At 63.8% G+C, this 57,671-nt stretch carries 50 protein-coding genes and 1 tRNA gene (2 of these 51 running past the window's edge); 28 read left to right on the forward strand and 23 right to left on the reverse strand.

Translation table 11 applies throughout. From position 1 onward, the window contains the following. The 6 genes from ACVJNE_RS17665 to ACVJNE_RS17690 form a co-directional block, all read left to right on the forward strand. Positions 1-1,724: the 3' portion of a hydantoinase/oxoprolinase family protein gene (locus ACVJNE_RS17665; protein ID WP_499567674.1), read on the forward strand. It extends 322 nt beyond the left edge of the window; only the last 1,724 of its 2,046 coding nucleotides appear in the window; its start codon lies beyond the left edge, outside the window; it ends in the stop codon at positions 1,722-1,724. A gap of 12 nt (positions 1,725-1,736) precedes the next feature. Further along, positions 1,737-3,422, forward strand: coding sequence for a hydantoinase B/oxoprolinase family protein (locus ACVJNE_RS17670; protein WP_499567676.1), 1,686 nt, complete (start codon positions 1,737-1,739; stop codon positions 3,420-3,422). Further along, positions 3,419-4,753, forward strand: coding sequence for an aspartate aminotransferase family protein (locus ACVJNE_RS17675; protein ID WP_499567678.1), 1,335 nt, complete (start codon positions 3,419-3,421; stop codon positions 4,751-4,753). Before ACVJNE_RS17670 ends, ACVJNE_RS17675 begins: the two co-directional genes overlap by 4 nt. Then, positions 4,750-6,042 carry an aspartate aminotransferase family protein gene (locus tag ACVJNE_RS17680; RefSeq protein ID WP_499567680.1) on the forward strand — a complete coding sequence of 431 codons (1,293 nt, stop codon included), beginning with the start codon at positions 4,750-4,752 and terminating at the stop codon, positions 6,040-6,042. Before ACVJNE_RS17675 ends, ACVJNE_RS17680 begins: the two co-directional genes overlap by 4 nt. Positions 6,043-6,581: 539 nt before the next feature. After that, positions 6,582-7,898, forward strand: a complete 1,317-nt coding sequence (gene aspS / locus ACVJNE_RS17685; protein ID WP_499567682.1) for an aspartate--tRNA(Asn) ligase — start codon at positions 6,582-6,584, stop codon at positions 7,896-7,898. A gap of 170 nt (positions 7,899-8,068) precedes the next feature. After that, the gene (locus tag ACVJNE_RS17690) at positions 8,069-8,302 is read left to right on the forward strand and encodes a hypothetical protein (RefSeq protein ID WP_499567684.1); all 234 of its coding nucleotides are present in this window, start codon (positions 8,069-8,071) and stop codon (positions 8,300-8,302) included. On the opposite strand, the gene ACVJNE_RS17695 is transcribed toward ACVJNE_RS17690, so the two are convergent. The 3 genes from ACVJNE_RS17695 to ACVJNE_RS17705 form a co-directional block, all read right to left on the reverse strand. Next, positions 8,273-8,349: transfer RNA gene (locus tag ACVJNE_RS17695), tRNA-Arg, on the reverse strand. The genes ACVJNE_RS17690 and ACVJNE_RS17695 overlap by 30 nt on opposite strands. Before the next feature lie 122 nt (positions 8,350-8,471). After that, the gene (locus ACVJNE_RS17700; protein ID WP_499567686.1) at positions 8,472-9,959 is read right to left on the reverse strand and encodes a sensor histidine kinase; all 1,488 of its coding nucleotides are present in this window, start codon (positions 9,957-9,959) and stop codon (positions 8,472-8,474) included. 17 nt (positions 9,960-9,976) lie between these two features. Then, complete coding sequence (locus tag ACVJNE_RS17705) at positions 9,977-11,410, reverse strand: dihydrolipoyl dehydrogenase family protein (RefSeq protein WP_499567687.1); 1,434 nt, start codon at positions 11,408-11,410, stop codon at positions 9,977-9,979. A gap of 304 nt (positions 11,411-11,714) precedes the next feature. On the opposite strand from ACVJNE_RS17705, the gene rpmH reads away from it, so the two are divergent. The 3 genes from rpmH to yidC are packed head-to-tail and all read left to right on the forward strand — an operon-like array spanning position 11,715 to position 14,062. Beyond that, positions 11,715-11,849 (forward strand): 50S ribosomal protein L34, encoded by a 135-nt coding sequence (rpmH, locus tag ACVJNE_RS17710; RefSeq protein WP_011579721.1) that lies wholly within the window; start codon positions 11,715-11,717, stop codon positions 11,847-11,849. Positions 11,850-11,884: 35 nt separating this feature from the next. Beyond that, positions 11,885-12,217 carry a ribonuclease P protein component gene (gene rnpA, locus ACVJNE_RS17715; RefSeq protein ID WP_499567792.1) on the forward strand — a complete coding sequence of 111 codons (333 nt, stop codon included), beginning with the start codon at positions 11,885-11,887 and terminating at the stop codon, positions 12,215-12,217. 9 nt (positions 12,218-12,226) lie between these two features. Beyond that, positions 12,227-14,062 (forward strand): membrane protein insertase YidC, encoded by a 1,836-nt coding sequence (gene yidC, locus ACVJNE_RS17720; RefSeq protein ID WP_499567690.1) that lies wholly within the window; start codon positions 12,227-12,229, stop codon positions 14,060-14,062. A gap of 58 nt (positions 14,063-14,120) precedes the next feature. Here the strand turns inward: yidC and ACVJNE_RS17725 are convergent, their stop codons facing one another. Then, positions 14,121-14,765: a TetR/AcrR family transcriptional regulator gene (locus ACVJNE_RS17725; RefSeq protein WP_499567692.1), complete on the reverse strand. Its 645-nt coding sequence runs from the start codon at positions 14,763-14,765 to the stop codon at positions 14,121-14,123. Positions 14,766-14,858: 93 nt separating this feature from the next. On the opposite strand from ACVJNE_RS17725, the gene ACVJNE_RS17730 reads away from it, so the two are divergent. The 12 genes from ACVJNE_RS17730 to ACVJNE_RS17785 all read left to right on the forward strand — a co-directional run bounded on the left by ACVJNE_RS17730 (position 14,859) and on the right by ACVJNE_RS17785 (position 25,858). Then, complete coding sequence (locus ACVJNE_RS17730; protein WP_499567694.1) at positions 14,859-15,698, forward strand: Rossmann-fold NAD(P)-binding domain-containing protein; 840 nt, start codon at positions 14,859-14,861, stop codon at positions 15,696-15,698. Between the two features lie 5 nt (positions 15,699-15,703). Next, a complete protein-coding gene (locus ACVJNE_RS17735; protein ID WP_499567696.1) occupies positions 15,704-16,189 on the forward strand; it encodes an anthrone oxygenase family protein in 486 nt (161 codons plus the stop codon). Positions 16,190-16,292: 103 nt separating this feature from the next. After that, positions 16,293-16,937: a CatB-related O-acetyltransferase gene (locus ACVJNE_RS17740; protein ID WP_499567698.1), complete on the forward strand. Its 645-nt coding sequence runs from the start codon at positions 16,293-16,295 to the stop codon at positions 16,935-16,937. Between the two features lie 10 nt (positions 16,938-16,947). Further along, entirely contained in the window at positions 16,948-17,604 is a 657-nt protein-coding gene (gene yihA, locus ACVJNE_RS17745; protein ID WP_499567700.1) for a ribosome biogenesis GTP-binding protein YihA/YsxC, read from the forward strand. Positions 17,605-17,680: 76 nt separating this feature from the next. After that, positions 17,681-17,956 (forward strand): PepSY domain-containing protein, encoded by a 276-nt coding sequence (locus ACVJNE_RS17750; RefSeq protein WP_499567702.1) that lies wholly within the window; start codon positions 17,681-17,683, stop codon positions 17,954-17,956. A gap of 177 nt (positions 17,957-18,133) precedes the next feature. Continuing rightward, positions 18,134-19,171: a BMP family protein gene (locus tag ACVJNE_RS17755; RefSeq protein ID WP_499567704.1), complete on the forward strand. Its 1,038-nt coding sequence runs from the start codon at positions 18,134-18,136 to the stop codon at positions 19,169-19,171. 155 nt (positions 19,172-19,326) lie between these two features. Beyond that, complete coding sequence (locus ACVJNE_RS17760) at positions 19,327-20,856, forward strand: ABC transporter ATP-binding protein (protein ID WP_499567706.1); 1,530 nt, start codon at positions 19,327-19,329, stop codon at positions 20,854-20,856. Beyond that, positions 20,846-21,895 (forward strand): ABC transporter permease, encoded by a 1,050-nt coding sequence (locus ACVJNE_RS17765; protein ID WP_499567708.1) that lies wholly within the window; start codon positions 20,846-20,848, stop codon positions 21,893-21,895. Before ACVJNE_RS17760 ends, ACVJNE_RS17765 begins: the two co-directional genes overlap by 11 nt. Before the next feature lie 10 nt (positions 21,896-21,905). After that, positions 21,906-22,850: an ABC transporter permease gene (locus ACVJNE_RS17770; protein ID WP_499567710.1), complete on the forward strand. Its 945-nt coding sequence runs from the start codon at positions 21,906-21,908 to the stop codon at positions 22,848-22,850. After that, positions 22,847-24,136 carry an amidohydrolase family protein gene (locus tag ACVJNE_RS17775; protein WP_499567712.1) on the forward strand — a complete coding sequence of 430 codons (1,290 nt, stop codon included), beginning with the start codon at positions 22,847-22,849 and terminating at the stop codon, positions 24,134-24,136. Before ACVJNE_RS17770 ends, ACVJNE_RS17775 begins: the two co-directional genes overlap by 4 nt. 116 nt (positions 24,137-24,252) lie before the next feature. Continuing rightward, positions 24,253-25,488, forward strand: a complete 1,236-nt coding sequence (eutH, locus tag ACVJNE_RS17780; RefSeq protein ID WP_499567714.1) for an ethanolamine utilization protein EutH — start codon at positions 24,253-24,255, stop codon at positions 25,486-25,488. Positions 25,489-25,594: 106 nt separating this feature from the next. Then, positions 25,595-25,858: a hypothetical protein gene (locus ACVJNE_RS17785; protein ID WP_499567716.1), complete on the forward strand. Its 264-nt coding sequence runs from the start codon at positions 25,595-25,597 to the stop codon at positions 25,856-25,858. A 1-nt stretch (position 25,859) separates the two neighbouring features. Here ACVJNE_RS17785 and ACVJNE_RS17790 read toward each other — a convergent pair whose 3' ends face one another. The 9 genes from ACVJNE_RS17790 to ACVJNE_RS17830 form a co-directional block, all read right to left on the reverse strand. Then, complete coding sequence (locus ACVJNE_RS17790; RefSeq protein ID WP_499567718.1) at positions 25,860-28,310, reverse strand: GcvT family protein; 2,451 nt, start codon at positions 28,308-28,310, stop codon at positions 25,860-25,862. A 1-nt stretch (position 28,311) separates the two neighbouring features. Further along, on the reverse strand, positions 28,312-29,196 hold the full coding sequence (locus ACVJNE_RS17795) for a phosphotransferase (RefSeq protein WP_499567720.1): 885 nt from the start codon (positions 29,194-29,196) through the stop codon (positions 28,312-28,314). 474 nt (positions 29,197-29,670) lie between these two features. Continuing rightward, positions 29,671-29,931, reverse strand: a complete 261-nt coding sequence (locus ACVJNE_RS17800; protein ID WP_499567722.1) for a formate dehydrogenase subunit delta — start codon at positions 29,929-29,931, stop codon at positions 29,671-29,673. Further along, positions 29,921-30,745 carry a formate dehydrogenase accessory sulfurtransferase FdhD gene (gene fdhD / locus ACVJNE_RS17805; RefSeq protein ID WP_499567724.1) on the reverse strand — a complete coding sequence of 275 codons (825 nt, stop codon included), beginning with the start codon at positions 30,743-30,745 and terminating at the stop codon, positions 29,921-29,923. Before fdhD ends, ACVJNE_RS17800 begins: the two co-directional genes overlap by 11 nt. A gap of 213 nt (positions 30,746-30,958) precedes the next feature. Then, a complete protein-coding gene (gene fdhF / locus ACVJNE_RS17810) occupies positions 30,959-33,844 on the reverse strand; it encodes a formate dehydrogenase subunit alpha (protein ID WP_499567726.1) in 2,886 nt (961 codons plus the stop codon). A gap of 10 nt (positions 33,845-33,854) precedes the next feature. After that, the gene (locus ACVJNE_RS17815; protein WP_499567728.1) at positions 33,855-34,067 is read right to left on the reverse strand and encodes a DUF4287 domain-containing protein; all 213 of its coding nucleotides are present in this window, start codon (positions 34,065-34,067) and stop codon (positions 33,855-33,857) included. After that, positions 34,064-35,620 carry a formate dehydrogenase beta subunit gene (locus tag ACVJNE_RS17820; protein ID WP_499567730.1) on the reverse strand — a complete coding sequence of 519 codons (1,557 nt, stop codon included), beginning with the start codon at positions 35,618-35,620 and terminating at the stop codon, positions 34,064-34,066. Before ACVJNE_RS17820 ends, ACVJNE_RS17815 begins: the two co-directional genes overlap by 4 nt. After that, positions 35,617-36,090 (reverse strand): formate dehydrogenase subunit gamma, encoded by a 474-nt coding sequence (locus ACVJNE_RS17825; protein ID WP_499567794.1) that lies wholly within the window; start codon positions 36,088-36,090, stop codon positions 35,617-35,619. The genes ACVJNE_RS17820 and ACVJNE_RS17825 overlap by 4 nt, the downstream gene beginning before the upstream one ends. 138 nt (positions 36,091-36,228) lie before the next feature. Further along, positions 36,229-37,128, reverse strand: a complete 900-nt coding sequence (locus ACVJNE_RS17830; protein WP_499567732.1) for a LysR family transcriptional regulator — start codon at positions 37,126-37,128, stop codon at positions 36,229-36,231. A gap of 117 nt (positions 37,129-37,245) precedes the next feature. Here ACVJNE_RS17830 and ACVJNE_RS17835 point away from each other — a divergent pair, with 117 nt between their 5' ends. Next, positions 37,246-38,406, forward strand: a complete 1,161-nt coding sequence (locus ACVJNE_RS17835) for an Mrp/NBP35 family ATP-binding protein (RefSeq protein ID WP_499567734.1) — start codon at positions 37,246-37,248, stop codon at positions 38,404-38,406. A 98-nt stretch (positions 38,407-38,504) separates the two neighbouring features. Beyond that, positions 38,505-39,305, forward strand: a complete 801-nt coding sequence (gene paaG, locus ACVJNE_RS17840) for a 2-(1,2-epoxy-1,2-dihydrophenyl)acetyl-CoA isomerase PaaG (RefSeq protein WP_499567736.1) — start codon at positions 38,505-38,507, stop codon at positions 39,303-39,305. A 9-nt stretch (positions 39,306-39,314) separates the two neighbouring features. Here paaG and ACVJNE_RS17845 read toward each other — a convergent pair whose 3' ends face one another. Together ACVJNE_RS17845 and pgi are read right to left on the reverse strand one after the other, a co-directional pair. Beyond that, positions 39,315-40,025 (reverse strand): HAD family hydrolase, encoded by a 711-nt coding sequence (locus tag ACVJNE_RS17845; RefSeq protein ID WP_499567738.1) that lies wholly within the window; start codon positions 40,023-40,025, stop codon positions 39,315-39,317. A 14-nt stretch (positions 40,026-40,039) separates the two neighbouring features. Further along, positions 40,040-41,677, reverse strand: coding sequence for a glucose-6-phosphate isomerase (gene pgi, locus ACVJNE_RS17850; RefSeq protein WP_499567740.1), 1,638 nt, complete (start codon positions 41,675-41,677; stop codon positions 40,040-40,042). 226 nt (positions 41,678-41,903) lie between these two features. On the opposite strand from pgi, the gene pdxR reads away from it, so the two are divergent. Both pdxR and ACVJNE_RS17860 read left to right on the forward strand, forming a co-directional pair. Next, complete coding sequence (gene pdxR / locus ACVJNE_RS17855; RefSeq protein ID WP_379015974.1) at positions 41,904-43,400, forward strand: MocR-like pyridoxine biosynthesis transcription factor PdxR; 1,497 nt, start codon at positions 41,904-41,906, stop codon at positions 43,398-43,400. A 162-nt stretch (positions 43,401-43,562) separates the two neighbouring features. Continuing rightward, positions 43,563-45,146, forward strand: coding sequence for a trimethylamine methyltransferase family protein (locus ACVJNE_RS17860; protein ID WP_499567796.1), 1,584 nt, complete (start codon positions 43,563-43,565; stop codon positions 45,144-45,146). 7 nt (positions 45,147-45,153) lie between these two features. Here ACVJNE_RS17860 and ACVJNE_RS17865 read toward each other — a convergent pair whose 3' ends face one another. Continuing rightward, the gene (locus ACVJNE_RS17865; RefSeq protein WP_499567742.1) at positions 45,154-45,555 is read right to left on the reverse strand and encodes a hypothetical protein; all 402 of its coding nucleotides are present in this window, start codon (positions 45,553-45,555) and stop codon (positions 45,154-45,156) included. Positions 45,556-45,714: 159 nt separating this feature from the next. Here ACVJNE_RS17865 and ACVJNE_RS17870 point away from each other — a divergent pair, with 159 nt between their 5' ends. Further along, the gene (locus ACVJNE_RS17870) at positions 45,715-45,918 is read left to right on the forward strand and encodes a DUF1059 domain-containing protein (RefSeq protein ID WP_173187295.1); all 204 of its coding nucleotides are present in this window, start codon (positions 45,715-45,717) and stop codon (positions 45,916-45,918) included. A gap of 43 nt (positions 45,919-45,961) precedes the next feature. Here ACVJNE_RS17870 and ACVJNE_RS17875 read toward each other — a convergent pair whose 3' ends face one another. Further along, positions 45,962-47,761, reverse strand: coding sequence for an IlvD/Edd family dehydratase (locus tag ACVJNE_RS17875; protein ID WP_499567744.1), 1,800 nt, complete (start codon positions 47,759-47,761; stop codon positions 45,962-45,964). Positions 47,762-47,854: 93 nt separating this feature from the next. On the opposite strand from ACVJNE_RS17875, the gene ACVJNE_RS17880 reads away from it, so the two are divergent. After that, on the forward strand, positions 47,855-48,307 hold the full coding sequence (locus tag ACVJNE_RS17880; protein WP_368802072.1) for an SRPBCC family protein: 453 nt from the start codon (positions 47,855-47,857) through the stop codon (positions 48,305-48,307). A gap of 295 nt (positions 48,308-48,602) precedes the next feature. Here ACVJNE_RS17880 and ACVJNE_RS17885 read toward each other — a convergent pair whose 3' ends face one another. The 6 genes from ACVJNE_RS17885 to ACVJNE_RS17910 form a co-directional block, all read right to left on the reverse strand. After that, on the reverse strand, positions 48,603-50,738 hold the full coding sequence (locus tag ACVJNE_RS17885) for a long-chain fatty acid--CoA ligase (RefSeq protein ID WP_499567746.1): 2,136 nt from the start codon (positions 50,736-50,738) through the stop codon (positions 48,603-48,605). An 89-nt stretch (positions 50,739-50,827) separates the two neighbouring features. Next, the gene (locus ACVJNE_RS17890) at positions 50,828-51,382 is read right to left on the reverse strand and encodes a DUF924 family protein (protein ID WP_173187287.1); all 555 of its coding nucleotides are present in this window, start codon (positions 51,380-51,382) and stop codon (positions 50,828-50,830) included. Between the two features lie 14 nt (positions 51,383-51,396). Then, on the reverse strand, positions 51,397-53,031 hold the full coding sequence (locus ACVJNE_RS17895) for an ABC transporter ATP-binding protein (protein ID WP_499567748.1): 1,635 nt from the start codon (positions 53,029-53,031) through the stop codon (positions 51,397-51,399). Next, entirely contained in the window at positions 53,031-53,987 is a 957-nt protein-coding gene (locus ACVJNE_RS17900; RefSeq protein ID WP_173187285.1) for an ABC transporter permease, read from the reverse strand. The genes ACVJNE_RS17895 and ACVJNE_RS17900 overlap by 1 nt, the downstream gene beginning before the upstream one ends. 4 nt (positions 53,988-53,991) lie before the next feature. Then, positions 53,992-54,975: an ABC transporter permease gene (locus tag ACVJNE_RS17905; RefSeq protein WP_368802827.1), complete on the reverse strand. Its 984-nt coding sequence runs from the start codon at positions 54,973-54,975 to the stop codon at positions 53,992-53,994. A gap of 180 nt (positions 54,976-55,155) precedes the next feature. Next, on the reverse strand, positions 55,156-56,736 hold the full coding sequence (locus ACVJNE_RS17910; protein ID WP_499567752.1) for an ABC transporter substrate-binding protein: 1,581 nt from the start codon (positions 56,734-56,736) through the stop codon (positions 55,156-55,158). A 337-nt stretch (positions 56,737-57,073) separates the two neighbouring features. Here ACVJNE_RS17910 and ACVJNE_RS17915 point away from each other — a divergent pair, with 337 nt between their 5' ends. Next, positions 57,074-57,671: the 5' end (the start) of a DUF4274 domain-containing protein gene (locus ACVJNE_RS17915; RefSeq protein ID WP_499567754.1), read on the forward strand. It continues 605 nt past the right edge of the window; 598 of the gene's 1,203 nt are visible here — the first part of the coding sequence; its start codon is at positions 57,074-57,076; its stop codon lies off the right edge, out of view.

Here is a 57,671-nt window from a genome sequence, read left to right on the forward strand (position 1 = left end):
AGCCTCTTATCGAGCGCAGGCTGCGCCTGGAGGCGACCGAGCGGATGGATGCTCAGGGCCGTGTCGTCACGCCATTGAGTGAAAGCGACGTGCGTGCCGCTGTGCAGCAGCTCATCGATGAGGGTGCGGAATCGCTCGTCATCCATTTCCTCCATTCCTATGTGAACGACGAACATGAAGCCGCTGCAGCGCGAATCGCGCGAGAGATGTGGCCGAACGAGCACGTAATCGCCGGCCACGAGATCGTTCGCGAGATGCGCGAGTTCGAGCGAGGCAGCACGGCCGCGATCCACGCGTCCATCAGTCCTATCGTCAGCCAGTACATCCAGCGCGTCGCGAGCAGCCTCAAGGACAAGGGGTTTCGAAACGAACTGCTCGTCATGCAGGCGAATGGCGGCATGATGTCTTCCGCCCTCGTTGCCAGCCATGCCGCGCACACCGTCATGTCAGGCCCTGCGGGAGGCGTCCTAGCGTCCGCAGAAATCGCGAAAGCGGCCGGCTTCGCCAACATCATCACTGGCGACATGGGCGGCACCAGCTTCGACGTGGCGCTCGTTGTCGGCGGCAAGCCGGTCATCACTGCTGAGAAGGATCTCGCCTATGCGGTGCCGATCCGCATTCCGATGATCGACATGCACACGGTCGGCGCCGGCGGCGGCAGCCTCGCGCACATCGACAAGGCTGGCATGCTGCGTGTTGGACCTGAAAGCGCCGGTTCGTTCCCCGGCCCCATCGGCTATGACCGTGGCGGCGAGCGCGTGACGATCACCGACGCGAACTTCTTCCTCGGCCGGCTCAATCCGGGCTCCGTTACGGGCTCCAGCAAGCCGGCACCGATCGCCCGCATCGAAGCGGCGCTTTCGGAGCAGATCGGCAAGCCGCTCGGGCTTAACGCGACCGCCGCGGCTTCGGCGATCATCGACGTGGCGATCGCCGAACTCGCTGGTGCCATCCGTCTCATTTCGATCGAGAAAGGCCATGATCCGCGCGATTTCGCGCTGATGCCGTTCGGGGGCGCAGGGCCGTTGCACGCTATCGCCATCGCCCGCGAGCTTGGCATACCGCGGGTTCTCGTTCCGCGCTTCCCGGGGCTGACTTCGGCGCTCGGATGCGTGCTTGCGGATGTGCGGCACGATTTCGTGCAGACGGTCAACCTGCCGATGCGCGGCATCGATGGCAATGCCGTCGTGGCGATCATGCGCCAGCAGGCCGCCGATGGGCGCGCGCTTCTGGCCGAGGAGAGCGTCGATGTGGGTCAGGTCGACGTGGTCCACGAGTTCGATCTGCTGTTCAAGGGGCAGTCGCATGTGCTGCGGGTCGAGATGAAGGGGGAGGCGTTCGACGCCGATGCCGTGCTCGACGAGTTCGTCAGGGCCTACAAGCAGCGCTTCGACCTCGAACTGCCGGAGATGGTGCCGGTTCTCGCCAATGTCCGCACGACGGTGATCGGGCAGCGTGAAAAAGTCGACCTCTCGATATTCCGTCCCTCCGAGGGTACGCTAGCGTCAGCCGAAACGGGCACGCGCGATGTCTACTTCGACGGCGAATGGCGAAAGGCCCGCATCTACGATCGCGATTCCCTGCCGCTGGGCGCGGTCATCGAAGGCCCGGCCATCGTCGAGCAGTCCGACTCCACGCTGGTGCTTGATCCTGGCACCACTTCCCGCGTCGACGAATACGGCAACATCGTTGTCGCCATCGACCAGACCCCGGCCGCGAACTGAACAGGAAACAGCATGCTGAACCACCAGCAGGCCGCAAAGCTCGGCCAGTCCATCGATCCCGTCACCCTCACCGTCATCGAAAAGGGCCTGCAACAGGTCTGCTCGGAGATGGATCTGGTGCACGAGAAGACATCGTTTTCGCCCGTCATCTCGGAAGCATTCGACCGCTCGAACGGCATTTACGGACTGGGCGACGGCCGCATGATCGCACAGGGAGAACTTGGCCTGCCGATCTTCCTCGGCGTGATGCAGGAAACGACCCGCTGCGTTATCGAGGCGCGCGACGATCTTGAGGACGGCGACGTCATTCTCGTCAACGACCCCTATCTTGGCGGCACCCATCTGATGGACGTGAAGATGGTGCGTCCCTTCTACTACCGTGGCAAGCTGTGGTGCTATCTGTCCAACACCGGTCACTGGCCGGACACGGGCGGCATGGTGCCCGGCGGCTTCAACAGCACCGCCACGGAAATCCATCAGGAAGGTCTGCGAATCCCGCCGGTCAAGCTGGTCCGGCGCGGCAGGATGGAAGACGATCTGGTCCAGATGGTCCTCGCCAATATCCGCGTTGCCGAAGAACGGATCGGCGACATCAAGGCGCAGATTGCAGCGCTGACGGCTGGCGCCCGTCGCCTCACGACGCTGCTCGACCGCTACGGTCAGGATGTCGTCGAAGCCGCAATTGCCGAGCTCGAGCGTCGCTCCGAGCGCATGATGCGCGCCCATATCGACACCATCCCGGATGGCACATACGAGGCGAGCGCCTTCATGGACAGTGACGGCGTCGTCAATGAGCCGCTCGAGATCGCGGTCTCCGTCAAGGTGGACGGAAGCGATATCGAGTTCGATTTCTCCCGGTCGAGCCCGCCGTGCCAGGGCCCGTTGAACTCTGTCTGGGCGACGACGCTTTCGGCAGTCTACGTCGCGCTCAAACACATATTCCCCGACGTGCCGATGAATGCCGGCTGCTTCGAGCCCATCGTCGTCCACAAGCCGCTCGGCACTTTCATCCATGCCGAATACCCGCGTCCCGTTGCGGGCTGCGCCGCCGAGGTGTCGCAGCGCGTCATGGAGGCGGTGTTCCTGGCGCTTGCCAAGGCGATCCCCGACCGGCTGTTTGCTGCGCCGGCCGGTACAAGCGGCAATCTCAGCCTTGGCGGACATGACCCGGAAACGGGCGAGAACTACATCATGTATTACTTCTCGGGCGGCGGCTACGGCGGCTGGTGGAACGGTGACGGCCTGACCAACGGCTGCTCGACCATCGGCATTTCCAAGAGCCAGCCGGTCGAGATCCTCGAGCAGCGCTATCCGCTCCTTTTCGAGAGCTATGCCCTGCGCGAGGGATCGGGCGGCGCCGGCCGTTTCCGCGGCGGCTTCGGCGTCAGCTACAAGTTGCGGCTGTTGCGGGGCCACGGCAAGGCATCGTTCCTTATGGAACACGGACGTTTCGGCCCTCCCGGCATACTCGGTGGCGAAGCGGGTGCGCCGAACCGCATCTCGATTTCCCAGAAGGGAAGGGCGATCGAGCCTGAACACATCTCGAAGGGCGAGGATTTCGTGCTTGGCCCTGGTGACACCATCGAGGTGAACACGCCGGGCGGCGGAGGCTATGGCCTTCAGGCGGAAAGGGACTTCGAGGCCAATGCCGACGACCGCCTCCAGGCCTATTACCCTGATCATGCGGGGGCTGCATGAGCGCCATCCTGCACCGCAAGACGGGCACGGTTCCGCCGGCCGTCGCGCAGGCGGACGGATTGTGGGTTACGGACAGCGATGGCCGCCGCTATCTCGACGCGGTATCGGGCGGTGCGGCTGTGTCGGCCATTGGTCATCGTGACGAGCGGGTACGCGATGCGATCCTGCGCCAGTTCGACGCCGTCTCCTATGCCCACGGCTCGTTCTTCACGAGTGAGCCGGCGGAAGAGCTTGCCGCCTATCTGGTCGGGCAGGCGCCTGCGGGGCTGTCGAAGGTTGTCTTCTGTTCGGGTGGTTCGGAAGCGGTCGAAACGGCTCTGAAGCTTGCCCGCCAGTATTGGGTCGAGCGCGGCGAACCCGGCCGTGGCAAGATCATCGCGCGCCGTCAGAGCTATCACGGGGCAACGCTGGGGGCTCTTTCCGTCGGCGGAAACCTCCCGCGCCGAGCGCTCTACGAGCCGCTGCTGTTCGAGGCCGAGCTGATCGCGCCATGCTACGCCTATCGCGAGCGCCGCGAGGACGAGACCGAACGGGACTACGGGTTGCGCGCCGCGGCCGAGCTTGAGGACGCGATACTGCGTCTCGGCCCCGAGACGGTTGCGGCCTTCATCGCCGAGCCGGTCGTTGGCGCGACGCTTGGTTGCGCGCCGGCCGTCGACGGTTATCTGAGCGAGGTGCGTGCGATCTGCGACCGCTACGGCGTTCTTCTGATCCTCGACGAGATCATGTGCGGCAGCGGGCGAACCGGCTACCGGTTCGCCTTCGAGGAGGACGGCGTCGTCCCCGACATCGTGACTGTCGCGAAGGGGCTGGGCGGCGGCTTCGTGCCGATGGGTGCCACGCTGGTCCATGACAGGATCGCAGACGCCATCGCTGCCGGTTCGGGGGCTCTCGCGCATGGCTTCACCTATATGGGCCACGCGCTCGCCTGCGCGGCCGCCCTGGCTGTCCAGCGCGCCATTGATGAAGATGAGCTGGTTGCGGCAGCCGCGGCGAGCGGTACAGCGCTGAGGCGCATGCTCGAAGCGTCGCTGGGTCAGCACCGGCATGTCGGCGACATTCGCGGGCGCGGGCTGTTTATCGGGATAGAGCTCGTTGCGGATCGCGAGACCAAAGCGCCCTTCGACCCGGCCGCGAAGCTGCATGCCGTGGTGAAGGCATCGGCCATGGAGAACGGCCTGATGATCTACCCCTCGGGTGGCACGATAGACGGACGGGCTGGCGACCACATTCTCCTCGCGCCGGCGCTCAACGCACGCGAGGACGAACTCGCCGAGATCGTGGCCCGCCTTGGCAGGTCGCTCGATGATGCACTGGAGACGCTGAAATGAAGGCCGCCGGTAGACTGGACGACCTGCGTGAGGCGTATGTCCGCAAGCACCCGGAAAGCCGCGCGCGTCACGAGCGCGCGCAGGCATGGATGCCCGGCGGTAATACCCGCAGCGTCCTGCATTTCGATCCGTTCCCGCTCGTCATCGCGTCGGGCAAGGCGGACATGCTTACCGATGTCGACGGCTACGAATATATCGATTGCGCCGGGGAGTTCTCGGCGGGTCTCTATGGCCACAGCGACCCGGTCATCGTGGCTGCTCTGCACGAGGTGCTGGACAACGGGCTCGTCCTTTCGGGTCCGAACACCGCCGAGAGCGAACTGGCCGAACTGTTGTGCCGGCGCTTTCCTTCGCTGGAGCGGCTGAGATTCTGCAATTCCGGTACCGAGGCCAATCTCTTTGCGCTGCTGACGGCGATCAACGCAACTGGCCGCAAGCGTGTCCTCGTATTCGAGGATGCCTATCATGGCGGCGTTCTCACCTTCGCGGGCGGCGGCAGCCCGATGAACGTGCCGTTCGATTTCGTCACGGCATCTTTCAACGACATCGAATCGACACGCGCCAGCGTGAAACGGCATGAAGACGACCTTGCCGCCATTCTGGTCGAGCCGCTGCTAGGTGCGGCCGGCAACATCCCGGCCGAAGCGGCGTTTCTGGCGATGCTGCGCGAGGAGGCGACCCGCTGCGGCGCGGTGCTCATTTTTGATGAGGTGAAGACTTCGCGCCTCGGGCGCGCTGGCCTGCAAGGTCACTACGGTGTCGTGCCCGACATGACGACCCTCGGCAAATATCTCGGCGCGGGCCTGTGCTTTGGCGCGTTCGGCGGCTCGAAGGCCCTGATGGACCGTTTCGATCCGCGCCTGCCGGGCGCGCTGAAACATGCGGGCACCTTCAACAACAACATCATGTCGATGAGCGGAGGGCTTGCGGGCCTGCGCTCGAGCTTCACACCCGACGCCGCCGATGCGTTCCTTCAGCGCACCGAGGCTTTCCGCGCGACGGTGAATGCACGGCTGGCACAGGCGGGCCTCGATGTGTGCCTCAGCGGCATCGGGTCGATACTCAGCCTCCATATCGGTGCGCAGCCGCCCATGAAGGTTGCCCAGATACACCCGCAAACGATGCTGCTGAGGCAACTCGTTCACCTGAACTGCCTGGAACGCGGCCTCCTCCTGACACCGCGCGGCGACATCTTCCTGTCATTGCCGATGAACGAGGCCCGCCTTGGCGAGATCGCGGAAATCCTGGTGAATGCCGTAATCCAGGAAAGCCCTGCCTTGGCGATTTGAGGTGCACCCTCGGCTTGGTCGTCGGTCGATGTAGCAGGACGGCACGGCCGGAAACCAGTCTGCACGCCGCATCCAGCGTCCCAGCGCCGTCGAGCGCTAAAGCTCTACGCGCCCGGGCCGCCTGCAGAACGGCACCCTGGCCGGCGTCTCCGCACCAGTATTGAGTACTGTCTCATCATTCTACGGCTGCGATTGAGAAAATGGCGCGCCGTGCCGGTCGAAGACGAGCAATATGTCTACGCGATAGCCCTCTAGCCGTGTGTCCGATTGCGACCCCTGTGCTGCCGTTCAGTGCCTGAAAACTACTCCCCAAGAGCAGCCACGCATTGAGGTTGATGGTTTACACTTCCTCGTGGTTGGGATTAAAGTCGCGCCATGAGTATGCTGCGCCACACTGTCGTCAATAATAGCGGCCCCTCTGGGGTCGTGGATGTCGTGTGCGCGTTCTAGCGTAGCTCACTTTTCACCACAGCCCTGCCGGTTTCGGAAGGGCTGAAGGATTTGGCTTCTCCGTTCCGGCTTTTGTCCCGGAGAAAGTCATGTCCGATACTTTACCCTCAAGCCGCTCCCTCGTTCTCGATTTGCCTCTCTGCATCGGGAAGCGCGTAACACTGCATGGGTTCGCCGAAGCCATTCGCGACCAGAAGAGCATGCGCTTTATCATCCTACGCGACCCGACCGGCAAGGTTCAGCTCACCCACAGCAAGGACCACGCGGTCCTGACAGCGACCCTTGACGCTTTAACTCCCGAAAGCGCATTGATCGCCACCGGCACGGTCGTCGTCGCTCCCGCCGTCAAGCTCGGCGGCCTTGAGGTCGTGCTCGAAAGCGTCGACATCTGCGCACTGGCTGATGCCCAACTGCCTATCGCGCGCGATTCCGGCCTCGAAAAATGGATGGACCACCGACAGGTGAGTCTGCGCTATCCCGAGCAGCAATTGATCTTCGCCGTGCAGACGACGCTGGAAGAGGCGATGCGTGCATTCTGGAAGCAGCATGGCTTCCGGGAAATCCACTCGCCCAAGCTAATGGGCATGGCCAGCGAGTCCGGCTCCGAGGTTTTCCCCGTCAAATATTTTGACACCACGGCTTTCCTCGCCCAGTCGCCGCAATTCTATAAGCAGATGGCCATCGCTGGCGGCATGGAAAAAGTGTTTGAGATCGGCCCGGTGTTCCGCGCCGAACCTTCGTTCACCTCCCGACACGAAACCGAGTTCACTTCCATCGACATGGAAATCGCTTGGATCGAGGACCATTATCAATTGATGGAGTTTGAGGAGCAGTGGCTAGCGCATGCTATCGGCACGGTGGCCGAAGTTCATGGGCCAGAAATCGAGGTGCTTTTCGGCATAAAGATTATCCCGCCGGTGCTGCCCTTCCCGAGGGTCACGTTTAACGAGGCCAACGAGATACTCGCCGGGCGCGGCCATGTCCCCACCCGGCAGGATGACCTGGATGCGGAAGGCGAACGTATGCTGTGCGAACACATGGCCACCGAGACGGGTCATGAGTTCGTCTTCATCACCGATTATCCGGCCAACGGCCGCGCCTTCTATCATATGCGTCACAAGGATCGACCAGACCTCACGAGAGGCTTCGATTTGCTTTGGCGCGGCCTTGAGATAACTACCGGCGCGCAGCGCGAACATCGCCACGATCGCCTCGGGGCCCAGGCCGAAGAACGCGGAATGCGGCTGGACAGCTTGTCCGACTATCTTGACTTCTTTCGCTACGGCTGCCCGCCGCACGGCGGAATGGGCGTGGGTCTCGGACGCATCCTCATGCGCCTGCTGAACGCCACCAGCATCAGGGAAGTCACCCTGCTCAGCCGCACACCTAAACGGCTCCGACCCTGACAGCAGCATAAATTACTTGGCGGCGTGCCGCTCCGGCACGTCGTCTCCAACTGCAGAGTGGAAGGTCTGCTAGTTGACCGAGTTGATCCACAAGCGGTTGGTCGGCTTTCCACTCCAAAACGGTCCGCGGGATGCCGATCGTAGGTAGTGTTGTGGCGTAGATTGAGCGGGTGCAGGATACCGTGGCGAGCGATTGGCGGTGGCGCACCGTCCCGGTCGAAGGCGATCAATATCTCTACGCTCTAGCTCAGCGCGTTGAAGTTGCCGAGAAGGAGGTCAGAATTATCGGATCGAAGTCCGAGCTGCTGCAAACTCTGGTCGCAGCATCGGGCGCAGAATCGGCGGTGGCTGGCGTTCGCGGTTCTGTACTGAAGTGGCGCGCCCGAAAGGATTCGAACCTCTGACCCCCAGATTCGTAGTCTGGTGCTCTATCCAGCTGAGCTACGGGCGCGCAATGGGCCGGAAGACCGGCCAAAACCGCAACGACAGTTGATCGCCGCGTTTCGTGCGGCGTTCCTAGCCACTCATCGCGAGAATTGCAAGCGGCGCGTCGCAAAACTTTCATCGGATTGTTCAGGCCGGACGCCGCAGCGCATCGCGGGCTGCGTCGAGGTCGACAGGCTGGTCGGGAATGGTGATCGAAAAGACGGTGCGGCCGCCGCGGCTCTCCATCAGTTCAAGTGTGCCGCCATGGGCGCGCACCAGCTCATGGGCGATCGCCAGGCCAAGCCCCGTGCCGCCGCTGCGCGCCGAACCACGAAACGCGGTAAACAGGTGTTCTCGGGCCTTGGGCGGAAGGCCGGGACCGGTATCCTCGACGAGTATCCGGCATATCGTGCCGGCCCGCTCCGCACTCACCGAAAGGCGCCGCACCAGCGTTCCTTCCTGCTCGCCGGACATCGCCTGAATGGCATTGCGCGACAGGTTCGAAAGAACCCGGAAGAGCTGCTCGGAATCGGCGTCGATCTCGAAATCAGGCTCAACCGCGTTGACGAATTCGATTCCGGCGTCCGGATCGATGCCGAGCAGTTCGTTGACTTCGTCGACCAGTTGCCGCAGCCGAAGCCGCCTGCGGGCCGGCGGCGCTTCCTGTGTGCGGCCATATGAGAGCACACCGTTCGAATAGGACACCGCCCGGTCCAGCGCGCGCACGAGCCTTGGTGCGACACGCTGCGCGGTCGGGTCCATCACCTTCGCCAGCCTGTCCGACATCAACTGCGCGGCAGCGAGCATGTTGCGCATGTCATGGTTGATCTTGGAAACGGCGAGACCCAGATCTGCCAGATGCTTCTGCTCACCGAGCGTGCGCTGGAGCTGGCTCTGCATGGCGGCGAGTTCTCGCTCGGCAACGCCGATTTCATCCTCGCGGGCGTCCGGCCGGATGATCCGGGCGGGGTCGTCCGGAGCCTCGGCGAACTCCAGCATCGAGCGCGTCATGGTGCGGATCGGGCGGATCATGATGCGGTTGATGGCATAGAAGACCAGCATGGCCGTGCTCAGCGACAGGACCAGCGACAGAACGGCGACGTTGCGCGCATAGACAAGAAGAGCGTTGCGAAGCTGGGTGTCGCCGATCAGGAGTTCAAACTCGGTGTCGCTTTCGCCCACCGGCCCAAACACGCGCAGAACGCGGTTGCCGCCGAACAGGGCGGTGTAGATCGCCTCCTGCATGGCCATCAGCGGAGGCGTGTTGGCGAGGTCGACATGCACATCCACCTGCGGCGGCATCGCCGTCACCACCAGAAGCTGGGACGCACCCTCGGCACGCACAGCCACAGCCTTGGCGCCGAGCGCGATCAGCACGTCATCCTGCACCTCGCGGGACAGGCTTTCGGGATCGCTCTCCATCAATACGATGCCCACGGCAGCAGCCGTCGCAAGGCGCTCCTCAAGCCAGCGCAGCCGGAAATTCGCGATAGACGGCAGGAAGATCAGCACCTCCGCCAGCAGCACGAACAGGATCGTCAGCAGCAGCAGCTTGGTCGAAAGACCGCGTGACAGCGGCACCTGCTGTCCGGCGCGGCTCTGTTCTGTCTGGTCCGTGTCGCCGTTGAGCGGCAAACCAATCTCCCTATCGCCTAGCCGGAGCCGCGCACCATGCCTGTCAGCCGTCCCACAATCGACCGACGGGCTTTGTCTGCAAAATATCCCGAGGCCGCCTGTTTGCCAATTTCCCCGAATGATGGGTAGACGGGCAGATAGGATGACATGTCGTCTGCGGTAAGGCCTCTGGCCAGGGCCAGCGTCCAGACGCCGATCAGTTCATTTGCCTCGGACCCGACCATTGTCACGCCCAGGATGCGTCCGGGGTCGTCGCAGATGACCTTGACGAAGCCGCCGGTGCTGCCTTCGGCCTGTGCCCGGTCATTGTCTGCATAGGCGGAGCGCAGCACGCGGATCGACTTGTGCTGGCGGCGTGCCACGGTCTCGGTGAGGCCGACGCTGGCCAATGCTGGCTCCGTCGCGATCACGTGCGGCAGGAGCAGTTCGTTTGCCTGCGCCGTGCCTTTGCCAAGGATGGCATCCAGCACGATTTCGGCCTGGCGGGCGGCCGCATGGATCGACTGTTGTCCTCCCGTCACGTCGCCGATCGCGTAAACCTTGCGGTTGGTCGTGCGCATCCGGTCGGAGACCTTGATGCCGTTCTCGTCGAAGCCGATGCCGGCCTTTTCGAGGTCGAGTTCCTCGGTCGCGGGACGGATATCCGGAAGTACGAGAAGCTGCGTGCCGTCGACGATCTCTTCGCCTCCGGTCTCGCTCCAAACGTAAAGGCGCACGCCGCTTCGGCCTTTTCGCTCGATCCGGATGGCGGTGGCGCTTTCGCGGATGTCGAGGCCCTCGGCCCGCAGCTCGCGCAACAGGATCGATGCAGCCTCCGGATCCTGCAGGGCAAGCGAGACGGGTGTGCCGACGACTGTGACCTGAGATCCGAGCCTGGTGAATGCCTGTGCCAGTTCAAGCGTGGCATGGCCTCCGCCGGTGATCAGCAGGCGGGCAGGGCGCCGCGTCAGGGCGAAGATCGTCTCGACCGTCAGGCAGCCAACCTCGTCGAGGCCGGCGACCGGTGGCATTTCCGGTTGTGCCCCGGTGGCCACGACAAAATGCCGCGCTCTGACTTCGAATGCGCCGGCCTCGGCTGTCCGCCGGTCCCTGAAGCGCGCGTGAGCGGAAACAATGTGCACCCCCAAGGCGCCAAGCCGCTCGTCGGACATGTCCGGGGCGGTTGCAGCCGCTGCGTTGCGTACATGGCGCATCACATGGCGGAAATCGATCTCCGCTTCGCCGCCCGTGACGCCGAAATGGCGCGCGCGCCGTATCGCATGCGCATGAGCCGCTGCCGCACAAAACGCGCGGACGGCCACGCCTGGATGGCGGGCATGGGCGTCCTGTGCGCCGGCGGTGCCCACGAGTACGACTGTTGCACCGGCTGCCACCGCCCTCGCGGCGAGCGCGCGGCCGGCTGCGCCCGCGCCGATGACACAGATTTCGGGTTTGAGAATCTGGGTGGTCAAGGGGCTGGACTTGTCCTTTCGGGCATTGTTCCGCATACCCGCCGGATACGGCTGGCGGCACTTTGCGACCCCTGCGCGTTCTTACGATGGAGCGACGGCTCGCTGCAAGTATCGGCAATGGACTAAGCTGCCGCCGGATGCCGGTGCGCATTATTGACACGATCACGGCACATCCCTATAAGCCCGCTCACGCTCGGACCCAAGGTCCGGCGCAGCCTTGTGCTGTGCATGAACCGGTCGGGCGAACGCTCCTGCTCATACAGAGACAGATCCAAGAAGGGCCGCACCCCGCGGTATTAAACAAATGAAGCGCACCTACCAACCCTCGAAGCTTGTTCGCAAGCGCCGTCACGGTTTCCGTGCACGCATGGCCACCAAGGGCGGCCGTGGCGTGATCGCCGCCCGCCGCAATCGCGGTCGCAAGCGGCTGTCGGCCTGACGTGGCCGCAGGCCGGACAGTTGTCGAACCGGCCGATCGGCACATCACCCGGGCGCCTGAAGAAGCGCTCGGAATTTCTGGCTGTCCGGCGGGGCGAGAAGCGCCGCGGGCGGCTGTTTTTGCTTGAGGTTCTCGATCGCGCGGATGACGCGCCGCCCCGCTTCGGACTGACGGTTACGAAGAAAGTCGGGAACGCTGCGGTAAGAAACCGCATCAGAAGGCGGCTGAAAGAGGCCGCGCGCGTCCATGCCGGTGGTGACATGTCGCCCGGCAACGACTATGTGATCGTCGGGCGGCGCGAGGTGCTGACAGTCCCCTTCGACGAGCTCAAGCACGAACTTTCCCGCAGGATACGCGGCGCGCGGTAAGGGAACCGTATGGAAAACAATCGTAACTTCTTCATCACGATCGCGCTTTCCGTGCTGATTCTGGTGCTTTGGCAGGTGTTCTACATGAACCCGCGCATCGAGGCGCAGCGTGAGGCGGCGCGCATCGAAGCCGAACAGCAGGGGCAGGCGCAGCAATCGACCACGCCACAGGCGGGCCAGCCTTCCACGGCCGGCAGTACCGATCTGCCGGGTGGCGAGGCCCCCACCACGGGCGTGCCGGGTGCCGGCAGCGCGGTGCCGGCCGGAGCGAGCCGTGCCGACGCGGTCGCGTCTTCGGGCCGCGTGGCCATCGATACGCCCCGCATTTCCGGTTCGCTCAACCTGACCGGCGCACGGATCGACGATCTGATCCTCAAGGATTATCGCACCACCGTCGAGCGCAACTCGCCAAACATCGAGTTGCTGAACCCGGCGGCGATGGCAGATGGCTATTATGCCGAGGTCGGTTATATCGGCAACGAGCGGGTGGGCTCTTTGCCCGGTCCCGACACGGTCTGGACGGTGGAAGGCGAGCCGACGCTGACCCCCGACACGCCTGTGACGCTGACCTACACCAACGACCGCGGACTGACCTTCGCGCGCACCGTCGCCGTCGACAACAACTACCTTTTCACGGTCTCCGATACCGTGACCAATGAAAGCGGAGAGGCGGTCTCGCTTTCGAACTATGGGCGCGTCTCCCGCATCGGCACTCCGAACATCGAAGGGTTCTTCATTCTGCACGAGGGCCTGATCGGCGTCACCGGCGAGGAAGGCCTGCAGGAGATCAAGTACAGCAATCTTGCCGAGGAACGTCAGATCGTGCCGGGCAAGTCGCAGGACGGCTGGCTTGGCATCACAGATAAATACTGGGCGGTTGCGATGGTGCCCTCCGGGGCTCAGCCCTTCCAGCCGCGCTACGCCTATTTCGACGATGGCCGAGTCCGCTTCCAGGCCGACTATCTGACCGACCCGTTGGTGGTACAGCCCGGCCAGTCGCAGACTGTCGAAACGCTGGTCTTCGCCGGCGCGAAGGAAACCGGTCTCATCGACACCTACGAGGCCGACCGCCAGATTCGCCAATTCGACCTGTTGATCGATTGGGGCTGGTTCTACTTCATCACCAAGCCGATGTTTTATCTCATCGACTGGCTGTTCAGGGTGCTCGGCAATTTCGGCCTCGCCATCCTGGCCACCACCGTCATCGTGAAAGCGATCTTCTTCCCGCTCGCCAACAAGTCGTACAAGTCGATGGCGAACATGAAGAAGATGCAGCCGAAGATGCTGGAAATCCGCGAAAAATACGCGGACGACCGGATGAAGCAGCAGCAGGCGATGATGGAGCTCTACAAGACCGAGAAGATCAATCCGATCGCGGGCTGCTGGCCCGTGCTTATCCAGATCCCCGTCTTCTTCGCGCTCTACAAGGTGCTCTACGTCACCATCGAGATGCGGCATGCGCCGTTCTTCGGCTGGATTCGCGATCTCTCGGCGCCCGATCCCACGTCCGTGTTCAACCTGTTCGGCCTGCTGCCTTACGACGTTCCTTCGTTCCTGATGATCGGCGTATGGCCTCTGATCATGGGCGTCACCATGTTCCTGCAGATGCGCATGAACCCGACGCCGCCCGATCCGACACAGGCGATGATCTTCAACTGGATGCCGGTGGTCTTCACCTTCATGCTGGCGACATTCCCGGCCGGCCTCGTGATCTACTGGGCATGGAACAACACGCTCTCGATCATCCAGCAGGGCGTGATCATGAAACGCCAGGGCGCCAAGATCGAGTTGTGGGACAATCTGATGGGCTTGTTCCGAAAGAAACCGAGTCAACCGGCGGAATAGCCGGCTGCCCAACTACCAACGGCCCGCCTTGCGCGGGCCGTTTTCGTTTCGATGCCAGTCAGAGCGCGGACAGTTCCCGGTCCGCCATCCGCTTGAAACCATCGACGATCGTGCGTCCTTCATCGGGCGGCATTTGCAACGCCATGCGCATCGTTGCCTCGCCAAGATGCATGATCAGGAAGGCGGAGGTTGAGACCGTCTCGGCGTCGGCATTGGGCTTGAGCGTCATGATGGCTTCGGCGAGCAGCGCACCGTTACGACGGCTTTCGGCGAGTTCCAGCGCGGCCAGCGACTTGTCGGTCTGCATCGCCCCCCAGATGTCCCGCATGACCGGTTCGGCGAGGAAGATCGCGTAGTACTCGTCGATCAAATCGGCGAACGAGCTGCGCAAAGCCATCATTTCCCGCGCGCCGGCCAGCCCGTCCTCGATGCACTGGCGGCTTTCCGCATGAGTGCGCTCCGCCAGCACCCGAACGATCGACGCCTTGTCTGGGAAGAACTGATAGAGCGAGCCGATCGGAACCCCCGCACGTGCAGCGATGTCGCTCATCTTCATGGCATCGCTGCCGCCTTGCGTAATCAGTTCCTTTGCCGCCTCCAGCATGCGCTCGTAACGCTCGCGGCTGCGCTTCTGTACCGGCTCGCGCCGCGGCGCGGGCGCCTCGGCCGCGGCGCCATTCTCCGACAGTCGGCCATCTATCATGAGTGGTCCTCATATTTTGCTTGACGCCCATAATACGAGGATGTATCACGTTTGCAAATGCGAGGAGTACTCATATTGTGAAGGAGAGATCAAATGAGTGGCATCAATACAGGCAGCGGTCCGGTTCTGTTGATCGGGGGACGGGGCAAGACGGGCAGTCGCGTGGCCGATGCTCTGGAGGCTAAGGGGATAGCGGTCCGACTGGGCTCCCGATCCGCCACGCCGTCTTTCGACTGGCACGACGCAAGCACGTGGCCTGCGGCAATAGAGGGCGCAAGCGCGGCCTACATTACCTATTATCCAGACGTCACGGTTCCCGGCGCCGTTGAGGCGATCGAAGCTTTCGTCCGGCTTGCGCTTGATAGCGGCCTGCGTCGTCTCGTCTTGCTGTCGGGTCGTGGTGAAGAGGAGGCGATCCGTGCCGAACAGGTGCTCATAGGCTCCGGAGCGGACTGGACGGTGGTGCGCGCATCGTGGTTCATGCAGAACTTCAGCGAGAGCTTCCTCGCGGAGGGCGTCGTTTCGGGGGAAGTTGTCTTCGCCGCCGATGCTGTGCGCGAGCCCTTTGTCGATGTCGAGGATATCGCCGACGTGGTCGTGGAAGCTCTCATCGGTGACGGCCACGTGGGGCAGATCTATGAAGTGACCGGCCCGCGCCTCATGACCTTCGCGGAGGCTGTCGCGGAAATCGCGGAAGTGACCGAGCGGCAGATCCTCTACGTTCCACTCAGTGTCGATGACTATGCGGAGGGCCTCAGACAAGCAGGCGTCCCGGACGGATATATCGATCTGCTGGTGATGCTCACCCGCGAGGTTCTAGACGGCCGTAACGAGAGCCTGTCCGACGGTGTGCGCCGGGCGCTCGGCCGCGAACCGCGCGACTTCCGCGACTACGCGCGTGCCGCCGCGGCATCCGGCGTCTGGAAAGGATGAATGCCATGAGCCCGATCATATATTCGACCACGGTGGCCGCCGCGCTCGGCGCGGGCCTGATGGGCGGCTTCTTCTTCGCATTCTCCAATCTCGTCATGCCTTCGCTGCGGCGGCTAACGCCGCAGGCCGGCATCGAGGCTATGCAGGTCATCAACGAGGTCGTGCTGAACCCGTTTTTCTTTCTCGGCTTCTTCGGCACGGCGCTTCTGGCGGTGGTTCTGGTAGCTTTCGCGGCCATGAACTTTGCCGGGTCCGGCATGCCATGGCTGCTTGCCGCAGGCATAGCCTATCTGGCCGGGGTGATCCTGGTCACCGTGTTCTTCAACGTGCCGATGAACAACGCCCTGGCCGCGGTCGATCCGTCGAGCGCTGCCGGCGCAGCCTTGTGGGCCGACTATCTCGATCGCTGGACGATGTGGAACCATGTCCGCACGGTCGGAGGGCTGGTTTCCAGCGGCGCCTTCATCCTCGCCGTAAGGGCCGCCGCATGACGAGACGCAAGGCGCGGTAGCCCTCTTTGTTGCCGTGCCTTGCTCTCGGACTGGTCGCGATGGATTATTGCTCTGCGATCTGCAGCAGGATTGGAGAGCGTTCATGGAAGGAATTGGCCCAAGACCCGAGATCAAGCATCCCATCCCGATGCACCCGCGCGTCGGCTTTCTCAAGCCACTCATCAATCGGCCCAATATCGAGATCGGAGACTTCACCTACTACGACGATCCCGACGGGCCCGACGCCTTTGCCGAGAAGTGCGTATTGCATCATTACGAGTTCATCGGCGACAGGCTGGTGATCGGCAGGTTCACGGCGATTGCCGAAGGAGCGCGCTTCATCATGAACGGCGCAAACCACGCCATGTCGGGTTTCTCGACCTATCCCTTCAACATCTTCGGCGGGGGATGGGAAGAAGGCTTCGACGAAACGACCTGGGAGCGCGAGCTGCGCGGCGACACGGTGATCGGCAACGATGTGTGGATCGGCATGGAGGCCGTGCTGATGCCGGGCGTGACGATCGGCGACGGCGCCATCGTCGCGGCCCGCTCGGTTGTCACGCACGACGTGCCACCCTACGCCATCGTCGCCGGCAATGCGGCGCGCGTCGTCAAGATGCGCTTCGACAAGCAGACGGTTCGTCGCCTTCTCTCTGTGGCCTGGTGGGATTGGCCGGTTGACAAGATCACCCGCAACCTTGATGCCATCCGCGGCGCCGACATTGATCGGCTCGAACGGTCGACATAAGGGAAGCGCGATGAACAACGATGCCGAGGACGCGACGCGCGACCTGTTCTCGCGCCCATGGGTTTTCATCCGCGGCGTTCCCTCGATGAAGTTCCTGCCACCGGAAGGGCCGGCGGAGATCGCGTTTGCTGGCCGGTCGAATGTCGGCAAGTCCTCGCTCATCAATGCGCTCGTCAGCAAGAAGGGCCTTGCGCGCACCTCGAACACGCCCGGCCGTACCCAGGAACTCAACTATTTCGTGCCCGACGGCTTCTCCGGAGAAAAGGGAGACCTGCCGCCAATGGCGCTCGTCGACATGCCGGGTTACGGCTACGCCAAGGCGCCCAAGGCACAGGTGGATGCCTGGACGAAGCTCGTCTTCGACTATCTCAAGGGGCGAGTGACGCTGAAGCGCGTCTATCTGCTGATCGACGCGCGCCACGGCGTCAAGAAGAATGACGAGGAGGTCATGGACCTGCTCGACAAGGCCGCCGTGTCCTATCAGATCGTCTTGACCAAGGCGGACAAGATCAAGGCGGCCGGCGTGCCGCGCCTCATAGAGGAGACGGCCGCGAAAGTGCGCAAGCGGCCCGCGGCCTACCCCGCGATCATCGCGACGTCGTCGGAAAAGGGCGAGGGGATGGACGAGTTGCGCGCGGCCGTCGCACTTGCGGTGGCTGGAGGCTGAGCGTCCTTCCGCCGCACGTTGCCCGGACCGTGCGTGCGCCTATATCCGATTGGTGTTCAATCGAAAGGATATCGCCATGCGCATCACTCCCCTCATCGTTGCCCTCACAGCCTCGCCACTCGTCGCCGTTACCGCAATGGCTGACTCTCATTGCGGTAACGTGCCGCAAGCAGACTGGATGAGCGTCGCCGAGGTTGCGACAGCGGTTACCGAGGCCGGATATGAGGTGCGGGAGGTGGAGCGGGACGATGGCTGCTTTGAAATCAAGGCCGTCGATGCGCAAGGCCAGCGGTTCGACCTCGACGTCAATCCGGGCACCGGCGAAATCGTCGGGAGCGACCGCGACGACTGATCGGCGGCATCGCAGAACCTTGCCTGTACGGCGTCGGGAAACCGGCGCCGTTTTTTCTGTGTCTTGAGGCGATCCAGCAGCGTCCGGCGTTGTCGGCCCTGGCAATATCGCATAGCCTCGACCGAATAATAAAAGACGGGATTCCAACAGAGTTTCGCGCCAGCCAGAGGTGGTTCAATGTCAAGATTTCCCAGCCAGTACAGAACTTTGCCCGTATCGCGCCGTTCCCTGCTCAAAACCGCAGGCGCGGGTGCCGCGCTCGGTCTCGCCGGAACCTTGCCGTCGCGGCTCTTCGCGCAGGAGCCGCTCAAGGTCGCGGCCGTCTACACCGTGCCGACCGAGCAGCAGTGGGTGAGCCGTATTCACCTTGCCGCCAATGCCGCAAAGGACCGCGGCGACATCGAATATGTCTATTCGGAAAACACCGCAAACAACGACTATGAGCGCGTGATGCGCGAATATTGCGAGGCCGGCCACAAGCTGATCCTCGGCGAGGTGTTCGGTGTCGAGGATGCGGCGCGCGACGTTGCCCGCGACTATCCGGACGTCGCCTTCCTGATGGGCTCCAGCTTCAAGGAAGACCCGTCGGTGCCGAACTTCGCGCCGTTCGACAATTACATTCAGGATGCGTCCTACCTGACCGGGCTGATCGCGGGCGCCATGTCGCAGACCAAGAATTTCGGCATGGTCGGCGGCTACCCGATACCGGAGGTCAACCGGCTGATGCATGCCTTCATGGCCGGTGTGCGCGAGGTGGCGGCCGACGCGAAGTTCCAGGTCGCCTTCATCGGTTCGTGGTTCGACCCGCCGAAAGCTAAGGAAACCGCCTTCGCCCAGATCGATGCCGGCGCGGATGTCATGTATGCCGAGCGCTTCGGCGTATCGGATGCCGCACAGGAGCGCGGTATCCTCGCCATCGGAAATGTCATCGACACCCAGGCCGACTATCCGGAGACGGTTGTGGCTTCGGCGATCTGGCATTTCGAGCCGACGCTCGACAAGGCGATCGAGCAGGTGAAGGCCGGCAGCTTCACCGCGGCCGATTACGGGGTCTATTCCTTCATGAAGGAAGGTGGCTGCTCGCTCGCACCGCTGGGTACTTTCGAAGACAAGGTGCCTGCCGAAGTGAAGTCGCTGGTGGCCGAAAAGGAAGCCGCCATCAAGGATGGAAGTTTCACGGTCGAGATCAACGACGAAGAGCCGAAATCGAGCTGATTGTCGCACTGCCTTCTGTCCGGTCGCGGGCAGAAGGCAGATGTGGCTTTGCGCCTGTCGTAGGCACGTAGTGCCGCCTTCCTGAATGACTTTCCCAACCTTCCTTCTGGCCGCAGACGGCGGGAAGGAGGGCCGACCTCCGAAGCATCGTCGTCATGCCTGCTCCAGCTCTCCGTATTTCCAGCATTACCAAGCGCTTCGGGTCGCTCGTCGCCAACGACGCGATCTCGCTCGAGCTTGGGCTGGGCGAGGTGGTGGCCCTGCTTGGAGAGAACGGCGCCGGCAAGACGACGCTGATGAACATCCTCTTCGGCCACTATGTCGCCGATGAGGGCACCGTCGAGGTGTTCGGCGAGGCATTGCCGCCCGGTGACCCGCGAGCGGCGCTGGCTGCCGGCATCGGCATGGTCCATCAGCATTTCACGCTGGCCGACAATATGAGCGTGCTCGAAAACATCGTCCTTGGCACGCAGAGCCCGTGGTCGTTGCGGCTGGATCGTCCGCAGGCCCGGTCGCGCATCCGCGAGCTCTCGCTCGATTTCGGCCTGGCGGTCGAGCCTGACAGGCAGGTTGCGGCACTGTCCGTCGGTGAACGCCAGCGCGTCGAAATCCTCAAGGCGCTTTATCGCGACGCCCGGATACTGATCCTCGACGAACCGACGGCGGTGCTGACGCCGGGCGAGTCCGACGCCCTTTTCGCCACGCTGAAGATGCTGGTCGCCAAGGGGCTTTCGATCATCTTCATCTCGCACAAGCTCCACGAAGTCATGGCCGTCAGCGACCGGGTGCTGGTTCTGCGCGCCGGCCGCATCGCCGGGGAGCGGACCACGCGCGACACGACTCGGCAGGAATTGGCCGCGCTGATGGTCGGAGAGGAGGTCCAGGCGCCGGCCGTTGCGCCGGTATCCCGGGGCCGGGCGTTGCTGACGCTCGACAATGTCTCCACAGCGCCGCTGGGCGGCGGCAGCCGGCTGGATGGCGTGTCGCTCGCGCTGCATGAGGGCGTCATCACCGGGCTCGCCGGTGTGTCCGGCAACGGACAGGCTGCGCTTGCCGCACTTCTCGCCGGCACAGCCGTTCCGGAAGATGGCGTCATGATGATCGATGCAGAAGCGATCACAAACTGGTCGCCGCGTACAGCACTTGCAAAAGGCGTCGCGCGCATCCCCGAGGACCGTCACGCCGTCGGAACGATCGCCGATATGAACGTCACCGAAAACGTCATCTCCGAACGCTACCGCTCGGCGCGCTTCAGTCGTCGCGGCCTTGTCGACTGGAAATCGGCGCGCGGGTTTGCCGAAACGCTCATCCGCGACTACGACGTGAAATGCCCGTCGCCCGACACGCGCATTCGCCTGCTGTCGGGTGGCAATATCCAGAAGCTCATTCTTGGCCGCGCACTCGACCCCGAGCCGAAAATCATCCTTGCCAACCAGCCGACGCGGGGCCTCGACGTCGGTGCTGTCGCCTACGTGCATGGCCGGCTGCTGGAAGCGCGGGCGAGGGGTGCTGCGATCCTGTTGATCTCGGAGGATCTCGACGAGATCATGGCCCTGTCCGACGAGGTGAGGGTGATGTTTCGCGGCCGCATTTCAGCCCCCTCGCAACGCGGCGAACGTTCCATAAGCGAGCTCGGCGAACTGATGGCCGGCTATGGAGTGGAGGCGGCGCCTCATGCGGCTTGAAGCCAAGCCCGCGCCGACGCTCGCCGTCACGCTGCTGTTTCCGCTCGGCGCCGTTGTCGTGACGGTCGTTTTGTCGTCGCTGCTGGTGCTGGCCGCCGGCGCATCGCCGTTCTCGGTGTTCGGCCTCGTGGTCAAGGGGGGGGCGGGCTCGCCCTTCGCGCTCGTCGAGACACTGACGCGGGCGACGCCGCTGATCTTTACCGGCCTTGCCGTTGCCGTCGCCTTTCGAGCCAAGCTCTGGAACATAGGTGCCGAAGCGCAGCTTTATGCCGGCGCCGTCATCACCGTGGTCTTGGGAACTGGCGCATTGCCGCTTCCCGCGCTCGTGCTCATCCCGCTGCTGATGATCGTCTCGATGGTTGCCGGCGGACTGCTGCTACTTGGACCGGCGATCCTCAAGACCCGCTTCGGGGTCGACGAGGTGGTGACCACGCTCCTGCTCAACTTTATCATGCTGCTGTTCGTCTCCATGCTGCTCGAAGGCGTGCTGAAGGACCCGATGGGTCTCGGCTGGCCGCAGTCCCAGCGGGTCGTTGCGGAGGCGCGGCTGCCGCGTCTGGTTCAGGGCTGGCGGCTCCACGCCGGCTTCCTGATCGCCGTTCTTGCCGCCGTCGCCGTCTGGGTCGTCATGAAGAAGACGACGCTCGGCTACGAGATGCGCGCCGTTGGGCAGAACGCCGAGGCCGCGCGTTTCGCCGGCATACCTGTCAACGCGGTTCTCATGAAGACCGCGCTTTTGTCGGGCGGGCTGGCGGCGCTTGCCGGCTTCTCGGAAGTCGCCGGCCTCAAGGGCAACCTGACGCTCGATCTGTCGCCCGGCTTTGGCTACACCGGCATCGTCGTCGCCATGCTGGCCATGCTCAATCCGCTGGGGGTGGTGCTGGCGGCGATCTTCGTCGCAGGCATCTTCGTTGGTGCCGACGCCATGAGCCGCACGGCCGGCGTGCCGTCCTACATCGCCGAGGTGATGGTCGCGACCGCGCTGTTGACCATGGTCGTCGCGATCATGCTGACGCGCTTCCGGGTGCGGTGGAGATGAGGCGGCAGTCATGATCGAAGCCTTCGAGATCCTCTTCACCGCGTCTTTCTGGGTCGCCGCGATCCGCATTGCCTCGCCGCTGATCTTCGCCACGATGGGTGAACTGATTTGCGAACGGGCCGGCGTACTCAACCTCGGCATCGAGGGCATCATGGTCGTCGGCGCCTTCGCCGGCTGGCTCACGGTGTATATGGGGGGCGATTTGTGGTTCGGCGTTGCCGTCGCAGCACTTGCGGGCGCTGCCTTCGGCCTGCTTCACGCGACGCTGACCGTACCGCTGGGCCTGTCGCAGCATGTCGTCGGCATCGGCATCACGCTGCTCGCCACCAGCCTCACTTATTTCACCTACCGGATCGTGCTGCCGGAAGTGACGTCGCCGCCGCGCATCGAGCCGTTCCAGCCACTGCCTGTGCCGTTGCTTTCCGACATCCCCGTTATGGGGCCTGCTCTCTTCAATCAGACGCCGCTGACTTATCTCGCTTTCGTGACGGTAGGGCTGGTCGCCTGGGTGCTCTACCGCACGCCGCTCGGGCTCGCCGTGCGCGCCGCCGGCGAGAACCCTTCCGCCGTCGAGGCGCAGGGCATCAGCGTCAACGCGGTGCGCATGGGCGCGGTAATGGTGGGGAGCGCGCTGATGGCGATCGGCGGCGCATTTCTGACGATGTCGGCTTTCAATTCGTTCTTCTTCGAGATGATCAACGGACGCGGGTGGATTTGTATCGCGCTGGTCGTGTTCGGCTCGTGGCGGCCGGGCAAGGCGCTGCTTGGGGCAATTCTGTTCGCCGCCTTCGACGCCTATCAGGTGCGACTCCAGCAGCTCACCGGCGGTGTTGTGCCCTACCAGCTCTTCCTGATGATGCCCTTCGTGCTGTCGATCCTTGCCCTCGTCGTCATGTCGCGGCGCGCGGCCTACCCGAAGGCGCTGATGATCCCCTACCAGAAAGGCGAGAGATGAGTTTCGACCTGATCGTGAAGGGCGGCACCCTGCCATCCGGCGAGTCTGCCGACATAGCTATTTCCGGAGAGCGGATCGCGGCAATCGAACCGCGCATCGAGGCCGAGGCAGGCCGCGTGGTGGACGCATCCGGCTGCCTCGTCTCGCCGCCCTTCGTCGACCCGCATTTCCACATGGATGCGACGCTGTCCTATGGCATCCCGCGCATCAACGCGTCCGGCACGCTGCTTGAGGGCATCGCGCTCTGGGGCGAGCTGAAGCCGCTGTTGACGCATGAAGCGGTGAAAGAGCGCGCGCTCGCCTATTGCGACTGGGCCGTCTCCATGGGGCTGCTTGCGATCCGCACCCATGTCGATGTCTGCGACGACAGGCTGCTTGCCGTCGAGGCCTTGCTGGAAGTCAGGCGCGAGGTCGCGCCCTATATCGACCTGCAGCTCGTCGCGTTCCCGCAGGATGGCTATTTCCGCGATCCGACCGCCAAGGCCAACACCGTCCGCGCGCTGGACATGGGCGTCGATGTCGTCGGTGGCATCCCGCATTTCGAACGCACGATGGACGACGGCCGCCGCTCGGTGACGGAGCTGTGCGAGATGGCCGCCGAGCGCGGTCTGCTGGTCGACATGCATTGCGACGAGACCGATGACCCGCTGTCCCGCCATATCGAGCAGCTCGCCTATGAGACGCAGCGCCTCGGCCTGCATGGCAGGGTGGCGGGTTCGCACCTGACTTCCATGCACTCGATGGACAATTATTATGTCTCCAAGCTGCTGCCGCTGATCGCGGAGGCACAGGTCGCCGCCATTCCCAACCCGCTCATCAACATCATGCTGCAGGGCCGGCATGACACCTTCCCCAAGCGGCGGGGCCTCACGCGTGTGAGGGAAATGCTGGCGCATGGCATCCACGTCGGCTTCGGACAGGATTGCTGCCTCGACCCCTGGTATTCGCTCGGCACCGCCGACATGCTCGACGTCGCCTTCATGGGCTTGCACGTCGCCCAGATGTCGCATCCCGACGAGATGCGCCGCTGCTTCGACATGGTGACGACGGAAAGCGCCGGCATCATGGGCCTCGATGGTTACGGCCTTGCGGTCGGCAACAAGGCGAGCCTCGTTGTGCTCGACGCCGGCAACCCGGTGGAAGCGATCCGCCTGCGTGCCGACCGGCTTTGCGTCGTCGCCAAGGGCAAGGTGGTCGCCGAACGCGAGAGGCGCGACATGGCCCTGGCGTTGCCCGGCCGGCCAGCGAGCGTTCATCGCCGTCACGAAACGCCCCGTAGCCGGTAGATCGATCGGGCGGACGTTTCCTGTCAGGGCCTCATTTCCGGGCCGCTTCCCATCGCGCTTCCCCTGCGGCATCATTCACCTGCCTGCGAGAGTCGCCGGCAGGGGGAGGAGGACCCATGGCTGCCATCGGAACGATCGTCATCTACATCATCATGGCATGCGCCGTCGCCGGCGCGATCGCCTCGATCAGGAATGCGGAAGAGGGGTTGGGCAAGGAGTTCCGCGAAGGCATCTATGCTATCGGGCCGATCTTCATTCCGGTGGCCGGCATCATGGCGGCGATCCCTTACCTATCCGAATTCGTTCGCGTGCTGGTCGGCCCGCTGTTTTCCGCGATCGGCGCCGATCCGGCAATCGCCGCAACCACAATCATCGCCGTCGACATGGGCGGCTACCAACTCGCCGATGCGCTGGCGCAAACGCGCGACGGCTGGATCATGGCCGCCGTCGTCGGCTACATGGCGGGCGCCACGATCATCTTCTCCATTCCCGTAGGGCTGGCGATGCTCGAGAAGCGGGATCACAAATACATGGCGCTGGGCATCATGTCAGGCATCCTCAGCGTGCCCATCGGCGTCTTCATCACCTGCGCGCTGCTTGCGGTGTCGGGGCTAGAGGTGCGCCCCGCCGTGGCGACAAGCGACCCCGAAACCATGCACGCCATCGGCCTTACCTTCGGCGCGATCTTCGCCAACCTGCTGCCGCTGATCGTGTTCTGCGTGGCGATCGCGCTCGGCCTGCGCTTCGCGCCCGATGCGATGATCGCCGGCTTCCTCTGGTTCGGCCGCATCATGTATGCCGGGATCACGCTGGTGCTGGTCTTCTCCATCGTCGAATATTTCACCGGCTTCTTCACCAACGTGTTTGGAGGTTGGGGCTTCGACCCGATCGTCGCCGACGAAGCCGACCAGTTTCGTGCGCTGGAGATCGCCGGCTATATCGGCATCATGCTCGCGGGCGCCTTCCCGATGGTTTACCTGCTGACCAAATATCTTGCGACGCCGATGGAGGCGCTTGGCAGGCGCATTGGTGTTGAGGCGCAAGGTGCGGCGGGACTGCTGGCGGCCTGCGCGAATATCCTGGCTATGTACCGGCTGGTTGGCTCGATGCGGCCGCGCGACAAGGTTCTGGCGATCGCCTTTGCCGTATGCGCGGCGTTCATGTTCGGCGACCATCTGGCATTCTCGGCCAATTTCCAGCCCGCCACGATCCTGCCGCTGATACTCGGCAAGCTCGGCGGCGGCATTGCAGGTTTCGCCATCGCGTTGTGGCTGTCGGTGCCCAAGGCCGTCGAACTGGCGGCCAGAGAGCCGGCCATGGCGGGGCCAGAGCCTGCAGTTGTAACAGGCTAACTGAACAGGCTGCGGCGGCGTGGCAGAAATTTGCCGTGCCGCTCCTTGTCAAAGTGGACTGTCGCGCTCAATTTTGTTGCATCATCCCGGATGTCGCGAGGACACCATGAAGCCGATCGTTCCGACCCTGATTGCCCTGGCCGTGCTGGCCGGCTGCACCACGATGACGCCCGAGGAGCGCCGCGCGGCGGATGAGGAGACATGCCGCGAATACGGATTCCGCAAGGGCAGCGAAGCATTCGCCGAGTGTCTGCAGCGCATCGAGCTGGACCGGCGCGCCGAGCGCCGCGCCAACATGGCTTCGTTCGAATTCAGCCGGCCGATGGTGGTTTATAGGCCGGTCCCGGTGCCCGTGCCGCCGTCGAACTAGCTCACGCCTTCACGCGGCTGGACGACGGATCGTAGAGCGGTTCGAGATGAATTTCGGCCGGCACGTTTTCCATTGCCACCACCAGCTCGTAGCGGCCTGACCGGAGGAAGTCTTCGGAAACACCTTCCGCCTTGCGGACATAGCCGTAACCGATGCCCTTGCCGACCGTGTAGCCGTGGCCCCCGGAGGTCAGGTAGCCGACCGGCTCTCCGTCGCGCAGGATCGTTTCGCGCCCCAGCAGCACCACGTCGGGATCGTCCACCGTGAAGCAGGCCAACCGCTTGCCGAGAGGCTTCGCAGACATTTCTTTGGCGGCCTTGCGACCGAGGAAATCGATGTCCTTCTTCAGCTTCACCGCCCACCCGAGCCCCGCCTCGAAGGGCGAGTCGTTGGGCGTGATGTCGGAACCCCAGGCGCGGTAGCCTTTCTCCAGCCGCAGCGATTCCAGCGCGCGGTAGCCGACCGGCTTTATCTCTAACGGCTTGCCTGCCTCCATAAGCGCGTCGAAAACCTCGCCGGTTGCCGCGATGGGAACATGAAGCTCCCAGCCGAGCTCGCCGACATAGGTGACGCGCAGTGCGCGAACGGTGTGGCCGGCGATCGCGATTTCGCGAACATGGCCGAACGGAAAGCCTGCGTTGGAGACGTCGGCATCCGTGATCGCCGCAAGCACGTTGCGTGCCTCCGGTCCCATCAGCGACAGCGTTCCGAAATCTTCGGTCACGTCCAGCAGCTTGGCGTCGCGGCCCGCCTCGATGTGGTCCTCGATCCAGCCGAAATCGTGGGTGCGGAAGCCGGTGCCGGTGACGATGTAGAACCGGTCTTCGGCAAGCCGCGCAACCGTCAGGTCCGCCTCGATGCCGCCGCGGGTGTTGAGCAATTGCGTATAGGTGAGGCGCCCCGCCGGCTTCGACACGTCGTTGGCACAGATGAAATCCAGGGCCTTTAGCGCGTCGCGTCCGGTCAGCTCGTATTTGGCGAAGGATGACTGGTCGAAGATGCCAACCTTTTCGCGCACGTGACGATGCTCTTCGCCGACAGCATCGAACCAGTTCTGCCGGCCCATCGAATATTCGTCGCGCTCGCCCGGCTTCGTCGCGAACCAGTTGGGTCGCTCCCAGCCGAGCTTGGAACCGAAGACCGCGCCATGCGCCTTCAGGCGCTCGTAGAGCGGCGACACGATGCGGGGGCGGCCGCTTTCATATTCCTCGTGCGGGAAGGCGACGGTGTAATGCTTGCCATAGGCTTCCAGCGTGCGCGCGCAGACCCAGTCGCGATCCTTGTGCAGGCCGGAGAAGCGGCGGATGTCGACCGTCCACAGGTCGAGTGGCGCTTCGCCGTCGATAGCCCACTGCGCCAGAACCCAGCCCGCGCCGCCGCCGGACGCGATGCCGAAGGCGTTGAAACCCGCCCCGACGAACATGTTGGCGCATTCGGGTGCGGTGCCGAGAATGAAGTTGCCGTCGGGCGTGAAACTCTCAGGTCCGTTGATCATCTGTTTGACGCCGGCGGTTTCGAGCGCGGGAACGCGTGCGATCGCCTGAATCATATGCTGCTCGAAATGGTCGAAATCGTCGTCGAACAGCCGGAACTCCCAGTCGTCCGGCACGTCCCCGCCGGGGAGGTTCGTTTCCCAGGCCTGCGGGTCGGGCTCGTAGCCGCCCATCACCAACCCGCCGACCTCCTCCTTGAAATAGGTCCGCCGGTCCGGGTCGCGGATCGTCGGCGCGTCGGCCGAAAGCCCGTCGATCGCCTCGGTGATGATGTACTGGTGCTTCACCGGCTGCAGCGGCACGTTGATGCCGGCCATCGCACCCACCTGCCGGGCCCATTGCCCAGCGCAGTTGACCACCTTTTCGCAGGCGATGTCGCCCTGCGTCGTCTTCACCTTGACGATGCGCTTGCCGTCCATCTCGAAGCCGGTGACGCGCACGTCCTCGAAAATCTTCGCACCGTGCATCCGCGCGCCTTTGGCGAGCGACTGCGTGATGTCGGACGGGCTCGCCTGGCCATCGGTCGGCAGCCATGACGCGCCGACGAGGTCGCTGGTGTCCATCAGTGGCCACATGCGCTTGACCTCGTCCGGCGAGACGAGGTGCATCTCCATGCCGAAGCTCCTGGCCGTCGTCGCAAGCCGGCGGAACTCCGTCCAGCGGTCCTGGTTTGTGGCAAGGCGCAGGCAGCCCGTCATCTTCCAGCCGGTGGCAAGGCCCGTCTCAGCCTCCAGACCTTTGTAGAGGTCGACCGAATATTTCAGCACCCGCGTGATCGAGGCTGACGAGCGCAGTTGCCCGACGAGCCCGGCCGCATGCCAGGTCGAACCCGAGGTGAGCTTGCCCTGCTCCAGCAGCACCACATCGGCCTTGTGGTCGCGAGCCAGGTGATAGGCGGTGGAGCAGCCGATGATACCGCCGCCGATGACGACGATCTGGGCGTGTGATGGCAGGCTCATGTCAGGGCTTCCCGTAGGTCGAGCGATAGGTGTCCAGCGCGGCGGCAAGGCGCTCGAGGTTTTCTTCGCTGTAGGCAACGAAATCGACGCCCGGCGTATCCAGGTGAAGTTCGGATACCATGCTCCACATCGCCTCGCGCAGCAGCGAGGCGCATTGCATGGCGGCGAGCGAGCGCTTCAGTTCCGGCGAGGGTGGTGCGTCGAAATAGGCATGCAGCAGCGCTTCGGATTCCTCGGTGGAGAAGCCGGCGTTCGATGACAGTCCCGCAAGGTCAAACATGGCGGTCGAAAAGCCGGCATATTCGAAATCGATCAGCCAGAGCTGGTCGCCGGTGTCGAGCAGGTTTGCGGGCAGCAGATCGTTGTGCCCGAAGACGATTGGCAGCGGGAGCTGAGCCTTTTCCATTTCCTCGGCAAGCGCGAGATAATCCGGCAGGTCGGCAACCCTGCGGCTGTTGCCCGCTTCCAGCGTGCGCGCATAGTCGCGGATGACGTGGAAGACCCAGAAGATGAATCCTGCGCCGGTCACATGGGCTGGCATGGTTGTATGGAAATCGCGCATGAGCGTCGCAACCCGACCGATATTGGCTCGCACGTCCTCAGCGCCGTAGGTTTTCGCGCCGAGAAACTGGCTGACCATCACGCCTGGCTGCGCGAACTCCAGTGCTGGGGCAAAGCCTGCTTCATGGGCTGCGCGGGCCGTCATTCTCTCGCGCTCGCGAAAGACATGGTGGAAAGGATAGTCATCGCCGAACCGCACGACATGCTTGCCGGCATCGTCGACGACGAGAAAGTTCTCGTTCGAAAGGCCGCCATGCAGCGGAGAAATCGTGATGTCGCCTTTCCAGCAGGGAAGATTGCGAATGGCGGTGTCGTGAGAGCCCATGGTCGCAGAGTGTTTCGAGGGGGAGCGGCTTGTCAATCACCGGACCCGACCGGCAGTTCCGAGAGCCACGAGACTGGCGTCATATGGGCGACATATTGGGCATCTAGAAATGCAGCCAACACGAAATCGTCCTCCCGATGACCACGGATGAACTGGCATCGACGGCGGGATGTAGGGAAGGGTCGGGTCAATCCCGGCCTTTTTCGTTTTTATCGCTTGTGGTCGATGCCGCTTCTCGTATCGGTGCGTCCTTCGAGGCCCGCTTTGCTCGCACCTCAGGATGAGGACCATTGGCTCTCGATCCCACGAAGCAACGGGCTCGATACGGGTTGGTAGGACGCAGCCCCGAGCTCACGAGCTTGCGGGAGCCATCCGCAACCTCCCTCATCCTGAGGTGAGAGCCCCCGGGTCTTGCCTTCGGCAAGCCCGAGGACAGGCTCCGCGAACCTCGAAGGACGCACGGAAAGGCTGGATCTACCCAGCCTGCCGCTCTTCGGCCGGGCGTCTGATCGATGTGGACGCTTCCAGAACGATGGGCAGGAGCCCGTCGCCGCCGGCGTCGACCACTTCGAAGAACTGCCGCCGCATGCGCGGTTCCCAAAACTTGTTGATGTGCTCGGCTGTGCCGGCAACGCCTTCCTCATGTGGCTTGGACAGGAAGAAGGTGCCGATCTGGTTCGCCATGCGGATCAGCTTCGCGTGCGGGCCGACGGCCCCGGTATCGTCATGCGACATGCCTGGCCACTCCACTTGTCAGGCGATGGGGATGGGTGAAAACGTCGAACTCCTCGCCGCGCACCAGCGCGACCAGCGTCATGCCGGCATCCTCGGCGGTGCGGATCGCAAGGGCGGTCGGCGCGGAAATGGCGATGATGACGGGCGAGCCGATGGCCGCCGCCTTCTGCACCATTTCGACCGAGACGCGGGACGTCACCACGACCGCGCCAGTCGATCCGTCGATGCCCGCGAGCGCCAGCGCACCGGCAAGCTTGTCGAGTGCGTTGTGCCGGCCGACATCCTCGCGCGCCGCGACGATGCCCTTGCCCGGTATGTAGAAGCCGGCGGCGTGAACCGCGCCGGTCTGCGCATGCAGCGGTTGCAGCCGCGAAAGGTCGCTCACAGCACGGACGATATCGTTCGCTGAAAGCGTAAGCAGGGACGCACCGACATCGCGCGTCTGCCGCATCGCCTCGTCGATCGATTCAATGCCGCACAGCCCGCAACCGACCGGGCCGGCAAGCCGCCGACGCCGCGCCTCGAACTGCCGGTTGGCGGTGTCCTTCAGGCGGATCTGTATATCGATGCCTTCGCCCGCTTCTTCCACCGTGATCGCATCGATCTCCTCCGGCGAGGCGACGATGCCCTCCGTCAGCGAGAAGCCGGTGGCGAAATCCTCAAGGTCGGCGGGCGAGGTCATCATCACAGCGTGGGTCGTACCGGCATAGCTTAGCGCGACCGGCGTTTCTTCAGGCACCATGCGCGCCGCGGCCTTGGTGCCGCCGGCCCGGCGCGCGATGCGTGTGGTTGAGGCGAGGGGGGGGCGGGTCATTATACGGTCACCGGGCAGGGCCGATGACGCTCTACGTTGCCCCCCTCTGTCCTGTCGGACATCTCCCCCACAGGGGTGCCTACCTTCCGTCCTTTCTCCGACGTTGGCGATTGGCGAAACCGAACGCGAAGGCCGATCTCCCCCCTTGTGGGGGAGATGTCCGGCAGGACAGAGGGGGGCGCGAAGGAATTCCACATTTCCGTATCGGCGAACCTACTCCGCCGCCTCCAGCCGGCCGGCGATGCGGCGGGACTGGCGGGACAGTTCCTCGTATTCCTCCTGCCATTCCGACGGGCCGTTGGACGGGCCGACCTGAACCGCGGTAACCTTGTATTCCGGGCAGTTGGTCGCCCAGTCTGAGAAGTCCGTGGTGATGACGTTGGCCTGCGTGTCGGGGTGGTGGAAGGTCGTGTAGACGACGCCCGGCGACACCCGATCGGTGATCTGCGCCCGAAGCGTGGTCTCGCCTGCCCGGCTCGTCAGCCGCACCCAGTCGCCGTCGCGCACCCCGCGTTGTTCTGCATCGTGCGGATGGATTTCGAGCACGTCCTGATCGTGCCAGATCACGTTTTCGGTGCGGCGCGTCTGCGCGCCGACATTGTATTGCGAAAGGATGCGGCCGGTGGTGAGCAGCAGCGGGAAGCGCGGCCCCGTCTTCTCGTCGGTCGCGACATATTCGGTGCGGATGAACTTGCCCTTGCCGCGCACGAAGCCGCCGACATGCATGATCGGCGTGCCTTCCGGGGCCTTCTCGTTGCAGGGCCACTGCACCGAGCCCTTTTCGTCCAGCAACGCATAGCTGACATTCTGGAAGCTTGGCGTTGTCTGCGCGATCTCGTCCATGATCTGCGACGGGTGCATGTAGTTCCAGTCGAGCCCCATGGCTTGGGCGAGCTTCTGCGTCACCTCCCAGTCGGCATAGCCGTTCTTCGGCGCCATCACCTTGCGCACGCGGTTGATGCGGCGCTCGGCATTGGTGAAGGTGCCGTCCTTCTCCAGGAAGGTCGAGCCCGGCAGGAACACGTGGGCATAGTTGGCGGTTTCGTTGAGGAACAGGTCGTGCACGACGACGCATTCCATCGCGGCGAGGCCGGCCGAGACGTGCTTGGTGTCGGGGTCGGACTGCAGGATGTCCTCACCCTGGATGTAGATGCCCTTGAAGGAACCTTCGACCGCGGCATCCAGCATGTTCGGAATGCGCAGGCCCGGCTCGTTGTCGAGCTTGACGCCCCACAGCGCTTCGTAGATGTCGCGCACCGCATCGCCGGAGACGTGGCGGTAGCCCGGCAGCTCGTGCGGGAAGGAGCCCATGTCGCAGGAGCCCTGCACGTTGTTCTGGCCGCGCAGCGGGTTCACGCCAACGCCGGGCCGGCCGATATTGCCGGTCAGCATGGCGAGGTTGGCGATGCCCATCACCGTGGTGGAGCCCTGGCTGTGCTCCGTCACGCCGAGGCCATAATAGATCGCGCCGTTGCCGCCGGTGGCATAGAGCCGCGCGGCCGCGCGGATGGTCTCGGGGTCGACGCCTGCGAGCTTGCCGACAACCTCCGGGGAATTGCTTTCGTCGGCGACGAAGGACGCATAATCCTCGAACTCCGACCAGTCGCAGCGCTCACGGATGAAGGACTCGTTGAAAAGGCCCTCGGTGACGATGACATGCGCGAGCGCGGTGACGACGGCAACATTGGTGCCGGGCCGCAGCGGAAGGTGATGCGTTGCCTTCGCATGCACCGAATCCACCGTCTCGGTGACGCGCGGATCGAGCACGATCAGCTTGGCGCCCTGGCGGATGCGCTTCTTCATGCGGGAGGCGAAGACCGGATGCGCGGCGGAAGGATTGGCGCCGATCACCACGATGACATCGGAATGCTCGACCGAGTCGAAATCCTGCGTGCCGGCCGAGGTGCCGTAGGTCTGGCCGAGGCCGTAGCCCGTCGGCGAGTGGCAGACCCGGGCGCAGGTGTCGACGTTGTTGTTGCCGAAGCCCTGCCGGATGAGCTTCTGGACGATATAGGTCTCTTCGTTGGTGCAGCGCGAGGATGTGATGCCGCCGATCGAGCCCCTGCCGTACTGATACTGGATGCGGCGGAACTCGCTGGCGATATGCGCGAACGCTTCTTCCCAGCTCACCTCACGCCAGGGATCGGTGATCTTTTCGCGCACCATCGGGTTGAGGATGCGCTCCTTGTGGGTGGCGTAACCCCAGGCGAACCGGCCCTTGACGCAGCTATGGCCCCGATTGGCCTTGCCATCCTTCCAGGGCACCATACGCACCAGTTCGTCGCCGCGCATCTCGGCCTTGAACGAGCAGCCGACGCCGCAATAGGCGCAGGTGGTGACGACGGAATGTTCCGGCTGGCCGATCTCGATCACCGACTTCTCAGTCAGCGTCGCGGTCGGGCAGGCCTGCACGCAGGCGCCGCAGGATACGCACTCCGACGACAGGAAATCCTGGTGCATGCCGGGCGATACCCGGCTTTCGAAGCCGCGACCCTCGATCGTCAGCGCGAAGGTGCCCTGCACCTCCTCGCAGGCCCGCACACAGCGCGAGCAGACGATGCACTTCGAAGGATCGTAGGTGAAATAAGGGTTGGATTCGTCCTTCGGCATCCAGCGGAAATTGTCCGCTCCGTCGGTTCGATCCTTGGCGAAGACGTGGTTGTCGCCCTCATAGCCGTAGCGCACGTCGCGCAGGCCCACCGCGCCGGCCATGTCCTGCAGTTCACAGTCGCCATTGGCCGCACAGGTCAGGCAATCGAGCGGATGGTCGGAGATGTAGAGCTCCATCACGCCGCGGCGGATGTCCTTGAGGCGCCCGGTCTGGGTATGCACCACCATGCCGGGCGCAACCGGCGTGGTGCACGAGGATGGGGTGCCGTTCCGGCCTTCGATCTCGACCAGGCACAACCGGCAGGAGCCGAACGCATCGACCATGTCGGTTGCGCACAGCTTCGGGATCTGGATGCCCGCCTCCATCGAGGCGCGCATGATCGAGGTGCCTTCGGGCACGGTGACCTCGAAGCCGTCGACGGTGAGCGTGACCTGTTTTTCGGCCTTCGAAGCGGGGGTGCCGTAGTCGATTTCGTGGATGAGACCCATGGGAATGCTCCTAGCGGTCCTTGTTCTCTGTCAGCGTGTGCGCGACGAGTGCGTTTGCGTGGCCATGGCCGAGTCCGTGCTCGCTCTTCAGCCAGTTCACGATTTCCATGTGTTTCGCGCCAACGCGCTCCTGAATGAGCGTCTTCCAATGGTCGATCGGCTGGCCATAGGTTTTTTCGATCGACGGAAAATAGGAAGCAGGGCCTTTGACCTTTTCGTTCATTCCGCCGCCTCCAGCTTGGCCTGCGGCGCGAAATCGTCCGGGAAATGGTTGATGGCGCTCATGACAGGGTAGGGCGTGAAGCCGCCCAGCGCGCAGAGCGACCCGAACTTCATCGTGTTGCAGAGGTCGGTGACGAGCGCGCGGTTCTTTTCCGGTTCGATGCCGGCGGCGATCTTGTCGAGCGTCTCGACCCCGCGCGTCGAACCGATGCGGCAGGGCGTGCACTTGCCACAGCTTTCGATGGCGCAGAACTCCATCGCGAAACGGGCCTGCTTGAGCATGTCGGCCGTATCGTCGAAGACGGTGATGCCGGCATGACCGATCAGGCCGTCCTTGGCCGCGAAGGCCTCGTAGTCGAAGGGCGTATCGAACAGGTCGCGCGGGAAATAGGCCCCGAGCGGCCCGCCGACCTGAACCGCCTTCACCGGCCGGCCGGTGGCCGTGCCGCCGCCGATCTCGTCGACGATCTCGCCCAGCGAGAGGCCGAAGCCAGCCTCAAACAGTCCGCCATGCTTCACATTGCCGGCGATCTGGATCGGGATCGTGCCGCGCGAACGGCCCATGCCGAAGTCGCGGTAGAATTCGCCGCCCTTGTCGAGGATGATCGGCACCGAGGCGAGCGAGATAACGTTGTTGATGACTGTCGGCTTGCCGAACAGCCCCTGGATGGCCGGTAGCGGCGGCTTAGCGCGCACAACGCCGCGCTTGCCCTCCAGCGAATTGAGCAGCGAGGTCTCTTCGCCGCAGACATAGGCGCCGGCGCCGGCGCGAATCTCGATGTCGAATGCGTTGGGCGACCCGAGAACGGCGGGCCCCAAAACACCGGCGCGCCGCGCGACGCCGACCGCCGCCTCCATGGCGCGGATCGCGTGCGGGTATTCGGAACGGATATAGACGAAGCCCTTGGTCGCGCCGGTGGCGATGCCCGCAATCGCCATGCCCTCGATCAGCACGAAGGGGTCGCCCTCCATGATCATGCGGTCGGCGAAGGTGGCGCTGTCGCCCTCGTCGGCGTTGCAGACGATGTATTTGCGCTCGGCAACCGTGTCGTGGACGGTCTTCCACTTGATACCTGTCGGGAAGCCCGCGCCGCCGCGCCCGCGCAGGCCGGAATCCGTCACCGTCTGCACGATGTCGGCCGGCGTCATCGCCACGGCCTTCTTCAGGCCCGCAAGCCCGCCATGGGCCTCGTAGTCGTCCAGCGAAAGCGGGTCGGTGATGCCGCAGCGCGCAAAGGTCAGCCGCGTCTGCTTCGCCAGGAACGGTACCTGTTCAGGATTACCAAGCGATAGCCGATGCTGCCCGCCCGAGAGAAGTCCGGCATCGAACATTGAGGCGACGTCGGATGGCTTCACCGGACCATAGGCGACGCGGCCGGCGTCAGTCGCCACCTCGACCATCGGCTCCAGCCAGTAGAGGCCACGCGAGCCGTTGCGCACGATGGTCGCCTCGACGCCGCGCGCTCCAAGCTCGGCGGCGATGGCCTTCGCGACCTTCTCCGCGCCGAGCGCCAGCGCGCCCGAATCGCCGGGAATGTAGATGACGGGGGTCACGTCCGCACCTCCGCCGCAATCTCTGCGACCGTGTCTGCGTCCAGCCGTCCGATCACCTCTCCGTCAAGCATGGCGGCTGGCGCGCAGGCGCAGAGGCCGAGGCAATAGACCGGCTCAAGCGTGACCGAACCATCCGCCGCCGTCTGGTGAAAGTCGACGCCGAGCGCGGCCTTGACCTGTGTGGCGATCGCGTCCGAGCCCATCGACTGGCAGGCTTCCGCCTGGCAGAGCTTGAGCACATGCCGGCCGGCAGGCTGGCTGCGATAATCGTGATAGAAGGTGACGACGCCGTGCACCTCTGCTTTGGAGAGGTTCAGCGCCTCGGCGATGACGGGAAGCGCCTCGGTCGGCACGCAGCCGAACTCTTCCTGAACGCCGTGGAGGATCGGAAGAAGCGGCCCCTCGAGGCCCTTAAGTTCCTCGATGATCGCGGCGACCTGCGCCTCGGTTTCGGTACCTTGCGACTGCATCACGCTGCAGCGCCCTCCCTGTTCCTTGCCGGAATTCGCTAAGTCTTTATGAGAACAGACGAAACCGGCAATATCAATAAAGCAGTCCCGTCGTTTGATAGAAGTTGTCTATCGTTCGGACCCTGCCCGGATCATGGATCAGAGGCGTCCGGCGAAATCGCCTGCCAGCGTCATCGCCTCGTCAAGCAGCGCCGCCACCAGCGGCGTGTGCGGCTCGCGCTTGGCCGCCACGAGGCCGACGATGTGGCGGGCGTCGGGTTCGACGATCGGTATGGCCCGGATAGGCTCCGAGAAGCCAAAGGTTTCCGCGAGGTTGAGCGGCATGATCGATGACCATTTCCCGGTGCGGATATGGGAAAACAGCACGATCATCGAGTTGGATTCCAGCGTCGGCCGCGCCTCGGTGCCGGCTTCGGCCAGATGCTGGTCGATGATGCGGCGGTTCTGCATGTCGGGGGTCAACAGGCACAGCGGCAGCTCGGCGACTTCGGCCCAGGTTACGCGTTCCCGGTCGGCGAGCGGCGTTCCCGCCGCCGTGATGAGCTGGTAGCGCTCGGCGTAAAGCGGCACCGAGACCACGCGGCCAAGCGGCTCGTTGTCGAGATAGGTGATGCCGGCGTCGATGTCGAAATTGCCGAGCAGCGACAGCACCTCGATCGAGGTGCGCGACAGAATGGTGAAGGTGACGCCGGGGTGCTTCTTGCGGAATGGCGTGGTCAGAAGCGGCGTCATGGCGAGCGCGGTCGGAATGGCCGCGATCCGCAGACGGCCGGAAAGGCCATGGCGGGCCGCGCGCATCTCCTCCTTCATCGTGCGGGCATCGCCGGTGATGCGCCGCGCCCAGGCAAGCACCTGTTCGCCTTCCGGCGTCAGGCCCTGAAAGCGCGATCCGCGCTGCACCAGCATCACGCCAAGCTGGTCCTCGAGTTGCTTGACCGCGGCCGAAAGCGTCGGCTGGGTGATGCCAAGTTCCTCGGCTGCCTTGCCGAAATGCCGCGTGCGCGCCAGCGCAATGAAGAATTCGAGCTTGTCGATCATAGGCGGACATTAGTCTCGTCAGCGCCGGATCGCCACAGTCACGATGGGCCTGCCCTTGGCCACGCATGCAAACTGCATTATCTGGGCAGCACAAAGAAACAAGCGGAAGCAAACGCCATGTCCGTGACCACGGAAGCAGTCCTCGAAACGCTGAGGACGATCAAGGGCCCTGATTTCGAGGGCGACATCGTCTCGCTGGGGCTGGTCTCCGACATTTTCATCGCCAATTCCAAGGTGTTCTTTTCCGTCACCGTACCGGCCGATCGCGCGCAGGCGCTGGAGCCGCTACGCGCGGCCGCCGAGCGCGCGGTGAATGCGATGCCGGGCGTCGAGGGCGCCGTCGTTGCGCTGACGGCCGAAAAGAAGGGCGGCGGCATGGAAGCGGCGCCGACACCACCGCCCCGGCCGGCCGCGCCACCGCGTCCGGCGCCGGCCCAGGCTGCGCCCGCCGGGAAGCAGCGCGGCAAAGCCGGCGTGCCGGGCGTCGAGGCGATCATCGCGGTCGCATCGGGCAAGGGCGGTGTCGGCAAGTCGACCACCGCTGTGAACCTTGCGCTCGGCCTCGCGGCCAACGGGCTCAAGGTCGGCATCCTCGATGCCGACATATACGGTCCCTCGATGCCGCGGCTTCTCGGCATCTCCGGCAGGCCGCAGACGGTGGACGGCAAAATCCTTAAACCGATGGAGAATTATGGCGTAAAGGTCATGTCGATGGGCTTCCTCGTCGACGAGGAGACGCCGATGATCTGGCGCGGGCCGATGGTGATGTCGGCGCTGACCCAGATGCTGCGCGAGGTCGAGTGGGGCGCGCTCGACGTGCTCGTCGTCGACATGCCGCCCGGCACCGGCGACGCGCAGCTCACCATGGCGCAGGCCGTGCCGCTCGCGGGCGCGGTCATCGTCTCAACACCGCAGGACCTCGCCCTGATCGATGCCCGCAAGGGCTTGAACATGTTCCACAAGGTCGATGTGCCGCTGCTCGGCATTGTCGAGAACATGAGCTATTTCCTCGCCCCTGACACCGGCAACCGATACGACATCTTCGGCCATGGCGGCGCGCGCCGAGAGGCCGAGCGCCTCGGTGTCCCGTTCCTCGGCGAGGTGCCGCTGACGATGGACGTGCGCGAATCCTCCGACGCCGGCACGCCGGTCGTCGTCTCCGACCCGCAGGGCGCGCAGGCGAAGGTCTATCGCGAGATCGCCGGCAAGGTCTGGGAGCAGGTTAAGGCCGCAAGCGCTGCGTCTGCAGCGGCAGCGCCGGCAATCGTATTCGAGTAGGGGATCAAGGGAATAGGGCAGTAAGGCAGTGGGGTGAGAAGAGCTTGAATGCCCTACTGCCTTACTGCCCCAGTTACCAGCGATTCAGGGAGGAACTTTTGTCCGAAACACCCGTCATTCATGAACGCCGCGACGGCTATGCCGTCATCACGTTGAACCGGCCCGAACGGCTGAATGCGTTCAATGAGGCCCAGCACCTGGCTTTGCGCGCCGCGCTGGAGGCCTGCGAGGCCGACAGGGATTGCGGCGCGATCATATTGACGGGGGCAGGGCGCGGCTTCTGCGCCGGGCAGGACCTGTCCGACCGCGATCCGACGATCCTTGGCGAGAGTCCCGACCTCGGCATGACGCTGGAGACCTACTACAACCCACTGGTGCGTAAGTTGCGGGCGCTGGAAATGCCGGTCATCTGCGCCGTCAACGGTGTGGCTGCGGGCGCAGGCGCCAACATCGCCCTTGCCTGCGATGTCGTGCTGGCGGCCAAGTCGGCGAAGTTCATCCAGGCCTTCTCGAAGATCGGTCTCATTCCCGATGCAGGCGGCACCTACTGGCTGACGAAACATCTCGGCGAAGCCCGCGCCAAGGCACTGGCGCTGACGGCGCATCCGCTCTCCGCAGAGGATGCGGCGCAGTGGGGGCTGATCTGGAAGGCGGTGGACGATGACAGGCTGATGGAGGAGGCGACGGCACTTGCCGAAAGCTTCGCCAAAGGCCCCACGCGCGCCTATGCGCTGACGAAACAGGCGATCCAGGCCGCGACAATGAATGACCTCGATGCGCAACTCGAGGTCGAGCGGAGCTTGCAGCGCGAAGCCGGCTGGTCCGACGACTACAAGGAAGGCGTTGCCGCCTTCCTGCAGAAGCGGCCAGCGGATTTCAAAGGGCGCAGAAGCAGCTAGTCGCCCTTATCACGCCTGTACAGCCAGGTACTCCGGCAGGTCCGCCACCGAATCGAGAATCACGTCGGCGAGCTGGCTGAGCGAGTCGCGCGTGCCGGTGCCCGAAAGCACACCGACGGCGAGCCCCGCGCCCGCGGTCTTTGCCATTTCGAGGTCGTGGCGGTTGTCGCCTACCATGGCTACCTGCGAAGGCCGCAGGCCGGTGAAGTCGCAGAACGCGTAGACGGTATCGGGCGCCGGCTTCGGATTGGCTACGGCGTCGTATCCGTAAGTGGCGGCGAACATTTGCGCGACCCCCAGCGCAAGCAGCGTGCGTTCGGCCCCGCCCGTGGAATCGTTGGTTGCGATGCCGAGCTGGCGGCCGGTTGCGTGCAAGGCGGCAAGCGCTTCCCGGCAGCCTGGCAGCACGACTGGCTTGGATGCGCCTTCCTCGGTGGTGAAGCGATCGAATTCGGCGATCAGCGCATGCCGGGCGCTGTTGGCAAGATGTGGATACCAGAGGCTGACGATATCGGCATTTGTGCCGGCGGCGAAGATCGAGTCGGGCCGGAAGCTGTGCGTCGTGAAATCGAAGCCCGCAACGTCGAGCAGATCGTTGGCGCGGTCGCGGTCGCCGTCCGCCGCTCGCAGGGCGAGAATGTCACCGATGGCGAACCATGTGGCGTGGAAATCGACAAGTGTGCCGTCCTTGTCGAAAAGAATGCCCTTGATGTCGGCCAAGTCGATCGCCTTCGCTACTGGAGTTCGCGCATGTGTCGCACGAGGCCGGCGGTGGACGCGTCGCGGCCTGCGGCATCCTCCTTGCCTTCCACGACAGGCAGAAGCCCCGTGGCCAGCTCCTTGCCAAGCTCCACGCCCCACTGGTCGAACGCATTGATGTTGAAGAGCTGCGCTTCCACGAACACCCGGTGCTCGTAGAGCGCGATCAGCCTGCCGAGCGTGAAAGGATCGAGCGTACGGTAGAGCAACGTCACCGACGGCCTGTTGCCGGAAAAGACGCGGTGCGGCGCGATGCGCTCGACCTCCTGCGCGGCCATGCCTTTCGCCAGCATCTGAGCGCGCGCCTCTTCCAGCGTGCGGCCCTTCATCAACGCTTCAGACTGGGCGAAGCAATTGGCGACGAGCAGATCGTGATGGTGGCGCAACGCCGGCTCATGGCCCACGGCCGCGATGAGAAATTCGACCGGGATTACGTCCGTGCCCTGGTGCAGGAGCTGGAAGAAGGCGTGCTGGCCGTTGGTGCCGGGCTCGCCCCAAACCAGCGGGCCGGTGGGTGTGGAAACCGGCGTCCCGTCGAGCGTCACACCCTTGCCGTTCGATTCCATGTCGAGCTGCTGGAGATAGGCTGGCAACCGGGCAAGACGCTGGTCGTAGGGAATAACCGCGCGGGCGGGATAATCGCAGACGACGCGATGCCAGTAGCCGACCAGCCCCAGCATCATCGGCAGATTGTCCTGCAGCGGAGCGGTCTCGAAATGCCGGTCCATCGCATTGGCACCGTCGAGCAGCCTGCCGAAATTCTCCGGCCCGATCGCGATCATCACCGGCAGGCCGATGGCCGACCACATCGAATAACGCCCGCCGACCCAGTCCCAGAAGCCGAAGACCCGGTCTTCAGCGATGCCGAAGGCGGCCACCTTGTCGAGCGCCGTCGAAACGGCCGCGAAATGCGCCGAGACCGCATCCTCGCCAAGCGCAGAGGCGATCCACCGCCGGGCTGTCTCGGCGTTGGTCATGGTTTCGATGGTGGTGAAGGTCTTCGATGCGACGATGAAAAGCGTCGAGGCGGGGTCGAGCCCCCTCAAGGTGTCGGCGATATGAGCGCCGTCGACATTGGAGACGTAATGCGCACGCGGGCCGTCGTGATAGGGCGCGAGCGCCAGCGTCGCCATGGCTGGTCCCAGGTCCGAACCGCCGATGCCGATATTGACCACGTCGGTGATCTTGCTGCCGGTGGCGTCGGCGATCGTGCCGGAGCGGATGCCGTCGGCAAACTTCGCCATCGCGGCGAGTACGGCGCGCACGTCGCCCATCACGTCGGCACCGTCGACTTTTACGGCACGATCCGAGCGGTTGCGCAGGGCGGTGTGCAGGACCGCGCGCCCCTCGGTAGTATTGATCGCTTCGCCGGCAAACATGGCGGCACGGCGCTGCTCCACCTTGGCGGCGCGGGCAAGCTGTTCGAGCAGCGCAAGGGTTTCCGCCGTTACCGCGCATTTGGAGAAGTCGAAGAGCAGGTCGTCGAGACGCAGCGAGAAGGCCTCGAAACGGCTCGGGTCGGATGTGAAAGCGGCGCGCATGTCGAGTGGCATCAGCGCGGCGTGGTGGGTCTTGAGCGCGGCGAGCGCCTCGTCGAAACCGGTCCTGTCCATATCTGTCTCCGCCAGCTTTTGGGGCAGCCGCAACCGGTCGTGCCGGCGCGCGCGGATTCATAAGCCTTGGGCAGCCGAACGTTCAAGCAGCAAATGGCCCAAGCGCCGATCTATCAGTGGCACAAATTGGTATCATCAATTTATTTCATTGGCTTAAGTCATTGGCCCAGTCTTGAATGCGTTGCGCCAGAGACCGTCGAGTCTCTCGGCATTCGGGAGTGAAGCCATGCCTACGCGAACCGATCCGGCCATATGGTCCGGCTTGTTCAGGATTTCGGCCGATTCCGGCCAGACGCTTCAGGCGCAGATCCGTCAGGCCATCGTGGCTGCCATCCTCGATCGGCAGATCGCGGCGTCGATGCCGCTGCCCTCTTGCCGTATCTTGGCGGAAAAGCTCGGCGTTGCGCGCGGCACGGTGGTGCTTGCGTTCCAGCAGCTCGTCGATCAGGGATTTCTCATCGCCAAGGAGCGTCGCGGCCACTTCGTAAATCCGGAAGTGCTTGCAACCCCCGGACGCATGCGCGAGGTTCCCAACCGCGAGCAGCAGGACAAGATCGACTGGAAGGCGCGCCGGCAGATCGCAGCCTCCGACATGCCCGAGCCGACCAAGCAGGAGAACTGGATCAAGTCGTCCTATCCGTTCGTCTATGGACAGTTCGACCCGGCGCTGTTTCCGACCGCGGAATGGCGCGAGTGCAACCGCATGGCGCTTGCCGTGCTGGAGATCCGCAACTGGGCGGCCGACATGGTCGACCGTGACGATCCGTTGCTGATCGAGCAGATCCAGGCCCGCCTGCTGCCGCGGCGTGGCATCTTCGCCAATCCGGACGAGATTATCGTCACGCTGGGCGCGCAGAATGCGCTCTACATGCTGGCCACGCTTCTGATGAATAAGGGTTCGCGGGTGGCGATGGAGGATCCGGGCTATCCCGATGCGCGCTCCATCTTCCAGCTTGCAGGTGCCGAGGTCGCGCCAGTCAGGGTTGACAAGGACGGCATCGATGTAGGCGCCATCCCCCGCGAGAGCGACTTTGTCTTCGTGACGCCCAACCACCATTGCCCGACGATGGTGTCGCTGAGCGAGGCCAGGCGGCGGCAGTTGCTGGCCGATGCCGAGGCGCACGACCGCATCATCATCGAGGATGGCTATGACAGCCAGCTCATGGACGACGCGCCGCAACAGGCGCTGCGCGGCATGGACCGTTCCGGGCGGGTGGTCTACGTCGGATCGATGTCCAAGACGCTCGCGCCGGGCCTGCGGCTCGGTTACATCGTCGCGTCCGCCGGCCTGATCGCCGAGCTGCGCGCATTGCGCCGCTTCATGCTGCGGCATCCGCCGGCAAACAACCAGCGCGCCGTGGCGCTATTCCTCTCGCTCGGTCACCACGAGGCGCTGGTGCGCCGGCTGTCGGCCGCGTTCGCGGAACGCCGCAAACGGCTTGCCCATGCCGTCGACGCCTTCCTGCCGGAATGGCGCTTCGGCGAGACGCCGGGCGGAACCTCGCTCTGGCTGGAAGGTCCGCGCGGCACGGACAGCGCCGCGCTGGCCCAGATGGCTGAGGCGCGCGGGGTTCTGGTCGAGCCGGGCGCACGCTTCTTCGACCGACCCGAGAAGAACGGGCACTTCCTGCGGCTGGGCATTTCGTCGATTGCGCTGCAGCACATCGAGCCGGGCATCCGAGAACTGGCGACTGCGGCGGGTCGCAGGCCGGCCGCCGCCTGATCCGATCCTTTGGGCCAGCATTTCAGTGCTGGCTCATCTTCGCCGAATCGGGTGGCACAATCCCGCAAACCGCGACCGCGCCATAGTTCCTGAAGGCGCAGCGACAAGAGTGGCCCGTAGATGGCTGCCCCCGCTGCCCGAACGCCAGTTGGGGAACTGTCGATGCCGGTCACGGTCGATGAACAACAGGCTGCCGCACCCGCTTCCAGGCGCTCGGGCGGCCGCGAGGCGCGGCGTGCGATGCGGGCAGCGCCCCTTGCGCAGGACATAAACCCGGTCAGGCCGGGGCTTGAAGGCGGCCGCTACCAACCGCTCGACCGGAACGACATGGACCAGATCCACGAGGCGGTCCTGACGATCCTCGAAACGGTCGGCTTCGCCAACGCCATTCCAAGCTGTATCGCCGCGCTGACGCGGGCCGGGGCGCAACATGGCGCCGACGGCCGCATTCGCTTTCCGCGCGCGCTGGTGCTGGAGACAATCGCAAAGGCCGCGCGCCACTTCACCCTCCACGGCCAGGATGAGCGGCACGACATGGTCGTACAGGGTAGTCGGGTGCATTACGGCACGGCGGGCGCGGCGGTGCATGTGGTCGATGTCGAAAAGCGCGAATACCGGGAATCGCTGCTGCAGGACATCTACGATGCCGCGCGCATCGTCGACGCGATGGACAACATCCATTTCTTCCAGCGCCCGATGGTGGCGCGCGACATGGTCGACCCCGCCGATCTCGACCTGAACACGCTCTATGCCTGCCTGATGGGCACGACCAAGCATGTCGGCACCAGCTTCACGGTTCGCGAAAACGTCGCGCCAGCGCTCGACATGCTTTATGCCATCGCTGGCGGCGAAGCGAATTTCCGCGCCCGCCCGTTCGTCTCCAACTCAAACTGCTTCGTCGTGCCGCCGATGAAGTTCGCCGAAGATGCCTGCGGCGTGCTTGAAGCCTGTGTCGAGGGTGGCATACCGATCCTTTTGCTGTCGGCAGGGCAGGCGGGCGCGACGGCTCCGGCTGCCATCGCCGGTGCGGTGGTACAGGCCGTGGCCGAGGTGCTGGCAGGCCTCGTCTATGTCAATGCGCTCGCGCCCGGCCATCCCTGCATATTCGGCACCTGGCCCTTCGTGTCGGACCTGCGCACCGGCGCGATGTCCGGCGGCTCCGGCGAGCAGGCGCTTTTGACGGCGGCCTGCGCGCAGATGGCGCAATATTACGACCTGCCCGGCGGCTCGGCGGCCGGCATGGCCGATTCCAAGCTGCCCGACGCCCAGTCGGGTTACGAGAAGGGCATCACCGACGTGATGGCGGGCCTTTCTGGGCTCAATCTGGTCTACGAGTCGGCTGGCATGCACGCCTCGCTCCTCGGCTTCTGCCTGGAGAGCCTCATCATCGATAACGACATGATCGGCCAGTGCCTGCGCTGCGTGCGCGGCATCGAGGTGTCGGAGACGAGCCTGTCGGTCGCTTCGATCGCCGACGTCTGCCTCAACGGGCCGGGTCACTATCTCGGCCACGAGCAGACATTGCGGCTGATGCAGACGGAATATTTCTATCCAGCCATCGCCGACCGGTTCAGCCCGAAGGAATGGAACGAGAAGGGCAGGCCCGACATGCTCCAGCGCGCGATCGCCGAGAAGCGGCGCATCCTGGAAACGCACTTTCCCCGGCACGTCTCGCGGGACATCGACGACGCGCTTCGGGGCCGCCACGCCAACATCTACCTGCCGCGCAAGGCAATGGGGTGGTAGGCGCCGGCTATTCGACGCTCAGCTCGAAGCGCGCTATGATCTCGGGGTGCATGAGCTTGGCGTGCAGCGCCAGCAACACCAGTTGGGCATCGATGCCGCCATTGCCGTCCAGGGCATGTTCGATGCGGGCCTCGACATCGTTCACGCGGTCGGTGCCGTTGACGGCTGCAAACGCCTCCGGGCCTACCGCGCAATAGGCAAACAGCCCGGCGAGCGGCGGATAGGCTTCGGGTGGTGGCTCGGCATCCGGCCAGTGATCCTTCATCAGGTTGACGATCGTCAGCTTGACGCCTTCGGGGACAAGCGCGGGGTGAAGGTCGACGGATCGCAGCGCGGCATCCAGCCGGCGCAGGTCTTCCGAGCGGCCGAACAATCCGAAGAAGCCGAGAGATGAATTGCGTCTGGTCAAGAATACGTTCCGTTCAGCCACAAAAGCGGGACCGGTTACTTATACGCAATAATGTGACGGCACATCTTTTTTGCGTAGAGCAAACCGTGTGACGAGCATCCGGTACGGGAGTACAATACGCCCCAAGCGGGGTTTGTGCCTGGTACCGGGAGGTTCGACATGGCGCGCAAATACATAGACTGCCGCGAATTTCCAAGTGAAATGAAATGCACAGTTGCAATCTCGGCCGATGGCGAAGACGAACTCGTCGAGGCCGCCGTTCAGCATGCAGTTGCTGTGCATGGAGAGCACGACACTCCCGATTTCCGGAAGGAAATCAGGAATGCCATGCATGAGGGCACGCCACCTCTGACGGTGGCGTAGCAAGCCGATACGGGACCGTGCCTTCTGGCGCGGCCCCGTTCTTTCAGTGATTGTTTCGCGGCACGCCTTTTTCCTGCGCGACCCGCCGGTATTTCACGGCGGGCTTCAGCACCATGCCGGCTGAGAGCTGGTCGACCATGCCGCGCTGGATTTCCTGCCACGGCGTCTGGTGCTCGGGATAGGCGTAGCCGCCATTGGCTTCCAGTTTCGCGCGGCGCTCGGTGAGTTCCGCGTCCGAAATCAGGATGTCGGCCGTACCCTTGCGCAAGTCGATCCGCACGCGGTCCCCGCTTTTCAGCAAAGCCAGCCCGCCGCCGACCGCAGCCTCCGGTGACGCATTGAGGATCGACGGACTGCCCGACGTGCCGGACTGCCGGCCGTCGCCGATGCAGGGCAGGGCGTGCACACCCTTTTTGATGAGATAAGCCGGCGGCTGCATGTTCACGACTTCCGCCGCACCCGGATAACCGACCGGCCCGGTCCCGCGCATGAACAGAATGGTGTTTTCGTCGATGCCGAGCGCAGAGTCCTCTATGCGGTCGTGATAGTCTTCCGGTCCGTCGAACACCATCGCCTTGCCTTCGAAGGCGTCCGGATCCTCGGGGTTGGAAAGGTATCGTTCGCGGAATTCCGTCGAGATCACGCTCGTCTTCATGATGGCGGAATCGAACAGGTTGCCCTTGAGGTTGATGAAGCCGGCATGCTCCTTGAGCGGTGCGGAAACCGATCGGATCACCTTTTCGTCGAGGTTTTCCGTCTCGCCGCAATTCTCGCCCATGGTGCGGCCATTGACGGTGCGCGCATCGGGATGCGGCAGCAGCCTACCCTTCATCAGCTCGGCCACTACAGCCGGCACACCGCCAGCATGGTGGTAATCCTCGCCGAGATATTCGCCGGCCGGCTGCAAATTCACCAGCAGCGGCACATGGTGGCCGACACTTTGCCAGTCGTCATTGTCGAGCGGCACGCCGAGATGGCGCGCGATGGCATTGAGATGGATCGGCGCGTTGGTCGAGCCACCAATGGCGGAGTTTACGACGATGGCATTCTCGAACGCCTCGCGGGTCATGATGTCCGACGGTTTCAGGTCCTCATGAACCATCTCCACCGCACGTCGGCCGGTCTCATACGCTATCTGGCCACGCTCGCGGTAGGGGGCGGGGATCGCCGCCGAACCCGGAAGCTGCATGCCCAGCGCCTCGGCGAGGCTGTTCATCGTCGTGGCCGTGCCCATCGTGTTGCAGTAACCGACGGAAGGGGCCGACGAGGCGACGAGGTCCATGAAGCCGCTATAGTCGATCTCGCCGGCGGCCAGCATTTCTCGGGCCTTCCAGACGATGGTGCCCGAGCCGGTGCGTTCGCCGCGATGCCAGCCATTGAGCATCGGGCCGACCGAAAGCGCGATGGCGGGAATGTTGACGGTGGCAGCGCCCATCAGCATCGCCGGCGTGGTCTTGTCGCAGCCGATGGTGAGCACAACGCCATCGAGCGGATAGCCGTAGAGCACCTCGACCAGGCCGAGATAGGCAAGGTTGCGGTCGAGCGAGGCGGTGGGGCGCTTGCCTGTCTCCTGGATCGGATGAACCGGAAACTCGAAGGCGAGCCCGCCGGCCGCGGTGATGCCGTCGCGCACGCGCTTGGCCAGTTCGATGTGGTGGCGGTTGCAGGGCGACAGGTCGGAGCCGGTCTGTGCGATGCCGATGATCGGCTTGCCGGACTGAAGCTCCTCGCGGGTAAGCCCGTAGTTGAGATAGCGCTCGATGTAGAGTGCGGTCATGCCCGGGTCGGCGGGGTTGTCGAACCATTGCTGGGACCGAAGTTTCGTCCTGGCTGTACCGGCCATGTGCATTTCCCTCTTTTGAAGCAGGCTGCATTTATTGCATGCTCGCAGGCGATTGCGCTACATGTGAGCGAGCCACCCGGGAGGATTTGAGCCATGGCGATGACGATCGAAGGCGAAGAGCGGATCGAGGCGCCGATCGGCAAGGTCTGGGAAGCGCTGAACGACCCCGAGGTGCTGGCCGCCAGCATCCCCGGCTGCGAAAGCCTCGAGAAGAAATCCGATACCGAGCTTGAGGCGGTTGTGACCCTCAAGATCGGGCCGATCAAGGCCAAGTTCAACGGCGAGGTCGAGCTCAAAAACCTCAAGCCGCCGCATTCCTACACCATCCAGGGCGAAGGCAAAGGCGGCATCGCCGGCTTCGCCAAGGGCGGCGCCGACGTGACGCTGACCGAGGATGGTCCGGACGCGACGATCCTGCGCTACGAGGCGAAAGCCGATGTCGGCGGCAAGATCGCCCAGCTCGGCAGCAGGCTCATCACCTCGACCTCGAAGAAGCTGGCGGGTCAGTTCTTCTCCAACTTCAACGAAAAGGTAAGCGCCGGCTGACGGAGTGCGTCCGGCGAAGCCACGGCCGTCATAGACGATGTGCATCCTTCGAGGCTCGCGGAGCCTGTCCTCGGGCTTGCCGGAGGCAAGACCCGGGGGCTCGCACCTCAGGATGAGGGCTTTTGCGCATCGAGCCCGCAACTCTGTGGGTCCGAGGGCCAGCCTCCCTCATCCTGAGGTGCATCGAGCCCGCAACGTAGTGGGTTAGAGAGCCAGCCTCCTCATCCTGAGGTGCGAGCGGCAGCGAGCCTCGAAGGACGCACCATCCTCGCTGCCCAACGGCGCGCCTCCTAGGCTACCGCAGCTCGCGCCGAAGAATCTTGCCGACATTGGTCTTCGGCAGCTCGGTGCGGAACTCGACCTGTCTGGGCCGCTTGTAGCCAGTCAGCTTGTCCTTGCAGAACTCGATGAGGTCCTTGTCGGTAAGGTTCGGGTCCTTCTTCACGACGAAGATCTTCGGCACCTCGCCGGATTTCTCGTCGGGCACGCCGACCGCCGCCACCTCGAGTACGCCCGGATGCATGGCAATGACGTCCTCGATCTCATTCGGGTAGACGTTGAAGCCGGAGACCAGGATCATGTCCTTCTTGCGGTCGACGATCTTCACGTGGCCGCGCTCGTCCATGAAGCCCATATCGCCCGACTTGAAGAAGCCGTCCTTGGTCATCACCTTGGCGGTCTCGTCAGGACGATTCCAGTAGCCGGCCATGACCTGAGGGCCCTTGATGCAGATCTCGCCGACTTCGCCGAGCGGCACGTCCTTGCCGTCCTCGTCGCGGATGGCGATCTCCGTCGACGGGATCGGCAGGCCGATCGTGCCGGAGAATTCGTCGGCGTCGAATCGGTTGGCGGTTGCGACTGGTGACGTTTCCGACAGGCCGTAGCCCTCCGATATGACGATACCCGTCAGCTTCTTCCAGCGCTCGGCGACCGCCTTCTGCACGGCCATGCCGCCACCGAAGGTGAGAAGCAGAGGTTTGAAGTCGAGCTTCTGGAAATCCTCGTTGTTCAGCAGTGCGTTGAACAGCGTGTTGAGGCCCGGGAAGACGTTGACCGGATATTTCTGCAGTTCCTTCACGAAGGCGGGGATGTCGCGCGGGTTTGCGATGAGGATGTTCTCGGCCCCCTGCTGCATGCCCATCAGCGCGTTCACGGTGAGTGCGTAGATGTGATAGAGCGGCAGCGCGCAGACATAGATCAGCCGGTCCGGCTTCGGCCGCTTCACATAAGCGCTTTCCACCCACAATGCGTTCTGGGCAACGTTGGCGAGCACATTGCTGTGCAGCAGCGTTGCGCCCTTCGAAACGCCGGTCGTGCCGCCGGTATATTGCAGGAACGCAACGTCATCGAGGCCGACATCGGGCTTCTTGAAGGTCTTCGATCTGCCCTGGCTGAGCGCGTCGTTGAACTTGACGTGGCCGGGCAGCGACCAGGCGGGCACCATCTTCTTTACCCGGCGCACGACGAGATTGACGATGAAACCCTTGAGGCCGAGCATGTCGCCCATGGCTGCGACAATCACGTGCTTGACCGGTGTGTTCTTGAGCACCGTCTGGAGCGTGGTGGCGAAGTTTTCCAGGATGACGATCGCCTCGGCGCCGGAATCCTTGAGCTGGTGCTCGAGTTCGCGCGGCGTGTAGAGCGGATTGACGTTGACGACAGTGTAGCCGGCCCGCAGGACTGCCATCATCGTCACCGGATATTGCAGCACGTTGGGCATCATGATCGCGACGCGCGCGCCCTTGGCAAGGCCCTTCGACTGGAGATAGGCGGCGAGGTGGCGCGAATGCTCCTCAAGCTGCGAGAAGGTAAGCGTCTTGCCCATCGAGGTGAAGGCCGGCCGCGCAGCGAAGGTCGCGCACGACTTGACCATCATGTCGCCGATCGAGGCGTCGGCAATCGGCTCGATCTCGTGCTTGACCACGTCGGGATAGCTCGCAAGCCACGGCTTTGCCGATGCCTTGGCAGATGCGGCCTTCTTTGGCGTGGAGGCCGCCTTTGCAGTCTTCGCAGATGTCGCCTTGGATGCGGGAGCGGCCTTTGCCGCTGCCTTGGCTTTGGGCTTTGTAGCCGCCTTCCTGGCAGCCGGAGCTGCCTTGTCGGCGGTGACCTTCGCAGCAGGAGCTTTGGTCGCAGCAGACTTCGACGTCGGTGCGGCCTTCGCAGGAGCCTTGGCGGTCGCCGTCTTCGAGGCTGCGGCCTTGGCCGGCGCCTTTGGCTGGGCGGCGGACGATTTTGCCGGCGCTTTTGCGGTAGCAGGCTTTGTCGCCGCTGTCTTGGTTGCCGCCGGCTTGGCCTTCGCGTCGGTCGTGGTCTTCTTCGGCGCGGCCGTCGTCTTCGCCTCGGCGGCCTTCGCACCCGGCTCCTTCTTGGTCGTTTTGGTTGCTGCCGACTTTTTGCCGGAAGCAGTCTTTGCCGGGGTCTTGGCCACGAGTTCCTCCCTGAGAGCTCTTGTTATGCGTCTATCTAGGGCGACAACCCACGCGGGTGCAAGTCTCGCTGGGGAAGTACCGACAGCTCTTACTGCCCGTAGCCGGAATGCCCTTCGAGGAACGAAACCTCGGCTTGGGTGCTTTCGCGCCCGAGCACGCGGTTGCGGTGTGGAAAGCGTCCGTATTGCGCAACGATGTCGCGGTGCTCGATTGCGTATTTCAGCCCGTCGTCCTCGCCCAGCATCCGGAAGAGGTCGACGCACCGCTCCTGGTCCGCCGAAACCTCCGAATGCATGAAGGGCATATAGATGAACGACTTGGCCTTCGGCTCGACCTGGCTGTCGTAGCCGCGGTCGACAGCCAGCCGGGCGATGCCGATGGCAAGGTCGTCGGTAGCGAAGGCGGCCGCCGTCTTGCGGAACATGTTGCGCGGGAACTGGTCGAACAGAATGATCGCCGCCAGCGCCGTCTGCGGGTCGTCAATCGTCTTCACGTCAAGTTCGGCTTTCTGGCGCTCATAGACGTCCAGAAAGCGCGATCTTATTTTTTCATCCAGTTCCGGTGCGCCGCCGAACCAGTCCTCATAGGTGAGTTCCTCGAACCAGAACTTGAGGATGTCGTCGACCCACTTTTCGCGCGTCATGGCTTTTCCCTTTCCTATTCTACCTTCGAGATGTCCGGCACGGAGTTGAGCAGCATGCGTGTGTACTCAACCTTCGGGTCGTCGAAAATCTCGTCGACCGGACCCTGTTCCACCAGCACGCCGCCGTGCATGACGCCGACATCGTCGGCCATCTGTCGCACGACTGCGAGATTGTGGCTGATCAACAGATAGGTCAGACCGAACTCGTCTTGAAGCCCGCGCATCAGGTCCAGCACCTGCGCCTGCACCGAAACGTCCAGCGCTGACGTCGGCTCGTCGCAGACGATGAACTCCGGCTGGCTGGAAAGCGCGCGGGCGATGGCGATGCGCTGGCGCTGGCCGCCCGAGAACTCATGCGGGAACTTGCGCATGACGATCGGGTCGAGGCGGACCTTTTCGAGCAGGTCGGCGACGCGATCCTCCGCTTCGCGCTTGCCGCTGACCAGTTTCAGCGCCCGCATCGGCTCGGCGATGATGTCGCCGACCCGCCAGCGCGGGTTGAGGCTGGCATAAGGGTCCTGGAAGATCATCTGCACGCGCTGCCGGCGCTTCTGCGTACCCGATCCGCTTTCCCAGATGTCCTCGTCTTCCAGCAGCACCCGGCCCGATGTCGGCGGGATGAGGCCCACCAGCATGCGCGCGCAGGTCGACTTGCCGGAGCCGGATTCGCCGACCAGCCCGTAGGTGGAGCCCTTGCGGATGCCGAAGGACACGTCCTGCACCGCCTTGACGACCGAGCGCTTCGAACCCTTCACAAGCCTGTCGAAGAACGACGGCGACAGGTCGAAGTCCCGCGTCAGGTTCTCCACCTTGACGAGCTGCGTCGCTGCCGGCGGCACGTCGTGGCGGCGTGTCTCGTCGCGGATCGAAGGGATCGAGTCGATCAGGCCGATCGTGTACTCTTCCTTCGGTCGCTTGATGATGTCGCCGACTGTACCGGTCTCGACGATCCTGCCCTTGTTCATCACGATCATGCGGGTCGCCGTTTCGGCGATGACGCCCATGTCGTGCGTTACGAGCATCACGGCTGCACCGCGGCTTTCGCACAACTGCTTGAGCACCTTGATGATCTGCGCCTGAACCGACACGTCGAGTGCCGAGGTCGGTTCGTCGGCGATGATCAGGTCCGGCTCGGCGGAAAGCGCAAGCGCAATCACCACGCGCTGGCGCATGCCGCCGGAGAACTGGTGCGGATAGCTGTCGATGCGGGTTTCGGGCGAGGGGATGCCGGCTTCGCCGAGAAGCTCGATCGCCCGCTGCCTGGCCTGCGCCTCGTTCATCGGCAGGTGCCGACGGATGGTTTCCACCAGCTGCTGGCCCACCGTGTAGAGCGGGTTGAGCGATGTCAGCGGGTCCTGGAAGACCATGCCGATGCGCTTGCCACGGAGCTTGGCCATCTCCTCCGGCGGCAGGTTGTCGATGCGCTTGCCGCTCAGGTAAATCTCGCCCCCGGCAATATGGCCCGGCGGCTCGATCAGGCCGATGATGGCAGCGCCCGTCATCGACTTGCCGGCACCGGACTCGCCCACCACACCGAGGATTTCACCCGGCATGATGTCGAAGGACACGTCGTTGACGGCGGTGAACAGGCCTCGTCGAAGCGGAAATTCGACGACGAGATTGCGGACTGAAATGATGGGCTCAGTCATCAGCGCAGCCTCGGGTTGAGCGCGTCGCGCAGCCAGTCGCCAAGCAGGTTCACGGCCAGAGCCAGCAGCACTAGCGTGATGGCGGGGAAGAACAGGATCCACCATTCGCCCGAGAACAGGAACTGCTGTCCGATGCGGATCAGCGTTCCGAGCGAGGGCTGGGTCGGCGGTACGCCGACGCCGAGGAACGACAGCGTCGCCTCCTCGATGATCGCCAGCGCAAGCCCGATGGTGGCGATCACCAGCACCGGCGCCATGACGTTCGGCAGCACGTGACGGACGAGGATGACCAGCGGATGCACGCCCATGATACGCGCGGCAGAGACGTAGTCCTTCTGCCGTTCGACCATGGTGGCGCCGCGCACCGTGCGCGCGAACTGCGCCCAGTTGGAAAGGCCGATCGCCACGATCAGCACCCAGATCGCCATGCCTTCCTGCTGGCTCGGCGGAATGATGCCGCGCGCGATGCCGAAGATGAGCAGCGCGATCAGGATGGCGGGGAAGGAGAGCTGGATGTCGGCGACGCGCATGATGATGGAGTCGGTTGTGCCGCCGACATACCCGGCGGTAAGCCCGAGCGAGATGCCGATCGCCATCGCGAACAGCGTTGCCGAAACGCCGACGAACAGCGACACGCGGCTGCCATAAAGAATGGTCGACAGCACGTCGCGACCCTGATGGTCACTGCCCAGCAGGAAGTAGTTGCCCATCATCGAGTTTGAATTCGGCGCGGTAAAGCCGTCCATCAGGTTGAGGCTTGCAGGGTCGAACGGATTGTAGGGCGCGATCCACGGCGCCAGGATCGCCGCGAGCACGAGCACGAATGCCACGGTTGCAGCGACGATGGTGACCGGCGAGCGCCGGAACGAGAAGAAGACGTCGGAATCCCACATGCGGTAGAGGCGGGACGGCGGCTTGGTGGCCACGGGCGTGGCCGGGTTTTGTGGTGTGGACATGGGCCTATTTCCCCGATCCGGAGGCGTGTACCCGCAGGCGCGGATCGACGGCGTAGTAGAGGATATCGACGATCAGGTTGATCACGACGAAAACGAAGGCGATGAACATCAGGTAGGCGGCCATCACAGGCACGTCGACGACCTGCACCGAGTTGATGAACAGCGAGCCCACGCCGGGCCACTGGAACACGGTTTCGGTGACGATCGCGAAGGCGATGACAGAGCCGAGCTGCAGGCCGGTGATAGTGATGACCGGGACCATGGTGTTCTTCAGTGCGTGGCCGAAATTGATCGCACGCTTGGACAACCCGCGCGCCCTGGCGAAGCGAATATAGTCCTGCCGCAGCACCTCCAGCATCTCCGCGCGCACCAGGCGCATGATGAGCGTGAGCTGGAAAAGCGACAGCGTTATCGCCGGCAGGATGAGCGAGCGCAGGCCGGATTCAGTCAACAGCCCCGTGCGCCACCAGCCGAGATCGACCACCTGGCCGCGGCCGAATGACGGTAACCACTGCAGTTCCACCGCGAAGATGTAGATGAGTCCGATGCCGATCAGGAAGGTTGGCAGCGAAACGCCAACCAGCGACAGCGTCATGATGATCGCGGTCGAAAGGCTTTTCGGCCGCAGCGCCGTGAAGACGCCGAGCGTGACGCCCACCACCAACGCAATCAGCGCCGAGGTGAAGGCCAACTCGATGGTTGCCGGCAGGCGCGACATGATGAGTTCGCTGACCGGCTGCTGCAGGCGGTACGAAATGCCGAATTCGCCTTGCACCGCGTCGGTGATGAAGCGGAAGAACTGGACATAGAACGGATCGTTCAGACCCAGCCTCTCACGGAGGGCTTCGAAGTCTTCCAGACGCGAATCCTGACCGAGCAGCGAGGCGACCGGATCGCCCACATAACGGAAGAGCATGAAAGAGATGAGGGCGACGACCAGCATCACGACGATGGACTGGGCTAGCCGTCTGAGGATGAAGGCAAGCATGACTTTGGTCCCCATAGGGTGCAGCGTCCGGCGTTGCCGAACGAACGATGCACGGCATCGCGGCGTCCACCGGTCCATCGATCAGGATGGAGGCGGAAACCGCGACCTTTGAGTGCGGGATGCTAACGAAAAAGGCCCGCGCCGCAAAGTTTGCGACGCGGGCATTCAACGCAAGTCCTGTTACTCGCCGAAGGTGACGTTGTAGAGGCGCGGCTGGTTTTCCGGATGCACGTCCAGGTTCATGCCGTCCTTCATGGCGTAGGCCAGCACCTGATTGTGGATCGGCAGCAACACACGGTCTTCCTGAACCGTAGCCCAGATTTCGGCGATCGTGGCGTTGCGCTTGTCCAGGTCGACCTCGGTGCCGAGCGACTCGATCTTGGCATCAAGTTCCGGATTGGAATAACCGCTCGGGTTATAGGCGCCGTAGTGACCCGACTGCGTGTGGATCAGGTCGTTGAAGATGTAAGCCGAATCGAAGGTCGGAACGCCCCAGCCGAGCAGGTAGAAATCCGTCTCCGAGTTCTGGATCAGCGGCGAGTGCTGCGTGATGGGACGCGAGGCCAGCGTGGCCTTGATGCCGATCTGGCCGAGCATGCCGACGACGGCCTGGCTGATCGCCTCATCGTTGACGTAGCGGTTGTTCGGTGTGTCGAGCGTGATCGTGAAGCCGTCCGGGTAGCCTGCTTCCGCCAGCAGCGCCTTTGCGCCTTCGACATCGGCCTTTTCGGGATACTCGTTCAGCTCGGGCGTCCATCCGTTGACGAAGGGCGGGGTCGCCACGCCGGTCGGCACCGACTGTCCGCGCATCACCACCTGCTGGATGGCGTTGCGATCGATGGCCAGGTGCATCGCCTCGCGAACCTTCGGATCGTTGATCGGGTTCTTGTCGGTGATGTTGGACGACTTCAGCGGTGCGTCGCCGAAGCGGTAACCGAAATAGATCACACGGTTTTCGGGGCCGGTGGTGACCTTGATGCCGTCGCTCGAGGCCAGGCGTTCGATGTCCTGCACCGGCACGTCCTGAACCAGGTCGACCTCGCCCGAAAGCAGTGCGGCGACGCGGGTCGCGTTGTCGGCGATCGGGAGATAGATGATCTCGGTGACGGCCGGCTTGGTCTCCGCCCAATGGTTCTCGTTCAGCTTGAGGACCGAACGCACGTCGGGGTCGCGCGACTCCAGCATATAAGCGCCGGTGCCGTTGGTGTTGCGCACGGCGAAGTTGTCGTCCGTCGAGCCAGCTTCCTGGACTTCCACGGCGTTGTTAGCCTCGGTCCAGGTCTTGTCCATCATGAAGGTGTTGGTCAGGTTGTTCGGATAGAGCGGTGACGGTCCGCTCATCTTGACCTCGACCGTGTGGTCGTCGACGGCAGTGACACCTTCCACGCCGGCATGAAGCTGCTTCATGTTCGACTTGTCGGAACGGGCGCGGTCGAGCGAGAACACAACGTCTTCGGCGGTGAAGTCGGCGCCGTCATGGAACTTGACGCCCTGGCGCAGTGTGAACACCCACACCGTCGGATCGCCTTCCTTGACCGCCCACTCGGTGGCGAGGCGCGGGATCAGATTGCCCTCGACATCGCGATCCACCAGCGTTTCGTAGATATGGTGGGCGAAGGTGTGCGTTACACCCTGGTTCTGCGAATGCGGATCGAGCGTCAGCGCGTCGGACGCGCGGGCCCAGCGAACGGTTTCCGCGGACGCCGGCATGACAGCGGCGCCGAGCGCGAGAACGCTCGCAGTGAGAAGAAGTTTACGCATAGTGGCTCCCAAACTCTTTTTTGTTTGTTCAATGTTCCCCGTGAGGGCCTGAGCCCACCCACGATTGGCGGGTACCATAAGGGAGGGGATTGTGTTTGAAAAGCGCCCTTTTTCAGGCTTGGCAGCCATCATCGCAATCAGTCTAACCCGCTGATTTCGGTTTATTTTAGCACTTCTGGATAGAGCGGCGAGGCATGCGCACCCACTTGTGTTTTCCACTTGCTGCGAAAGGTCTTTCAGACTTGAAACAATTGGTTGTGCTGACGGGAATCTGGGTAAGATAGTTGCGCCATATGCTCGCGGGGCGCCTTGATACGGGTGTTTTAACACGGGGGATATGGAGCGGCTGGACGAATGGTACCAAAACGCGAAGATCGACACGCCTGATCTGCTGGCATGGCTGAAGGGGCAAACACCTGAGGAGTGGCATCTGGCTGCGTGCAGGACGACGTTCGATGGCGACCAGCGCCGTCTGGCCTGGATTGTCGACCAGCCGGAATGCGAGCGGTCGACGGCTCTTTGCGTCTTCTGGCAGGGCCAGCCTGGCTACCACCTGAAGGAACTGCTGCTGGGAGACGGCGCGCTACCGCCACGCATTTCGCTTGAGATTGCCGTCGTTTTGAAGCGGATCGCCGACAACCTGGCAGCGGGCTTCTACAAGAATCCCAATATCGGATTTCCGACACCTCCGCCGCCAGGGGGGTATGACGATTGGCGCGGATTTGTCCAACGTTTTGAAAGCTACCAGGCAGATGTCAGACAGGTCGTGGATGCCGGAAAGGTGATGCCTTGGCCATTGCCTGCACTGGCTTTCGAAAAACTCGCCGGTCGCGGGCCCGTATCGGACTACGGGATCGAAGGAGGGGAGGTGCACTTGCGGTACGATCTCTGGTGCGAAAGCACGCAGAGCACGGGCCATGCATACAGCGCTGCCA

It is taken from the genome of Mesorhizobium sp. DxT, from assembly GCF_058448885.1.

Bases quoted from the DNA above. Each gene is read 5' to 3' on its own strand.
- ACVJNE_RS17775 (WP_499567712.1), top strand. From the start codon at position 22,847: ATGAGTTTCGACCTGATCGTGAAGGGCGGCACCCTGCCATCCGGCGAG.
- ACVJNE_RS17680 (WP_499567680.1), top strand. From the start codon at position 4,750: ATGAAGGCCGCCGGTAGACTGGACGACCTGCGTGAGGCGTATGTCCGC.
- ACVJNE_RS17670 (WP_499567676.1), top strand. From the start codon at position 1,737: ATGCTGAACCACCAGCAGGCCGCAAAGCTCGGCCAGTCCATCGATCCC.
- ACVJNE_RS17735 (WP_499567696.1), top strand. From the start codon at position 15,704: ATGAGCCCGATCATATATTCGACCACGGTGGCCGCCGCGCTCGGCGCG.
- ACVJNE_RS17895 (WP_499567748.1), bottom strand. From the start codon at position 53,031: ATGACTGAGCCCATCATTTCAGTCCGCAATCTCGTCGTCGAATTTCCG.
- rpmH (WP_011579721.1), top strand. From the start codon at position 11,715: ATGAAGCGCACCTACCAACCCTCGAAGCTTGTTCGCAAGCGCCGTCAC.
- ACVJNE_RS17875 (WP_499567744.1), bottom strand. From the start codon at position 47,761: ATGGCCGGTACAGCCAGGACGAAACTTCGGTCCCAGCAATGGTTCGAC.
- eutH (WP_499567714.1), top strand. From the start codon at position 24,253: ATGGCTGCCATCGGAACGATCGTCATCTACATCATCATGGCATGCGCC.
- fdhF (WP_499567726.1), bottom strand. From the start codon at position 33,844: ATGGGTCTCATCCACGAAATCGACTACGGCACCCCCGCTTCGAAGGCC.
- ACVJNE_RS17815 (WP_499567728.1), bottom strand. From the start codon at position 34,067: ATGAACGAAAAGGTCAAAGGCCCTGCTTCCTATTTTCCGTCGATCGAA.
- ACVJNE_RS17870 (WP_173187295.1), top strand. From the start codon at position 45,715: ATGGCGCGCAAATACATAGACTGCCGCGAATTTCCAAGTGAAATGAAA.
- ACVJNE_RS17800 (WP_499567722.1), bottom strand. From the start codon at position 29,931: ATGTCGCATGACGATACCGGGGCCGTCGGCCCGCACGCGAAGCTGATC.
- ACVJNE_RS17825 (WP_499567794.1), bottom strand. From the start codon at position 36,090: ATGCAGTCGCAAGGTACCGAAACCGAGGCGCAGGTCGCCGCGATCATC.
- aspS (WP_499567682.1), top strand. From the start codon at position 6,582: ATGTCCGATACTTTACCCTCAAGCCGCTCCCTCGTTCTCGATTTGCCT.
- ACVJNE_RS17770 (WP_499567710.1), top strand. From the start codon at position 21,906: ATGATCGAAGCCTTCGAGATCCTCTTCACCGCGTCTTTCTGGGTCGCC.
- ACVJNE_RS17675 (WP_499567678.1), top strand. From the start codon at position 3,419: ATGAGCGCCATCCTGCACCGCAAGACGGGCACGGTTCCGCCGGCCGTC.
- ACVJNE_RS17730 (WP_499567694.1), top strand. From the start codon at position 14,859: ATGAGTGGCATCAATACAGGCAGCGGTCCGGTTCTGTTGATCGGGGGA.
- ACVJNE_RS17750 (WP_499567702.1), top strand. From the start codon at position 17,681: ATGCGCATCACTCCCCTCATCGTTGCCCTCACAGCCTCGCCACTCGTC.
- ACVJNE_RS17790 (WP_499567718.1), bottom strand. From the start codon at position 28,310: ATGAGCCTGCCATCACACGCCCAGATCGTCGTCATCGGCGGCGGTATC.
- ACVJNE_RS17785 (WP_499567716.1), top strand. From the start codon at position 25,595: ATGAAGCCGATCGTTCCGACCCTGATTGCCCTGGCCGTGCTGGCCGGC.
- fdhD (WP_499567724.1), bottom strand. From the start codon at position 30,745: ATGACCCGCCCCCCCCTCGCCTCAACCACACGCATCGCGCGCCGGGCC.
- ACVJNE_RS17740 (WP_499567698.1), top strand. From the start codon at position 16,293: ATGGAAGGAATTGGCCCAAGACCCGAGATCAAGCATCCCATCCCGATG.
- ACVJNE_RS17860 (WP_499567796.1), top strand. From the start codon at position 43,563: ATGCCGGTCACGGTCGATGAACAACAGGCTGCCGCACCCGCTTCCAGG.
- ACVJNE_RS17755 (WP_499567704.1), top strand. From the start codon at position 18,134: ATGTCAAGATTTCCCAGCCAGTACAGAACTTTGCCCGTATCGCGCCGT.
- ACVJNE_RS17880 (WP_368802072.1), top strand. From the start codon at position 47,855: ATGGCGATGACGATCGAAGGCGAAGAGCGGATCGAGGCGCCGATCGGC.
- ACVJNE_RS17765 (WP_499567708.1), top strand. From the start codon at position 20,846: ATGCGGCTTGAAGCCAAGCCCGCGCCGACGCTCGCCGTCACGCTGCTG.
- ACVJNE_RS17760 (WP_499567706.1), top strand. From the start codon at position 19,327: ATGCCTGCTCCAGCTCTCCGTATTTCCAGCATTACCAAGCGCTTCGGG.
- yihA (WP_499567700.1), top strand. From the start codon at position 16,948: ATGAACAACGATGCCGAGGACGCGACGCGCGACCTGTTCTCGCGCCCA.
- ACVJNE_RS17910 (WP_499567752.1), bottom strand. From the start codon at position 56,736: ATGCGTAAACTTCTTCTCACTGCGAGCGTTCTCGCGCTCGGCGCCGCT.
- pgi (WP_499567740.1), bottom strand. From the start codon at position 41,677: ATGGACAGGACCGGTTTCGACGAGGCGCTCGCCGCGCTCAAGACCCAC.
- ACVJNE_RS17900 (WP_173187285.1), bottom strand. From the start codon at position 53,987: ATGTCCACACCACAAAACCCGGCCACGCCCGTGGCCACCAAGCCGCCG.
- ACVJNE_RS17795 (WP_499567720.1), bottom strand. From the start codon at position 29,196: ATGGGCTCTCACGACACCGCCATTCGCAATCTTCCCTGCTGGAAAGGC.
- ACVJNE_RS17905 (WP_368802827.1), bottom strand. From the start codon at position 54,975: ATGCTTGCCTTCATCCTCAGACGGCTAGCCCAGTCCATCGTCGTGATG.
- ACVJNE_RS17890 (WP_173187287.1), bottom strand. From the start codon at position 51,382: ATGACGCGCGAAAAGTGGGTCGACGACATCCTCAAGTTCTGGTTCGAG.
- ACVJNE_RS17725 (WP_499567692.1), bottom strand. From the start codon at position 14,765: ATGATAGATGGCCGACTGTCGGAGAATGGCGCCGCGGCCGAGGCGCCC.
- yidC (WP_499567690.1), top strand. From the start codon at position 12,227: ATGGAAAACAATCGTAACTTCTTCATCACGATCGCGCTTTCCGTGCTG.
- ACVJNE_RS17835 (WP_499567734.1), top strand. From the start codon at position 37,246: ATGTCCGTGACCACGGAAGCAGTCCTCGAAACGCTGAGGACGATCAAG.
- pdxR (WP_379015974.1), top strand. From the start codon at position 41,904: ATGCCTACGCGAACCGATCCGGCCATATGGTCCGGCTTGTTCAGGATT.
- ACVJNE_RS17830 (WP_499567732.1), bottom strand. From the start codon at position 37,128: ATGATCGACAAGCTCGAATTCTTCATTGCGCTGGCGCGCACGCGGCAT.